This is a genomic window from Occultella aeris, assembly GCF_902703175.1.
In the GTDB taxonomy this organism is placed as follows: Bacteria; Actinomycetota; Actinomycetes; order Actinomycetales; family Beutenbergiaceae; genus Occultella; species Occultella aeris.
In genome coordinates, this window is record NZ_CACRYJ010000044.1 from 1 (window position 1) to 57,671 (window position 57,671).

Annotated in this window: 48 protein-coding genes (1 of these 48 running past the window's edge); 16 read left to right on the forward strand and 32 right to left on the reverse strand. The window is 71.4% G+C overall.

Going from position 1 to position 57,671, the window contains the following annotated elements; genetic code table 11:
- Positions 1-225: 225 nt before the first annotated feature.
- The 3 genes from HALOF300_RS14450 to lepA all read right to left on the reverse strand — a co-directional run bounded on the left by HALOF300_RS14450 (position 226) and on the right by lepA (position 4,457).
- Entirely contained in the window at positions 226-1,302 is a 1,077-nt protein-coding gene (locus HALOF300_RS14450) for a DUF2189 domain-containing protein (RefSeq protein ID WP_156741641.1), read from the reverse strand.
- Between the two features lie 117 nt (positions 1,303-1,419).
- The gene (hemW, locus tag HALOF300_RS14455) at positions 1,420-2,604 is read right to left on the reverse strand and encodes a radical SAM family heme chaperone HemW (protein WP_156741642.1); all 1,185 of its coding nucleotides are present in this window, start codon (positions 2,602-2,604) and stop codon (positions 1,420-1,422) included.
- Positions 2,601-4,457, reverse strand: a complete 1,857-nt coding sequence (lepA, locus tag HALOF300_RS14460; protein ID WP_156741643.1) for a translation elongation factor 4 — start codon at positions 4,455-4,457, stop codon at positions 2,601-2,603. Before lepA ends, hemW begins: the two co-directional genes overlap by 4 nt.
- Before the next feature lie 113 nt (positions 4,458-4,570).
- Here lepA and HALOF300_RS14465 point away from each other — a divergent pair, with 113 nt between their 5' ends.
- Complete coding sequence (locus HALOF300_RS14465) at positions 4,571-5,236, forward strand: hypothetical protein (protein ID WP_156741644.1); 666 nt, start codon at positions 4,571-4,573, stop codon at positions 5,234-5,236.
- Between the two features lie 84 nt (positions 5,237-5,320).
- Here the strand turns inward: HALOF300_RS14465 and HALOF300_RS14470 are convergent, their stop codons facing one another.
- The 3 genes from HALOF300_RS14470 to HALOF300_RS14480 are packed head-to-tail and all read right to left on the reverse strand — an operon-like array spanning position 5,321 to position 8,714.
- Positions 5,321-6,163: a transglutaminase family protein gene (locus HALOF300_RS14470; RefSeq protein ID WP_156741645.1), complete on the reverse strand. Its 843-nt coding sequence runs from the start codon at positions 6,161-6,163 to the stop codon at positions 5,321-5,323.
- Positions 6,160-7,092 (reverse strand): alpha-E domain-containing protein, encoded by a 933-nt coding sequence (locus tag HALOF300_RS14475; protein ID WP_154794691.1) that lies wholly within the window; start codon positions 7,090-7,092, stop codon positions 6,160-6,162. The genes HALOF300_RS14470 and HALOF300_RS14475 overlap by 4 nt, the downstream gene beginning before the upstream one ends.
- The gene (locus tag HALOF300_RS14480; RefSeq protein WP_156741646.1) at positions 7,086-8,714 is read right to left on the reverse strand and encodes a circularly permuted type 2 ATP-grasp protein; all 1,629 of its coding nucleotides are present in this window, start codon (positions 8,712-8,714) and stop codon (positions 7,086-7,088) included. Before HALOF300_RS14480 ends, HALOF300_RS14475 begins: the two co-directional genes overlap by 7 nt.
- 128 nt (positions 8,715-8,842) lie before the next feature.
- On the opposite strand from HALOF300_RS14480, the gene HALOF300_RS14485 reads away from it, so the two are divergent.
- A complete protein-coding gene (locus HALOF300_RS14485; protein WP_156741647.1) occupies positions 8,843-9,184 on the forward strand; it encodes a DUF1801 domain-containing protein in 342 nt (113 codons plus the stop codon).
- A 30-nt stretch (positions 9,185-9,214) separates the two neighbouring features.
- Here the strand turns inward: HALOF300_RS14485 and HALOF300_RS14490 are convergent, their stop codons facing one another.
- From HALOF300_RS14490 to HALOF300_RS14500, 3 genes are read right to left on the reverse strand one after another with little or no spacing between them, the layout of a single operon-like run.
- Positions 9,215-9,856 (reverse strand): CoA transferase subunit B, encoded by a 642-nt coding sequence (locus HALOF300_RS14490; protein ID WP_197522566.1) that lies wholly within the window; start codon positions 9,854-9,856, stop codon positions 9,215-9,217.
- A gap of 3 nt (positions 9,857-9,859) precedes the next feature.
- A complete protein-coding gene (locus HALOF300_RS14495; RefSeq protein ID WP_156741648.1) occupies positions 9,860-10,624 on the reverse strand; it encodes a CoA transferase subunit A in 765 nt (254 codons plus the stop codon).
- On the reverse strand, positions 10,621-10,779 hold the full coding sequence (locus HALOF300_RS14500) for a hypothetical protein (protein WP_156741649.1): 159 nt from the start codon (positions 10,777-10,779) through the stop codon (positions 10,621-10,623). The genes HALOF300_RS14495 and HALOF300_RS14500 overlap by 4 nt, the downstream gene beginning before the upstream one ends.
- Positions 10,780-10,820: 41 nt before the next feature.
- Between HALOF300_RS14500 and HALOF300_RS14505 the strand changes: the two genes are divergently transcribed.
- The 3 genes from HALOF300_RS14505 to rpsT all read left to right on the forward strand — a co-directional run bounded on the left by HALOF300_RS14505 (position 10,821) and on the right by rpsT (position 13,085).
- Complete coding sequence (locus HALOF300_RS14505; protein WP_197522567.1) at positions 10,821-12,008, forward strand: acetyl-CoA C-acyltransferase; 1,188 nt, start codon at positions 10,821-10,823, stop codon at positions 12,006-12,008.
- A gap of 50 nt (positions 12,009-12,058) precedes the next feature.
- Positions 12,059-12,667: a type II toxin-antitoxin system PemK/MazF family toxin gene (locus tag HALOF300_RS14510; RefSeq protein ID WP_197522568.1), complete on the forward strand. Its 609-nt coding sequence runs from the start codon at positions 12,059-12,061 to the stop codon at positions 12,665-12,667.
- A gap of 157 nt (positions 12,668-12,824) precedes the next feature.
- Positions 12,825-13,085 carry a 30S ribosomal protein S20 gene (rpsT, locus tag HALOF300_RS14515; protein WP_154794706.1) on the forward strand — a complete coding sequence of 87 codons (261 nt, stop codon included), beginning with the start codon at positions 12,825-12,827 and terminating at the stop codon, positions 13,083-13,085.
- Between the two features lie 132 nt (positions 13,086-13,217).
- On the opposite strand, the gene HALOF300_RS14520 is transcribed toward rpsT, so the two are convergent.
- The 5 genes from HALOF300_RS14520 to HALOF300_RS27045 all read right to left on the reverse strand — a co-directional run bounded on the left by HALOF300_RS14520 (position 13,218) and on the right by HALOF300_RS27045 (position 18,866).
- Positions 13,218-14,342, reverse strand: a complete 1,125-nt coding sequence (locus HALOF300_RS14520; RefSeq protein ID WP_156741650.1) for a glycosyltransferase family 4 protein — start codon at positions 14,340-14,342, stop codon at positions 13,218-13,220.
- 178 nt (positions 14,343-14,520) lie between these two features.
- The gene (locus HALOF300_RS14525; protein WP_156741651.1) at positions 14,521-15,492 is read right to left on the reverse strand and encodes a phosphotransferase enzyme family protein; all 972 of its coding nucleotides are present in this window, start codon (positions 15,490-15,492) and stop codon (positions 14,521-14,523) included.
- A gap of 115 nt (positions 15,493-15,607) precedes the next feature.
- Complete coding sequence (gene holA, locus HALOF300_RS14530) at positions 15,608-16,561, reverse strand: DNA polymerase III subunit delta (protein ID WP_408636855.1); 954 nt, start codon at positions 16,559-16,561, stop codon at positions 15,608-15,610.
- Between the two features lie 146 nt (positions 16,562-16,707).
- Complete coding sequence (locus HALOF300_RS14535; protein ID WP_156741653.1) at positions 16,708-18,210, reverse strand: ComEC/Rec2 family competence protein; 1,503 nt, start codon at positions 18,208-18,210, stop codon at positions 16,708-16,710.
- On the reverse strand, positions 18,207-18,866 hold the full coding sequence (locus HALOF300_RS27045; protein WP_197522569.1) for a helix-hairpin-helix domain-containing protein: 660 nt from the start codon (positions 18,864-18,866) through the stop codon (positions 18,207-18,209). The genes HALOF300_RS14535 and HALOF300_RS27045 overlap by 4 nt, the downstream gene beginning before the upstream one ends.
- Before the next feature lie 472 nt (positions 18,867-19,338).
- Between HALOF300_RS27045 and HALOF300_RS14545 the strand changes: the two genes are divergently transcribed.
- Positions 19,339-21,246, forward strand: a complete 1,908-nt coding sequence (locus HALOF300_RS14545) for a helicase HerA-like domain-containing protein (RefSeq protein ID WP_156741655.1) — start codon at positions 19,339-19,341, stop codon at positions 21,244-21,246.
- A gap of 64 nt (positions 21,247-21,310) precedes the next feature.
- On the opposite strand, the gene HALOF300_RS14550 is transcribed toward HALOF300_RS14545, so the two are convergent.
- The 13 genes from HALOF300_RS14550 to HALOF300_RS14610 form a co-directional block, all read right to left on the reverse strand.
- Positions 21,311-22,681 (reverse strand): MFS transporter, encoded by a 1,371-nt coding sequence (locus tag HALOF300_RS14550; RefSeq protein ID WP_156741656.1) that lies wholly within the window; start codon positions 22,679-22,681, stop codon positions 21,311-21,313.
- A 390-nt stretch (positions 22,682-23,071) separates the two neighbouring features.
- Positions 23,072-24,400, reverse strand: a complete 1,329-nt coding sequence (locus HALOF300_RS14555; protein WP_156741657.1) for a phosphotransferase family protein — start codon at positions 24,398-24,400, stop codon at positions 23,072-23,074.
- Positions 24,401-24,463: 63 nt separating this feature from the next.
- A complete protein-coding gene (gene leuS, locus HALOF300_RS14560; RefSeq protein ID WP_156741658.1) occupies positions 24,464-27,406 on the reverse strand; it encodes a leucine--tRNA ligase in 2,943 nt (980 codons plus the stop codon).
- A 260-nt stretch (positions 27,407-27,666) separates the two neighbouring features.
- Positions 27,667-28,689: a LacI family DNA-binding transcriptional regulator gene (locus HALOF300_RS14565; protein WP_197522570.1), complete on the reverse strand. Its 1,023-nt coding sequence runs from the start codon at positions 28,687-28,689 to the stop codon at positions 27,667-27,669.
- Between the two features lie 10 nt (positions 28,690-28,699).
- Positions 28,700-29,992, reverse strand: coding sequence for an ABC transporter substrate-binding protein (locus HALOF300_RS14570; protein ID WP_197522571.1), 1,293 nt, complete (start codon positions 29,990-29,992; stop codon positions 28,700-28,702).
- A 32-nt stretch (positions 29,993-30,024) separates the two neighbouring features.
- Positions 30,025-31,482 carry a sulfatase-like hydrolase/transferase gene (locus HALOF300_RS14575; RefSeq protein ID WP_156741661.1) on the reverse strand — a complete coding sequence of 486 codons (1,458 nt, stop codon included), beginning with the start codon at positions 31,480-31,482 and terminating at the stop codon, positions 30,025-30,027.
- A 202-nt stretch (positions 31,483-31,684) separates the two neighbouring features.
- Entirely contained in the window at positions 31,685-32,260 is a 576-nt protein-coding gene (locus tag HALOF300_RS14580) for a CE1759 family FMN reductase (protein ID WP_156741662.1), read from the reverse strand.
- Entirely contained in the window at positions 32,257-32,742 is a 486-nt protein-coding gene (locus HALOF300_RS14585) for a MarR family winged helix-turn-helix transcriptional regulator (protein WP_156741663.1), read from the reverse strand. Before HALOF300_RS14585 ends, HALOF300_RS14580 begins: the two co-directional genes overlap by 4 nt.
- Positions 32,739-33,875, reverse strand: a complete 1,137-nt coding sequence (locus tag HALOF300_RS14590) for an LLM class flavin-dependent oxidoreductase (RefSeq protein WP_156741664.1) — start codon at positions 33,873-33,875, stop codon at positions 32,739-32,741. The genes HALOF300_RS14585 and HALOF300_RS14590 overlap by 4 nt, the downstream gene beginning before the upstream one ends.
- A 243-nt stretch (positions 33,876-34,118) precedes the next feature.
- Positions 34,119-35,681, reverse strand: a complete 1,563-nt coding sequence (locus HALOF300_RS14595) for a gluconokinase (RefSeq protein ID WP_156741665.1) — start codon at positions 35,679-35,681, stop codon at positions 34,119-34,121.
- A gap of 5 nt (positions 35,682-35,686) precedes the next feature.
- Positions 35,687-37,069 (reverse strand): mannitol dehydrogenase family protein, encoded by a 1,383-nt coding sequence (locus tag HALOF300_RS14600; protein ID WP_197522572.1) that lies wholly within the window; start codon positions 37,067-37,069, stop codon positions 35,687-35,689.
- Positions 37,066-38,484 (reverse strand): glucuronate isomerase, encoded by a 1,419-nt coding sequence (gene uxaC, locus HALOF300_RS14605; RefSeq protein ID WP_156741666.1) that lies wholly within the window; start codon positions 38,482-38,484, stop codon positions 37,066-37,068. Before uxaC ends, HALOF300_RS14600 begins: the two co-directional genes overlap by 4 nt.
- A 65-nt stretch (positions 38,485-38,549) precedes the next feature.
- A complete protein-coding gene (locus tag HALOF300_RS14610) occupies positions 38,550-39,554 on the reverse strand; it encodes a LacI family DNA-binding transcriptional regulator (protein WP_154794738.1) in 1,005 nt (334 codons plus the stop codon).
- 145 nt (positions 39,555-39,699) lie between these two features.
- Between HALOF300_RS14610 and HALOF300_RS14615 the strand changes: the two genes are divergently transcribed.
- The 7 genes from HALOF300_RS14615 to HALOF300_RS14645 all read left to right on the forward strand — a co-directional run bounded on the left by HALOF300_RS14615 (position 39,700) and on the right by HALOF300_RS14645 (position 47,608).
- Complete coding sequence (locus tag HALOF300_RS14615) at positions 39,700-40,527, forward strand: sugar phosphate isomerase/epimerase family protein (protein WP_156741667.1); 828 nt, start codon at positions 39,700-39,702, stop codon at positions 40,525-40,527.
- A 37-nt stretch (positions 40,528-40,564) separates the two neighbouring features.
- Positions 40,565-41,593 carry a Gfo/Idh/MocA family protein gene (locus HALOF300_RS14620; protein ID WP_156741668.1) on the forward strand — a complete coding sequence of 343 codons (1,029 nt, stop codon included), beginning with the start codon at positions 40,565-40,567 and terminating at the stop codon, positions 41,591-41,593.
- 209 nt (positions 41,594-41,802) lie between these two features.
- Complete coding sequence (gndA, locus tag HALOF300_RS14625) at positions 41,803-43,248, forward strand: NADP-dependent phosphogluconate dehydrogenase (protein WP_156741669.1); 1,446 nt, start codon at positions 41,803-41,805, stop codon at positions 43,246-43,248.
- Between the two features lie 3 nt (positions 43,249-43,251).
- Positions 43,252-44,118 carry an ATP-dependent sacrificial sulfur transferase LarE gene (locus tag HALOF300_RS14630; protein WP_156741670.1) on the forward strand — a complete coding sequence of 289 codons (867 nt, stop codon included), beginning with the start codon at positions 43,252-43,254 and terminating at the stop codon, positions 44,116-44,118.
- Positions 44,111-44,923 (forward strand): nickel pincer cofactor biosynthesis protein LarB, encoded by an 813-nt coding sequence (gene larB / locus HALOF300_RS14635; RefSeq protein WP_197522573.1) that lies wholly within the window; start codon positions 44,111-44,113, stop codon positions 44,921-44,923. The genes HALOF300_RS14630 and larB overlap by 8 nt, the downstream gene beginning before the upstream one ends.
- Positions 44,924-45,146: 223 nt before the next feature.
- Positions 45,147-46,565: a hemolysin family protein gene (locus tag HALOF300_RS14640; protein ID WP_156741671.1), complete on the forward strand. Its 1,419-nt coding sequence runs from the start codon at positions 45,147-45,149 to the stop codon at positions 46,563-46,565.
- Positions 46,562-47,608, forward strand: a complete 1,047-nt coding sequence (locus HALOF300_RS14645; RefSeq protein ID WP_156741672.1) for a hemolysin family protein — start codon at positions 46,562-46,564, stop codon at positions 47,606-47,608. The genes HALOF300_RS14640 and HALOF300_RS14645 overlap by 4 nt, the downstream gene beginning before the upstream one ends.
- Before the next feature lie 100 nt (positions 47,609-47,708).
- Here the strand turns inward: HALOF300_RS14645 and HALOF300_RS14650 are convergent, their stop codons facing one another.
- The 3 genes from HALOF300_RS14650 to HALOF300_RS14660 are packed head-to-tail and all read right to left on the reverse strand — an operon-like array spanning position 47,709 to position 51,672.
- Positions 47,709-48,503: a metal-dependent transcriptional regulator gene (locus HALOF300_RS14650; RefSeq protein WP_269455293.1), complete on the reverse strand. Its 795-nt coding sequence runs from the start codon at positions 48,501-48,503 to the stop codon at positions 47,709-47,711.
- 1 nt (position 48,504) lies between these two features.
- On the reverse strand, positions 48,505-49,284 hold the full coding sequence (locus HALOF300_RS14655; RefSeq protein ID WP_156741673.1) for a vitamin K epoxide reductase family protein: 780 nt from the start codon (positions 49,282-49,284) through the stop codon (positions 48,505-48,507).
- Between the two features lie 39 nt (positions 49,285-49,323).
- Positions 49,324-51,672 carry a metallophosphoesterase family protein gene (locus tag HALOF300_RS14660; RefSeq protein WP_156741674.1) on the reverse strand — a complete coding sequence of 783 codons (2,349 nt, stop codon included), beginning with the start codon at positions 51,670-51,672 and terminating at the stop codon, positions 49,324-49,326.
- Positions 51,673-52,050: 378 nt separating this feature from the next.
- On the opposite strand from HALOF300_RS14660, the gene HALOF300_RS14665 reads away from it, so the two are divergent.
- Complete coding sequence (locus tag HALOF300_RS14665) at positions 52,051-54,261, forward strand: HNH endonuclease signature motif containing protein (RefSeq protein WP_156741675.1); 2,211 nt, start codon at positions 52,051-52,053, stop codon at positions 54,259-54,261.
- Positions 54,262-54,405: 144 nt separating this feature from the next.
- On the forward strand, positions 54,406-55,809 hold the full coding sequence (locus tag HALOF300_RS14670; protein WP_156741676.1) for an MFS transporter: 1,404 nt from the start codon (positions 54,406-54,408) through the stop codon (positions 55,807-55,809).
- 120 nt (positions 55,810-55,929) lie between these two features.
- On the opposite strand, the gene HALOF300_RS14675 is transcribed toward HALOF300_RS14670, so the two are convergent.
- On the reverse strand, positions 55,930-56,718 hold the full coding sequence (locus HALOF300_RS14675) for an SDR family NAD(P)-dependent oxidoreductase (RefSeq protein WP_156741677.1): 789 nt from the start codon (positions 56,716-56,718) through the stop codon (positions 55,930-55,932).
- A gap of 54 nt (positions 56,719-56,772) precedes the next feature.
- On the opposite strand from HALOF300_RS14675, the gene HALOF300_RS14680 reads away from it, so the two are divergent.
- A complete protein-coding gene (locus HALOF300_RS14680; protein ID WP_156741678.1) occupies positions 56,773-57,135 on the forward strand; it encodes a cupin domain-containing protein in 363 nt (120 codons plus the stop codon).
- A gap of 66 nt (positions 57,136-57,201) precedes the next feature.
- Here the strand turns inward: HALOF300_RS14680 and HALOF300_RS14685 are convergent, their stop codons facing one another.
- On the reverse strand, positions 57,202-57,671 hold the 3' portion of the coding sequence (locus HALOF300_RS14685; RefSeq protein WP_154795719.1) for a sodium-translocating pyrophosphatase. It continues 1,846 nt past the right edge of the window; 470 of the gene's 2,316 nt are visible here — the last part of the coding sequence; its start codon lies beyond the right edge, outside the window; its stop codon occupies positions 57,202-57,204.

The window sequence follows — 57,671 nt, forward strand, 5'->3', positions numbered from 1 at the left end:
CGCCTCGGCCCTCGCCCCGCCCCAGGCCCTCGCTCCGCCGAACGCAATCTTCAATCGTTCCAAACGTAATTTGAAACGTTGCAACGTTACGTTCGGCTGGTCCTCTGGGCCGACCGATTGGGGCCGGACGAACTTGCGGGTGCGACGCGAGGGCCCGCGTACCGCTGGTGCGGTGCGCGGGCCCTCGGTGTCAGCGAATCCTGCGACTACGAGGGTCGAACCCGGTCACTTCGGGGCGACCGGCTGGTTCGTCTGCGTCTTGTAGGCGTACGTGATCGCGACATAGGACATCGGGACCGTGATGAACAGACCGAGCCCGCAGGGGATCGCGCCGAGGATGTTGATACCGATGATCGCGAGCGCGAGCAGCAGGTTGTTGCCGAGGTTCTGCGTAACCAGCTGCACGGAAGCCTTCACGCCGTCGAGCCAGGCCAGGTTCCGCTCGATGAGGAACGGGTACGTGAACCCGAGCAGGAACATCCCGATGGTCACCAGGATCCCCAGCGCAGGCAGCAGGCCATAGATGAGACCGCCCACCACCCCAAAGGCGAGCGCGAAGATCGCGACGTTCTGGAAGTTGTTCACCGAGAAGAAGTCACTCACCGACGGCTTACGTCCCGCGGTCTCCAGCAGCCCTCCGGTGTAGAGCATTCCGCTGATGAAGGCGCTCACGAGCAGGCTAAGGACCGAGGAAATGAGGCCCAGCACCGTGAATCCGGCAGTGTAGGTGGAGTAGTTGAAGCCACCGTCGGTCAGGACGCGGGTGGTCGGGTTGAGCAAACTGACCAGTATCGAGACGACGAGAAAGATCAGCATGAGCAGCAGCCAGCCACCGAGGTTGCCGGTCACCGACTTCCAGCCGTAGCCGACCGCGTCACCCACTGCAAACGGACGCTGCTGCATCTGCTGGGCGTACGGGTCGCCGCCGAACGCCTGGCCCTGCGGCGGGCCACCGTAGCCGGCGCCGGGAGCGCCGTACTGGCCGTACTGGTCCGGGCCGGGCGGCGGTGCCTGCGGAAAGCCACCCTGCTGCGGGCTCGGGTACGCGCCCGGGGGCTGCGGTGCCTGGCCGTAGTTCGGCGGCTGCTGGCCGGGGGGCTGAGCCGGGTTCTGACCGGGCTGGCCCTGGCCGTAGTTCGGCGGCTGCTGGCCGGGCTGACCCTGGTTCGGTCCAGGCTGACCCTGGCCGTAGCCCGGGCCGGGCTGACCCTGACCCGGCTGACCCTGACCGGGAGGAGGCGGAACGGGGGGCACGCCGCCATGCCCGTTCGGGTTGTTCGGGTCGGGGGGAAGCTGACTCATGGTTCTCCCTGCCTGGGATGAGAAAAACGGATGACGGCGTAACCGTAGCGACTTCTGGCCCGCTCGTGCACAAGGCATGCCCGGTTTCTCCCGAATTTCCTCACACGAGAGCGGGCCTCAGACGGTCAGCGCACGCACCACGGTGTCCGCGAGCAGGCGCCCACGCAGCGTCAGCACGGCCCGCCCTGCGGCGGCGGGCTCGGCCTCGATCAGGCCGTCCCCGACCAGGGTCGGCAGCCTGCCCCGGAGGTCGGCGCCGACGTCGAGCCCGTCGGCCAGGCGCACGCCGAGGAGGATCCGCTCGTCCTCACGCTGGCCCTGCGTGAGCGTCTCGCTCTCGGCGACGGGCAACCGCCCGGCGTCGACCTGCTCCGCGTAGGGGCGGGGGTGCTTGACGTTCCACCACCGGTGCCCGCCCAGGTGCGAGTGCGCCCCGGGCCCGACGCCCCACCAGTCGTGCGAGCGCCAGTACGCGATGTTGTGGCGGCACCGGTCGGCGGGGGTGCGGGCGAAGTTCGAGATCTCGTACCAGTCGTAGCCGGCGTCGGCGAGGGCTGCGGCGGCGATCTCGTACTTGGTCGCCTCGTCGTCCGGATCCGGCATCGGCAACAGCCCGCGACGCACCTGGGCGCCCATCTTCGTGCCCGGCTCCACGGTCAGGGCGTACGCGGAGACGTGGTCCGGTTCGAGCGCCAGCACCGTGTCCAGGCTGGTGCGCCAGTGGTCGAGGGTCTCCCCCGGCGTGCCGTAGATCAGGTCGAGCGAGACTCGCAGCCCGGCGTCCCGCGCCCAGGTGACCACGTCCGGGATCCGCCGCGGGTCGTGGGTGCGCTCGAGGGTGTGCAGCACGGACGGCACCGCGGACTGCATCCCGAAGGACACCCGGGTGAACCCGGCCCCGGCCAGTTCCGCCAGGTCCGCGGCTGTGACCGAGTCCGGGTTGGCCTCGGTGGTCACCTCGGCATCGTCGGTCAGTCCCCAGGCCTGCCCGACGGCGTCCAGCAGCCTGGTCAGGTCGGCTGCGGGCAGCAGGGTGGGCGTCCCGCCACCCAGAAACACGGTCGAGACGTTCCGCTGCGGCAGGCCGACCTCCCGCATGGCCGACGCGGCCAGCTCGATCTCGCCGATCGCCGTCGTGGCGTAGTTCGCCTGCGACGCGCCGCCGCCGAGCTCGGTGGCGGTGTAGGTGTTGAAGTCGCAGTACCCGCACCGCACCGAGCAGAAGGGCACGTGCAGATACACCCCGAAGTCACGCTCTGCCGAGCCGTCGACGACCGAGCCGGGCAGCGGCCCCGCGCTCACTTGCCCGACGGTGGCTCCGAGGACAGCGCGGCCACGAACGCCTCCTGCGGGACCTCCACCCGGCCGATGTTCTTCATCCGCTTCTTGCCCTCCTTCTGCTTCTCCAGGAGCTTGCGCTTACGGGAGATGTCACCGCCGTAGCACTTGGCGAGGACGTCCTTGCGCATCGCGCGGATGGTCTCGCGGGCGATGATCCGGGCGCCGATGGCCGCCTGGATCGGCACCTCGAACTGCTGCCGAGGGATCAGCTCCTTGAGCTTGCCGGTCATCATCACGCCGTAGGCGTAGGCCTTCTCCCGGTGCACGATCGCGGAGAACGCGTCCACCTGCTCGCCCTGGAGCAGGATGTCGACCTTGACCAGGTCCGCGTCCTGTTCGCCGCTGATCTCGTAGTTCAGGGAGGCGTACCCGCGGGTGCGGGACTTCAGCTGGTCGAAGAAGTCGAAGATGATCTCCCCGAGGGGGAGGATGTAGCGCAGCTCGACGCGCTCCTCGGAGAGGTAGTCCATACCCTGGAGGGTGCCGCGACGCCCCTGGGCGAGTTCCATGATCGTGCCCACGAACTCGCTCGGGGCGAGCAGCGTGGCCTTGACGATCGGCTCGGTGACGGTCTTGACCTTGCCGGTCGGGAACTCGCTCGGGTTGCGGACGGTCACCTCGGTGCCGTCCTCCATGGTGACCTGGTAGATCACGTTCGGGGCGGTGGAGATCAGGTCGAGGTTGAACTCGCGCTCAAGCCGCTCACGCACGATCTCCAGGTGCAGCAGCCCGAGGAACCCGATCCGGAACCCGAACCCGAGCGCCACGGAGGTCTCCGGCTCGTACGCCAGGGCGGCATCGTTGAGCTTGAGCTTGTCGAGGGCGTCGCGCAGCACCGGGTAGTCGGAGCCATCGATCGGGTACAGGCCCGAGTACACCATCGGCTGCGGGTCCCGGTAGCCACCGAGGGACTCGGTCGCCGGCTTGGCCGCGTTCGTGACCGTGTCACCGACCCGGGACTGGCGCACGTCCTTCACCCCGGTGATCAGGTAGCCCACCTCGCCGACGCCGAGCCCCTGGGTGGGGTGCGGCTCGGGCGAGCTCACGCCGATCTCGAGGAGCTCGTGGGTCGCGTTCGTGGACAGCATCCGGATCCGCTCGCGCGGGGACAGCTGACCGTCGACCACCCGCACGTAGGTGACCACGCCGCGGTAGGTGTCGTAGACGGAGTCGAAGATCATCGCCCGGGCCGGTGCGTCCGGGTCTCCGACGGGCGGCGGCACCTGTGCCACGATCGCGTCCAGGAGCGTCTCGACGCCGACGCCGGTCTTTCCGGAGACCTGCAGGCAGTCCTCGGGCTCCCCGCCGATCAGCGTCGCGAGCTCCTCGGCGAACTTCTCCGGCTGCGCGGCGGGCAGGTCGATCTTGTTCAGGACCGGGATGATCGCGAGGTCGTTCTCCATGGCGAGGTAGAGGTTCGCGAGGGTCTGCGCCTCGATGCCCTGCGCGGCGTCCACGAGCAGCACGGCGCCCTCGCACGCGGCCAGGGACCGGGACACCTCGTAGGTGAAGTCGACGTGCCCGGGGGTGTCGATCATGTTCAGCGCGAAGGCGGTCTCACCCACCTGCCACGGCATCCGCACGGCCTGGGACTTGATCGTGATGCCACGCTCGCGCTCGATGTCCATCCGGTCCAGGTACTGGGCGCGCATGGACCGTGCGTCGACGACGCCGGTCAGCTGGAGCATCCGGTCCGCCAGCGTCGACTTGCCGTGGTCGATGTGCGCGATGATGCAGAAGTTGCGCAGCAACTCCGGTGGCGTGGACGCCGGCTGGATGCGGGCGTTTGCGGCCGGGGTGGCGATGGGTGGCACGGCAGGGAACCTCGACGTCTGATGGTTGGGGAACTGCTGGACGGGACTGGTCCCATCGTCCCACGCCGGAGGTCCGGGCCGAGAATCGCGGGACTTGCGGCACAATCGTGGATATGAGTTCACTCGGCGACTCGATGGGGAACCTGGCCGCCTTCACGGGCCGGCTGCTCGGCGGCCCGAGCAGGTTCCTGATCATCGTGGCGACGGCGGCGCTCACCCTCGCGCTGATCCTGGACGTGGTGCTGCTCACCTCGCCGGGTGGCCCCGGCGTCGCCGGATCGGTGGCGCTGCTCGCCCTGCCCGCACTGCTCGCCGTGCCGGTGGTGGTCCTGGCGGTCCGGCGACGGCGGTGGTTGCGTGCCGTGGCGTCGCTCGGTGAGCACCGGGTCGTCTCGATCGAGCCCGGGGCACGGCTGAGCACCGGTGACGCCCTGGTGGAGCGGGTCGAGCAGGACATGCACGGGCGCGCCGGCGAGGACGACGTCAACGCCGTGTTCGACGCGTTCTCCGAGGCCGCCGTGACCGGCTCGGGCAAGGGCGCCGGCGCCCGCCTGACCCAGATCCTCGGCGTCGGCAGGCTCGGCATCATCGGGCGCGCCCTCGCGCGGGTGGACCAGGCGCAGCGCGCCCTGCTCGCCGCGGCCGGCGGGCCGGTCGCTGCGCCCTACCTCAAGGACGACCTGCGGGTCACGCTCGCCGCCGCGCTCGGGGTGTTCGTGGCGATCCCGATCGCCTCGCTCATGGCGATCATCCTCGCGTTGGTGCTGCTCGCCCGCTGACGCCGGGTCGAGCGAGCCGGTGCCGGGCGACCGAACAGCCCGCATCCGTCTCGGTCGGCGCAAGTGCGCTCGCTCGGCGGGGGATCAGGTCTCCTGCGTGATGCGCACCTCGACCTGCTGGGTCGAGGTACCACCGCCGGCGTAGACGCCCCGGATCGGGGTGACGTCGGCGTACTCCCGGCCGCGGCCCACCACCACGTGGTGACCCGCGGGCGTGATCAGGTTCGTCGGGTCGTAGCCGAACCAGTCCCCGCACCAATACTCGATCCAGGCATGCGACTCCCCCGTCACGGCCACCCCGATCTCCGCGGAGGTGGTCCGCGGGTGCAGGTAGCCGGACACGTACCGGGTCGGGATGCCGACGCTGCGCAGGGTGCCGGCGGCCAGGTGGGCGAGGTCCTGGCACACCCCCTTGCGCGCCTGCCAGGCCTCGACGGCGCGGGTGTGCACCCCGGTCACGCCGGGGACGTACTCCACGGCCTCCCGCAACGCCCCGCAGACGGCGAGGGCCGCGTCCTGCGGTGTCGCGCCGTCGGCGTGCGCCCGAGCGAGCTCACGCAACTCCTCGTCCGGTTCCGTGGCCGTGGTGACGGCGAGGAACTCCGACATCCGGTCGACCAGGTCGGGGGCGCGCAGCGTGTCCCAGCCGGCCGTGGCCCCGCCTAGCAGCACCGGCGACACGTCCACCCGGGACTCGGAGACGACGACCAGCTCGTCGTGCGCGGTCAGCGTCTCGAACGCCGTCACGGTCGCGCCCCAGTAGTCCCGGTACTCGGTGCTGAAGGTGCTCGGGGTGGCGGTCAGGCGGGACTCGAGGACGGTCTGACCGGGCAGGTTGGCCGGGCGCATCCTGGCCTCGTTGTAGGACGCCGAGACGGTCCGGGCGTAGGTGTAGTGCGTCGTGTGGACGATGTGCAGCCGGCTCACATCCGGCCTCCGATCCAGTCGTCGGTGGCGCCCGAGGGAAAGTACCGCAACCGGATCGCGTCGCTGGCCTCGGAGCAGCCCTGCTGGAGCCGGGTCATCTCCGGGGCCAGGTTGCCCAGCAGTGTCAGCAGCGGCTGGTACTCGATCCCGGACCGGATCCGGCCGATGATCATGCGCGCGTCACCCGGGTAGTGTCCGCGCGGGTCCGCCGGCTCCAGGCGGGTCAGGCACGTCTCCGCCTCCTCGAGGGAGAACAGCACCGACCGCGGGAACAGCCGGTCCATGAGCAGGAACTCCGCGGCGAGGGTGTCAGAGTCGCGGCCCCGGTAGGTGCGCAGGAACGCCTCGTGGGCGCCGCACGAGCGCAGCATCGTGGTCCAGCCGGGGCCGTTCGCCCCGGACACGGCCCGGGACGCGATCAGCCGGGCGGTCATGTCCGCCCGCTCCAGCGCCCGCCCGAGGAGCAGGAAGTGCTGCGTGCCGTCCCTCCGGGTCGAGGACTGCACCAGGCCGGCCACGATCGCGGCGCGCTCGCGCACCCAGGCGAAGAAGTCGTGCGGGGTCGAGGCACTGATCTGGCCCGGCAGCGAGTTCCGAGTCGTGTTCAGGCACTCCCACATCTCCGAGGAGAGCGTCTCCCGGGCACGGCGGGCGTTCTCCCGGGCCGCCGCGAGCGCTCCGGCGATCGCCCCGGGCGAGGTCCGGTCGTAGGCGAGGGTCTGCAGGACCGTCTGCCGGGTGACCTCCACCCCGGGCGGCGGCGCCGCGGCCCCCATCACACCGAGCAGCGAGCGACAGGCCTGGTCCTCCTCCATCCACGGGTCCTCCAACTGGTGTTGCAGGTGCGCGTCCAGGATCCGGGCGGTGTCATCGGCCCGCTCCACGTACCGGCCGATCCAGAACAGGGACTCGGCGATCCGGCTCAGCATGCGAGCGCTCCGTCCGGCTCGGGCGCGGTGGGCTCATCCGAATCGGCCTGTTGCTGCTGTTGTGTCTGTTCGCTCAGTGTGCCGTCGTCGTTGGGGTTGAAGTCCAGACGGACCCCCTGGACCGGGTGCGGATGAGCGCCCGAGCCGGGCGCCGCCGTCGCCCCGTGGTGCGGATGCAGCTCAGGAGACCTGCGCTCCGCGCCGAGCACCCAGGTGTCCTTGGACCCACCACCCTGGGAGGAGTTCACGACCAGCTGGCCCTCGGCGAGCGCGACCCTGGTCAGCCCGCCGGGCAGCACCCAGACCTGTTCGCCGTCGTTGACCGCGAACGGCCGCAGGTCCACGTGCCGGGGCCGCAGCGAGTCGCCCGCGAGGGTCGGCACCGTGGACAGCTGCACCACCGGCTGCGCGATCCAGCCACGCGGGTCCGCGGCCAGGCGGACCCGGGCCTCGTCGAGCTCGTTCCGGCTCGCCGCGGGGCCGATGATGATGCCCTTGCCACCGGAGCCGTCCACGGGCTTGACGACGAGCTCGTCGAGCCGGTCCAGCACCTCCGTGAGTGCGTCCGGCTCCTCCAGCCGCCAGGTGTCCACGTTCTTCAGGATCGGCTCCTCGCCGAGGTAGTAGCGGATCAGGTCCGGGACGTAGGTGTAGACGAGCTTGTCGTCGGCGACGCCGTTGCCGACGGCGTTCGCGATCGTCACCGCGCCGGCGCGGGCCGCGCCGATCAGGCCCGGGCAGCCGAGCAGCGAGTCGGGGCGGAACACCACCGGGTCGACGAAGTCGTCGTCGACGCGCCGGTAGATCACGTCCACCCGGCGCCGGCCCTCGGTGGTGCGCATGTAGACCTTGCCGCCCGAGCAGATCAGGTCCCGGCCCTCGACGAGTTCCACACCCATCAGGCGGGCCAGCAGCGAGTGCTCGAAGTAGGCGCTGTTGTAGACGCCCGGGGTCAGCACGACCACGACGGGTTCGTCGACGCCGGGCGGCGCCGCCGCGCTGAGGGCGGCGAGCAGCCGGCGCGGGTAGTCCGCGACCGGCCGGATCCGCATCGTGGAGAACAGTTCCGGGAACGACTGGGCCATCGCCCGCCGGTTCGAGAGCACGTAGCTCACGCCGCTGGGCACCCGCACGTTGTCCTCGAGGACACGCCAGCCGCCGGCGCTGTCCCGGATCACGTCGATGCCGGCCACGTGCACCCGCACCCCGTTCGGCGGGTTGATCCCCCGGGCGGCGCGCACGAAGTTCGCCGAGGAGACGATCAGGGAGCGGGGCAGCACCCCGTCGGTGATCGCGCGCTGACCGCCGTAGACGTCCTCCAGCAGCGCCTCGAGGGCCCGCACCCGCTGCGCGACGCCCGGTGCGAGCAGGTCCCACTCGGCGGCGTCGATGACCCGCGGCACCGAGTCCAGCGGGAACGGCCGCTCCTCCCCGCCGACGTCGAACGTGACGCCCTGCGCCAGGTAGGAGCGCGCCAGGGCGTCCGCGCGAAGCCGCAGCTCGTCGGCATTGAGCGTGCCTACCGTTCGGTGCACGTGCCGGTACGGCGCGCGGACGGCGCCGCTCTCGATCATCTCGTCCCACGCGACGCCGGCGGGGTATCCCTCGAACAGGTCGGCCATGTGCGGAAACTACCCGGTGGATGTGTCTGGCGCGTGTCGACGCGCGCCCGGGCGGCCCGCGACGAAGGCCCGGTCGCGGCGCCGCCTGGGCGGACCGGGTGCGAAGGCGCCCGAGTACAGTCCGTCGTATGGCTACTGACTGGCGATCGGACACCGTCGAGGAGGTCCGTGCCCTCATCCTCGAGGCCGAGCCGGACGTCGAGGAGGAGGCGAAATGGGTGAAGCCGTCGAACCCGGCCGGCGTGCCGACGTTCTCCTGCTCGGGGCTCATCTGCACCGTCGAGACGTACAAGGACAAGGTGAAGCTCACCTTCGCCAGGGGCGCAGCGCTTGCCGATCCCGGCTCCCTCTTCAACGCGAGCCTCGACGCCGGCACGCGTCGGGCGATCGACCTCCGCGAAGGCGACCGGATCGATCCGAGCGCGTTCGTCGACCTGGTCCGCGAGGCGGTCGAGCTCAACCGGGCGTGAGCATGCTCTTCGGGCGCGTGCCCGGACGGCTCAGTCCGCGAGCGCCACCCGCACCGGCGGCTCGGTCGCGGCGACCACCTCGTCCACCCTGACCCCTGGCGAGACCTCCACCAGCACCAGACCCTCGGGCGTGACGTCGATGACCCCCAGGTCGGTGATGATCCGGTCCACGACGCTCCGGCCGGTCAGCGGCAGGCTGCACTCGTTCACGATCTTCGGGCTGCCGTCCTTGGCGGTGTGCTCCATCAGGATGATCAGGCGCTTCGCCCCGTGCACGAGGTCCATCGCGCCGCCGGGGCCCTTGACCATCTTGCCCGGGATCATCCAGTTCGCGAGGTCCCCGGCCGCGGAGACCTGCATGGCGCCGAGGATCGCGGCGTCGATCTTGCCGCCGCGGATCATCGCGAAGCTCGTCGCGGAGTCGAAGAACGACGCGCCCGGAAGCAGCGTCACGGTCTCCTTGCCGGCGTTGATCAGGTCCGGGTCCACGTCCTGCTCGAGCGGGTAGGGACCGACGCCGAGGATCCCGTTCTCGGACTGCAGCACCACGGTGCGGCCCGCCGGGACGTAGTTCGGAACCAGGGTCGGCAACCCGATGCCCAGGTTCACGTACGCGCCGTCGGGCAGTTCCTGCGCGGCGCGCGCGGCCATCTCCTGCCGGGTCAGTGCCATGCCTCAGACCTCCATCCGGGTCGTCCGACGCTCGATGCGCTTCTCGATGTCCGTGCCCACTTCCACCACGCGGTGCACGAACACCCCGGGCAGGTGGACCTGGTCGGGGTCCAGCTCGCCGGGCTCGACCAGCTCCTCGACCTGCGCGATGCAGACCCGGCCGGCCATGGCCGCGAGAGGGTTGAAGTTGCGTGCGCTCTTGTTGAACACGAGGTTCCCGGTGCGGTCCCCGCGCAGGGCGTGCACGAGCGCGAAGTCGGTGCGGATCGCGTCCTCGAGGACATATTCGGCGCCGTCGAACGTGCGGGTCTCCTTGACCGGCGACGCGACCGCCACGGTGCCGTCGGGGTGGTACCTGCGCGGCAGACCGCCCTCGGCCACCTGGGTGCCGACCCCGGTCTGGGTGAAGAACGCGGCGATCCCGGAGCCCCCGGCGCGCAGCTTCTCGGCGAGCGTGCCCTGCGGCGTGAGCTCCACCTCGAGCTCACCGGAGAGGAACTGCCGTTCGAACTCCTTGTTCTCCCCCACGTAGGAGGAGGTCATCTTGGCCAGCCGCCCGGCGCCGAGCAGGAGGCCAAGGCCCCAGTCGTCGACGCCGCAGTTGTTCGAGACGACCGACAGCCCGCTCGCGCCCTGGGCCAGCAGTGCCTCGATCAGCACCATCGGGTTGCCGCTCAGGCCGAAGCCGCCGACGGCGAGCGAGGCATGGTCGCCGATGTCCGCCACCGCTTCGGCCGGGTCGGGCACCACCTTGTCCAGTCCGTTCATGCCGTCGCCTCCGTAGCGGTCAGGGCCGGTCGTGCCGGGGTGCAGCTCGGGTTCGCTGCCGAGAGGTCGTAGCCCACGTGGTCCCCGATGACGTCGCTTCGCACCGCGGCTGCCGGGTGCACCTGCCAGAACTCACGATAGGCCTCCCGGGCCATGGGGTGACAATGGAAGCCAGGTACCAGCGAAGGAGCCGAAGATGTCCATCTCCACCGACGACGTCGTCATCGTGGGTGCGGCGCGCACCCCGTACGGCCGGATCAACGGCGGCCTCGCGAGCCTGCCCGGCACCGCGCTCGGCGCGCACGCCATCGCCGCGGCCCTGGCCGCGGCCGGCATCCCGGGCGCGGACGTCGAGGTGGTGGTGCTCGGCCAGGTGCTGCAGGCCGGCGCCGGTCAGAACCCGGCCCGCCAGGCTGCCCTCGCGGCCGGCATCGCACCGGGTGCGCACGCCATCGCCCTGAACAAGGTCTGCCTGTCCGGGCTCACCGCCGTGATCGACGCGGCTCGGCTGATCCGCACCGGCGAGGCAGCGGTGGCCGTCGCCGGCGGGATGGAGTCGATGTCGCAGGCGCCGCACCTGCTCACCGGAACGCGCGCCGGCTGGGTGTACGGGGACCGGACCGCCCTGGACCACCTCGCCTACGACGGCCTCAGGGACGCCGTCGACGGGGACGCCATGGGCGCGCTCACCGAGCGCGGCAACGCCGCGCTCGCGCTCACCAGGGCCGAGCAGGACGCCGTTGCGGCGCGCTCGCACCGGCTCGCCGCGGCGGCCCGGGCCGACGGCGTGCTCGCCGCCGAGATCGCCCCGGTCACCGTGCGCTCTCGCAAGGGGGACGTGCTCGTGGCCGAGGACGAGGGCGTACGCCCGGACACCACCGAGGAGACCCTGGCCGGACTCCGGCCGGCGTTCGCCCCGGACGGCACCATCACCGCCGGCAACTCCTCGCAGCTCTCCGACGGCGCCGCCGCCGTGGTGCTGACCTCCCGCGCCGAGGCGCAGCGCCGCGGCGCACCCGTGCTCGCTGCCGTCGACGCGGCCGGTCAGGTGGCCGGCCCGGACAACTCGCTGCACTCCCAGCCGGCCCGCGCGATCGACGCGGCACTGACCCGGGCCGGGTGGACTGTCGGCGACCTCGACCTGGTGGAGATCAACGAGGCGTTCGCGGCCGTCGTGTGCCGTTCGCAGGCCGAGCTCGGCGTCGATCCCGGGCGGGTGAACATCCACGGCGGGGCGATCGCCCTCGGGCACCCGATCGGCTCCTCCGGCGCGCGACTGGTGGTGCACGCCGCCCACGAGTTGGCTCGTCGAGGCGGCGGACGGGCCGCCGTCGGGCTCTGTGGCGGAGGTGGCCAGGGCGAGGCCCTGCTGCTGCGTGCCTGACCCTCTCCACCCGAGCCCTCATTCCCGGCCGGACGTTAGGCTCACCGACCATGAGCCTGCTCGATCGCGTCCTCCGGGTGGCCGGGACCGTCGCCCGTGACCTGCTCCGCTCCACCGGCCGGAACTCCGGCTCCCGCCCCTCAGGTGGGCAGTCCGAGCCGGTCTCGGGTGGCCCGGGATCGTCGGGCTCCGGCACCGGACGGCCCTCGTCCGGCGGTGGCGACCAGCGGTCCGAGCACCCGCGGACGACCCGTGAGTTCGAGACCGGCCGGGGCCTACCACCGCTGACCTACTCCCCCAGCGAGGACGGCGATGCCGATCCCGGCGAGGTCGTCTGGGCCTGGGTGCCCTACGACGAGAACGACGGCCGGGGCAAGGACCGGCCGGTCCTGATCATGGCCCGGCACAACAAGGGCTTCCTCGGCCTCCAGCTGACGTCGAAGGACCACGACCGGGATGCCGAGGACGAGGCCCGGTGGGGCCGGCGCTGGCTGGACATCGGTTCGGGCGGCTGGGACTCCCAGGATCGCCCGTCCGAGGTGCGCCTGGACCGGGTGCTGTACCTGCCCGCGGATGCCGTGCGGCGCGAGGGAGCTGCGGTCGATCGGCGCACGTACGACCAGGTGAGTGACGCGCTCCACGTTCTCCATGGCCGCTGATCAGCCATTTCCGTGTAAACTTGCTCGTTGAGTCTGCGGCCACCCACGGCATGCGATTCACCTCTGACCGTCGCAGGTATCCCCACGCCTCAGTCCCGGTCAGGCCAGAGCCCTCACCGACGTCAGATCGCGCGAGCGAATACACAAGAGAGTCCACGTGGCAAACATCAAGTCCCAGATCAAGCGGATCGGCACCAACGAGAAGGCGCGCCTTCGCAACAAGGCCGTGAAGTCCGAGCTCAAGACGCACGTGCGTCGAGTTCGTGAGGCCGTCGACGCAGGCGACAAGGAGGCGGCCGGCGACGCGCTGAAGAACGCCTCCCGCAAGCTCGACAAGGCCGTCAGCAAGGGTGTCATCCACCAGAACCAGGCCGCGAACCGCAAGTCGTCCCTGGCGAAGCAGGTCGCGGCTCTCTGAGTCGCACCGCCCGCAATGCGGGCGAAGACGCCGACGGCGCCGCTCCCCTTCCGGGTGTGGCGCCGTTAGTCGTTGGGCCGGTGCCGCGAACGGCACGCCGATCGTGCGCGGCGCTCGACGTGGGCGTCCCGGTCAGGCGGGCTGCAGCGCGCGGGCGTGGATGACGTCCTCGTAGTGTCCGAGCAGCGCGTCGCCCAGCGCCGTCCAGGACCGCGGTAGCACGTCGCGTCGGCCGGCCTCGCCCATCCGGGCTCGCAGGCCGGGATCGGCGGCGAGGCGGGCGACGGCGTCGGCGATCGCGCGATCGTCGTCCGGCCGTACCAGGAAGCCGGTGTGGCCGTGCTTGACGATGTCCTTCGGGCCCCCGCTCGCGGGCGCCACGACGGGCAGGCCCGCGGCCGCCGCCTCCTGCAGGGTCTGCCCGAAGGTCTCCTGGGTGCCGGCGTGCACGAACACGTCCATCGCGGCGTACGCGTTCGCGAGCTCGGCGCCGTCGAGGCGGCCGAGCAGCAGCGCATCGGTGCCGGCGAGCGCGCGCTCGACCAGCGGACGACTCGGCCCGTCGCCGACGAGCACGAGCCGGACACCGGGCGTCCGGGCGGCGGCGGCCAGTCGTTCCACCTGCTTCTCCGGGGCCAGCCGGCCCACATAGCCGACGAGCACCTGGCCCTGCGGCGCGAGCCGGGCGCGCAGCGCCCTGACCTCGGCGAGGTTGCGTCGGTTCGGGTGGTAGGTGCGCGCATCCACGCCACGCCCCCACCACCGGGTGCGCTCGACCCCGGCCGCAGCCAGGTCGGCAAGCGTGTCACTCGACGGCGCGAGCGTCAGGTCGGCCGTGTTGTGCACCCGGCGAAGCCACCGCCATGCGGCCGGCGCGGTCAGCGACAGCCCGTATCGGCGGGTGTAGCCGGCCACGTCGGTCTGGAACACGGCGACGCTCGGGATCCCCTGGCGCTTGGCCAGGGTGAGCGCCTGGGCGCCGATCCCGAACGGGGCCGCGGCGTGCAGTACGTCCGGGGCCAGGTCGATGACGGCCTTGACCAGACGTCGGTTCGGCACTGCCGCCCGGAATCCCTGGAAGTCCACGCCCGCGCACTCGCGAACCTGGAACCCGGCATAGCTGGAGGGTGCGGGGCCGGGACAGACGACCACGGCCTGATGGCCGCGAGTGGCCAGATGATCCAGCACCCGTAGGACGCTGGTCGTGACGCCGTTGACGCTCGGCAGGAAGGACTCCGTGACCACTGCGACTCTCACGACTTCCACGGTCCACGGCACGGGTGACGATCGTCCCAAGACGCCACGGCCGGAAGGTGACGAGCAGGTGGCGGATCGGAGTCTCGGTCGACCGGCCGGGGCTGCCGCGTCAGCCGTGGTTGACCATGCGTCGCCGCGGATCGCGGTCCGGGCGCTGGCCACGTCGTGGCGACCGTGCTCAGAGGCCGTGCTCCACGGCGGCCGCCCACCCGTCCGGGTCGTCTCCGGGTGGCACTGAACCCACGCCCATCCAGAGGATGAAGGCCTCGAGCCACCCCTCCTCGCGCTCGGTGAGCATGCCGCGGGAGCGGTAGCCGGCCAGGAACTGTGTCCGCGCTTCGGGAGTCGTGGGGCGCCAGCTCCGGAACCGGGTGGCCAGGTTGACGACGGCGCGCGCCACGTCGTAGACGCGGTGGTCCACGGTCATCTCGTCGAAGTCCAGGATCGCGACGACACGTCGGCCGGACATCAGGATGTTCGTGCCGCGGTAGTCGCTGTGGATGAGGCGTGGCGGGGTGTCGATGTCGGGAAGCTCCACGAGCAGCTCAGCCAGCCGTGCGCAGGCACGCGGCGCCCGTTCGGACCCGGCTGCGTCGATCCCGGTCAGCAGCCGGCGGCGCAGGTCGGGCTCCGGAACGCCCCGGTTGGTCATGACCCCTGCCGTGGGCAGGTCGGCGGCGGCTTCGTGCAGGTGCGCGAGCGCAGCCCCGGCAGCTCGCACGGCCACGGCGTCGGCGGTGTCGAGTAGGTCGCCCTCGACCAGCGGCTGCACCACCACCGACAGCGGCCGGTCGGTGTGGTCCACGACGCGTCGCGCGCCACCGATCGACCGCAGCGGCGCGGCCACGGGTAACCCGGCCGCGTCGAGCTCGGCGAGGACGTCGGCGATCGCGGCGAGACGCTCGAAGGCGGACGCTTTCGAGCCGACCTTGACCACCAGCCGGCTCGCGTCGGTGCGAACCCACGCGATCGCGTTGTGGTCGCTGATCAGGACGCGTTCGCAGTCCACGACGGGCAGGCCCCACCCCCGGCGAAGGACGCCCGTCAGCCAGCCGGTCGCCTCGTCGACGTCGGTGAAGCCGAAGCGGGCCTGCAGGGCATCGGGTGCATGGTCGCGTTCCCACAACATGGACAGTCCGGACGGAAACATTGCCGCATCGTAGGCAGGTCAGCGTCCGAGCGCCGACCCACCGCGCCGCTCGCCGCAGCCGACGGTGCTGTCCCGGCAGCCACTTCAGCACTCTCGGGTGGTTCGGTTACGAAAGTCAGTGCCCGCGGGCCGCCGCCACGCGCAGGACGGCTCGCTCGACGGAGAACTCCGCGTCCCGGCCCTCACCCTTGACCTCGGCGTCGGCGTCGGCCACGGCCGTGATCGCCGTGGCGAGACCCTCGGGGGTCCAGCCGCTCAGTTCCCGGCGGGCCCGGTCCACCTGCCACGGGGCGAGGCCGAGGTCCGCGGCACTGGCTCCGCCACGGCCGCGCATCGCGGCGACCTTGGCGAGTGTGCGGAGCTTGACCGCCAGGGCCGCGACCAGGGGTACCGGATCGACCCCGGTCTCCAGAGCGTGTCTTAGGAGGGTGACGGCCTCGGCGCTGTGCCCGGCGATCGCCGTGTCGGCCACGCGGAACCCGGTGGCCTCCACGCGACCGCCGTAGTACTGCTGCACCACATCCGGGGTGATCGTCGTGGTCGTGTCCGCGATGAGCTGCTGGCAGGCGGATGCCAGCTCGCGCAGGTCGGAGCCGAGCGCCTCGACGAGGGCCTGGACGGCCGTGTTCGTGGCTTTGCGCCCCGCGGTCCGGAACTCCGCGGCCGCGAACGCGACCTTGTCCGCGTCCCGCTTGATCACCTCGCAGGTGACCACCGGGTAGCCGGCCTTGGCGATCGCATCCAACAGCTTCTTGCCGCGCACGCCCTTCTCGTGACGCAGCACCAGCGTGACATCGGTGACCTCGACGCCGGCCGTGCCGACGAACGTGAGGGCGTCGTCGAGGAACGCATCGGACATCGCCTCGACGCCGTTCACGACGATGTGCCGGTGCTCCCCGAACAGTGACGGGCTGGCGATGGTCTCGAGCTGGCCGCGCTCGTAGGTGGCGGCCTCCAGGACGGTCTGCTCGTAATCGCCTCCGTACTCGCGCACGAGCGCCGCGACGCGAGCGACGGCACGGTCGGCCAGGACCGTCTCCTGGCCGCGCACGAGCACCACGGGGGCCAGGGGCACGTCCTGCCAGGTGGGGCCGGATGCAGAACTGGGGCGACGACGAGCGGGAGGCACGGGCCCAGCCTGCCACGAGGGCCGGACACCCACCGAACGCCGACGACGGACCGGCACCGTCCCGTCCGAGTCCACGGGCTCCGGGCTCATCGGCGCCGGGTGGCCCGCCCGCGCAGCTGCTGGACGAGCATGCCGAGCACCATGACCACCGAGCCCGTGAGCACCGCGAGCAGGAGCGCACCGCCAACCCCGCCCGGCCAGGGCACAGTGGCCAACGGAAGGGCCGCCGTCGAGGTTGCGACGGCAGCGATCCAGGCGGTGCACCAGCCCGCCCAGGACGCGAGCACGGCGGCGAGGTCCGGGCTCACCGGCGCGATCAGGGTGGCCAGCACGCCGAGCACGGTGGCCGGCGGGACCGCCGGCGCCGCCAGCAGGTTCGCCGGGACCGCATACGTGGCCACCCCGGGCTGCAGCAGGACGATGATCGGAGCGCAGGCCGCCTGGGCGGCCAGGGGGACGGCGACGCCCAGGGCGAGCGGCCTTGGCAGATACCGGCCGAGCACGCCCGCGATCGGGCCGGCTCCGAGCAACAGCCCGGCGGTGGCCACGGCGGACAGGACGAACCCGTAGGAGCGCGAGATCCACGGGTCGGCGACCAGGAGCGCGAGGATCGCCACCCAGAGCGCCGGGAGCGCGGCCCGGGGTCGCCGCAACGCGAGGCCGAGGAGCATCACCGAGCCCATGGTGGCCGCCCGCAGGACGCTGCCGCTCGGGTACACGAGGGCAACGAACGCGATCAGCGTCGCCGCTCCGACGCCCACCCGGAGCCACCGCGGTGCCCACCAGACGGCGAGCATCACCGCGCCGAGGATGATCGCCACGTGCGCGCCGGAAACCGCAGTGACGTGGGTGAGAGCGACGGTGCGCAGGTCCTCCTCGAGGGTCGCCGGGAGGGCCCGGACGTCACCCACGGTGATGCCCGGCACGAGACCGCGCGCCTGTGGGGCGAGGCCGGAGCTGGCTGCGACGAGCCCTGCGCGCAGGTCGCTCACCCGGGCCTGCCACCAGGGCGGACCGCGCTCGGTCTCCACGGCACCGTCGGCGATCACCAGCAGGGCCGCGCTGTCCCCTGGGTCGGTGGCACCGAGCCGGGCATCGGTGCGGATCCGGCCGCCGACGGGCAAGTCGTCCCAGCCCTCCCCAGCGATGACCAGCACCGGAACCGAGAGCCGGTGCGTGGTTCCGGAGACGTCGGCCGCGACGAGCGTGGCGGGAATCCGCAGCGTCGCGCCCGACCAGCCAGGGATCGCCTGGGCCTCCCCGCCGATCACGAGCGTGACGACGGCGCGCTCGCCGGCCAGCGGCGCCACCGCCGCGGCACGTTCCGCGACGCGGGGCGCCGCGAGCGCGATGACCGCCGCACCGACCAGGGCGCCGAGGGCCAAGGCGGCCAGGACCCGTTCCCGGGGCGCGAACCGGTGCCGTGCCCGGTGCCGGCGCCCGAGCAGGTGCAGGCACACGGCGGTGAGCAGGAGCAGGCCGAGCACCAGGGCGGTCGCGCCCACGGGTGGCACCACCGGCACGAGCCAGCTCCCGGCCCAGGCCAGCGCGGCGGCCGGCATCAGGCGCAGGTCGAGCGGGGGCCTCACACCGTCACCAGCTCGCGCAGCCGATCCATCGTCGCCGGTCCGATCCCGGAGACGTCATCGAGCTGTTCGACGCTGGAGAAGCCGCCGTTCTCGGTGCGCCAGTCGAGGATCCGCTGGGCGAGCGCAGGTCCGATTCCGGGCAGTTCCTCGAGGTCCGCGGCGGTCGCCGTGTTCAGGTCGATCGGCCCGCCGGCGTCCCCACCCGCGTCCGTGCCGGTGCCGGACTGCGCACCGGGGACCGTGGCGGGCGGCGCGGTCTCGCCGACGGCCGGGACGTAGACCTGCTGCCCATCCTGCAGCCACCCGGCCAGGTTCACGGCGTCGAGATCGGCGTCCGCGGTGGGACCGCCCGCGGCCAGGAGCGCGTCGTCGACCCTGGAGCCCGCGGGGAGTTCGTAGACGCCGGGGATCAGGACGGAACCGGCCACGTGGACGACCACCGCCGAGTCCTGCTCGGTCGGCTGCTCGGATGCAATCGGCGATGCGGACGGGCCGGGCTCGGGGCGACCCGGCTGGCCCGTCGCGTCGGTCACCATCGGCGTACCGGGGGTGGCCAGCGGTGGCTGCGGCACCTGCTCCGGTTCACCCCGGGGCCAGACGACGGCGAGGGCGATCACGGCCAGAACGACCACCGCGATCCCGACCCGGGCAGCCATTGACACGCGCATCCCCCACCGGCGTCGGGACCCGTTGGCATGGCGCCGCGGCGCGCGGGCCTGGTCGGGCCGCCGTGGCTCACCGGCCTCCTCGGACCGCCGTGGCTCACGGGCGCCGTCGGAACGCCGTGGCTCGGCCGCACCACCGCCGGTCCCGGCAGGATCCGCGGCCCAGGGATCCGCCAGACCCTCGGGCCAGCCCGCCCCCGGCGCGGCGGTGCGAGCCGGTCGATCGGCGGGCACTGGGTCCGGCACGGCGTAGGCCACCCGAAGCACGCGCCGTAGCCGGTCTCGCGGCTCGGTTCCTCGACGCTCCACACCTGCGACGCTAGCTGCGGCCCGACCGGGACACGTGGCCGGCCCGGCGCCCTGGGGAGGATCCGGCATCGCGTGCGGGGCTGTGGACCGTGGACGCCGAGCGGACAGCGGGAGCGGTGTCGGCGCCGCGGGGTGCGCCCTAGTCTGTGTTCCCATGAGCGACAACGCGACACCGGACCTGGCTGCCCTCCGGGCCGCGGCCGCCCAGGCAGAGGCAGAGGCCGCCGAGGCCCGCGCGGCAGCCGCACGGGCCGCCCTCGAGGCTGCCGAGGCTGCCGAGGCTGCCGAGGCTGCATCGTCCCGGTCGCGAGGTGGCGCGGCGGAACCGGTGCCCGACGCAGCGCCCGCACCGGCACCCGAGGCAGCGCCCGCAGTGGCGACCGAGCCCGCCGAACCCACGGCCCCGCCGTCGGGCAGTGACCTGTCCGAGGCCGCAGCCGCCATCGTGGCCGGCTACCGGTTCGAGGGTGGCATGCTGCCCCTGGGCGCGCTGGTCGAGGACGACGCGGCGATCGTCGGAGCCCAGATCGGCCTCCCGCTGTCGATGATGAACCGGCATGGGCTCGTCGCCGGCGCCACCGGCACCGGCAAGACGCGGACCCTGCAGGGTATGGCGGAGGGCCTTTCGGAGGCCGGGGTGGCGGTGTTCCTCGCCGACATCAAGGGCGACCTGTCCGGCCTCGCCGTGCCCGGCGAGGGCAACGAGAAACTCCTCGCGCGCACCACCAGCCTCGGCCAGGACTGGCACAGTGCCTCCTACCCGGTGGAGTTCTACTCACTCGGCGGGATGGGCCACGGCGTGCCGATCCGGACCACCGTGACCGACTTCGGGCCGCTGCTGCTGGCCAAGGTCCTCGGGCTGAACGACACCCAGGAATCCTCGCTCGGCCTGATCTTCCACTGGGCCGACTCCCAGGGCTTGGCGCTGCTCGACCTCAAGGACCTGCAGTCCACCATCGCCTACCTCGCGTCGGACGACGGCAAGAGCGAGCTGAAGGGCATCGGCGGGATCTCGACGGCGACGGCCGGGGTGATCCTGCGGGAGATCGTCGCGCTGCAGGCGCAGGGCGCGGACGTGTTCTTCGGTGAGCCGGCGTTCATCACCTCCGACCTGATCCGGCTCGCGCCGGACGGTCGCGGCGTGATCTCCGCCCTGGAACTGCCGTCCGTGCAGGACCGGCCGGCCCTGTTCTCCACGTTCCTGATGTGGCTGCTCGCGGACCTGTTCACGGACCTGCCGGAGGTCGGTGACGCGGACAAGCCCAAGCTCGTGTTCTTCTTCGACGAGGCGCACCTGCTGTTCAACGGCGCGTCCAAGGACTTCCTCACGCAGGTGGTCCAGACGGTGCGGCTGATCCGGTCGAAGGGCGTCGGGATCTTCTTCGTCACCCAGACGCCGAAGGACGTGCCGGCCGACGTGCTGGCGCAGCTCGGCAACCGCGTGCAGCATGCCCTGCGGGCGTTCACCCCGGACGACCAGACAGCGCTGCGGGCCACCGTGCGCACGTTCCCGAAGTCCGGCTACGACCTCGAGGAACTGCTGACCTCCCTCGGCACCGGCGAGGCCGTCGTCACGGTCCTCACCGAGAAGGGAGCACCGACGCCGGTGGCGTGGACCCGGCTGCGGGCACCGCAGGCCTCGATGGACCCCGCACCCGAGGCGACGCTCACCGCGATGGTGACCGCGTCGCCGTCGAACGCGAAGTACGGCACCGCCGTCGACAATGAGTCCGCCTACGAGATGCTGACCCGGCGGATCGACTCCGACCGGGCCGCCGCCGAGGCCGCGGCACGGGCGGAGGCCGAGGCGAAGGCCCGGGCGGAGAGCGAGAAGCAGGCGGAGAAGGCTCGGACCAAGGAGCAGGCGGACCTGGAGAAGATGCAGGAGAAGCTGCGCCGGGACGCAGCGAAGGAGGCCGAGCGGTCGCAGCGGGAGGCGCAGAAGCAGCAGGCCGCGTCCGCCCGCAGCAGCCGCGCCGGACTCGACTCGTTCCTGCGCAGCGCGGGCTCGGTGCTGGGCCGTGAGATCACCCGGTCGATCTTCGGCACCCGCAGACGCTGAGGATCCCCCGCCGTTCCACGCTCTGCCGTTCGGCGAGGGATCCGGTGCGGCGTCGGCGTCCTCCTCAGAACGTGCCCGCCTCGATCGCGGCGGTGCGCTCGGCCTGCTTGGCCGCGTCCTTGGGGTACACGCGGTAGAACAGGAACCAGTAGCCGGCGTTGATCAGGTACGGGATCGTGACCAGGTAGAGCATCACCTGCTGCAGCCCGAGGACGTCGGACAGGAAGCCCATGGCGAGGGTCATCAGGGCGCTGATGGCGCCCTGGATCAGCGAGAACAGCACGGCGAACGCGGTGGCGGAGAGCTGCTTCGGAGCGACGGTGGAGACCATCGGGAGCACGCAGGCGGAGAAGCCGACCGAGGCGATGAGACCGAAGCTGAAGATCACCGCGTACACGGCGACCCCCTTGCCCCAGTCCATCTGGAGCGCCACGTAGGACATGCCGGCCATCGCGACCAGGTACAGCTGCATGAGGATGATCCGGCCCTTGGCCCCGAACCTACGGACGAACAGGTCACCGAGGAGTCCACCGACGAAGGCGGATACTGCCATGCCGGCCGCGAACACCGACCACAGGATCGCCGCGCCGGGGATGTCCCAGCCGCGCACGTCCACCATGTAGGTCACGAAGAAGGAGAACAGGACGAGCGAGGTGACCAGCGGGAGCATGCCGGCCAGCAGGCCGATCGTGGGGATCTTGAACAGCTTCGCCGCGTCGGAGATCTTGAAGCGGCCCACGTCCGGGTCGTCGGAGATCGAGGTACGGCGCTTCGGCTCCTTCACGAACAGCAGGATCAGCACGCCGGACAGCACGCTCAGGCCGCCCATGGTGAACATGCCATAGCGCCACCCGTTCGGATCGTTCGCGAACAGGGCGATCGCCGGGCCGAGCACCATCCCGAGCAGGGAGCCGACCGATCGAACCGTGCCGAACGCGCGGCCTCGGGTCCTGTCATCGAACATGTCGCCGAGGAGACCGTTCACGATCGGTTCGGAGGCCACGGTGCCGATCACACCGATCCCGTACAGGATGACGAGCCAGGTGAAATTCGGCGCGAGCCCGGCGGCCGCGGTCCACAGGCCCCAGCCGCCGGTGACGATGAACAGGACCTTCTTGCGGCCGAACCGGTCGGCCGCGAGGGCCCAGGCCGGGCCGAAGACCATCCGGGCGAACCTGGACAGGCTGGCCAGGACGCCGAGCGCGCCGAGGGACAGCCCGAAGGCGTCCCGGATCAGCGGGAAGAAGGTGTTGATCAACGAGTTCTCGGAGTTGTCGATCGCGCTCGCCACGGCGAGTGCGCCGACGGCCTTGCCACGGCCCTCGGTGTCCGGGACCTCGCTGGTGGCCGGACCGGTCACGGCTGCCGCGGCGACCTCGCCGGGCGTGGCCGTCGCCGCGGGGCCGGCAACCTTCGTTTCGTCGAGCACACTCATGATCTGCCTCTCTGCCGCCGCCGGGTCGTTCCGGCGGCCATGGGTGTCGGTGGTATGGCTCCCATTGAGACAGGGCACGGCAACCCCTCTGCAGCAGTTGCCAGGCGTTGCCGGGCCGTTGCCGGGAGTTGTTCGGTGGTTGCCATCCGTTGCCCTGCACGGTCACGACGAATCAGCACGCTGCGCGGCACGGAGCAGTGGTCGCCGAACTCCGCCCGGTGCCACACCGACGTCGTGTCTTGCGAGGAGATCGCCGCGCTCGAGCCGTACGGACTCCGATCGTCGCGAGCAGTTCCGAGCAGACACCGATCGAATGATCGAAGCCATGGCAGTCCCGGGTGAAACCTCCGGCCTCGAGACCTCGATCGTGTGCTCCGCGACCCGACCGGGCTACGTCAGTTGCTCGAGCAACTGCCGCAGGTTCGCAGCGACCACCCCGGCCAGCTCCCAGCGTGCGTCCGGTTCGAGGGACCGGGCGATCCCCTCGTAGGAGTTGCACTGGTGGACGAGGTTCGCGACCGGCGCGAGCGCCAGGGCACGGTCGACATCCGCTCCCGGCGAGTGGGCGCGCCAGGGCGCGGCGAACTCGGCGAGGACGGCGTCGCCTGCCGCCGGGTCCTCCTCCCGATGGCTTCGTGCGAGCAGTGCGGCATCGAGGAACGGGTGCGCGATCGCCGCGTCGGTCCAGTCGTAGATGACCAGACGGTCGGCGTCCGCCGCGACGTTGCCGAGATGCAGGTCTCCGTGGGTGAGCGTGTCCGGGATGCCGCAGCTGGCCAGGTCCCGCAGGTGCCGCTCGACGCGCCGCCCGAGCTGGGACAGGCCCGCGCGTTCGGCAGCGCTCAGCAGCGGCAGTTCGACGCTCCCCGCGAGGACGTCGGCGAAGGCCGCCAGGGTCGGTTCGGTGCCGCGATCGGGACAGCCCGCGCGCTTGAGCGCCTCGACGTGCTCGAGCGAGCGGAGCTGCAGGTCGGCCATCGCCCTCGCCGTCGGCAGCGCGAGGCCGGCGGTGTCGGGTTCGACCGGAGCGTCGGTGCCGGCACCGGGCAGCGGGTCGAGCAGGAGCCAGCCGCGGGCGGCGTCCGCGGCGCGCACAGTCGGCACGTGCGCGGGCGCCAGCGCGCCGATCGCGACGGTGATCGCCGGCTCGGCGCGGAACCAGTCACACGCGGCCTTGAGGTACAGCGGACGGTTCGCACCGCCGTCGCCCCGGCAGTCGAACCGGACGACGGCGGACAGGCACCAGACCTTGATCGGTTCGCCCGGTCCCTCGCGGCGCAGCCCGAGGGCGCTGACCTGCCGGTCGACCCACGCCGTCGCCTCGTCGAGCCAGCCGGCCCGGTACCAGTCCGGGCGCAGGGCCGGGGTCGGTACGGCTGCGCGCCTTTCGGCGACCCCGAGCTCGACGGCGGCGCGCACCTCGGCGGGGACGGCGAGCCGGTCGATCCCGGAGAAGGCGACGCGGTGCTCGGCGGGCCACGAGATCGGCTCGGTGACGTCGAGCACGTGCACCACGGCGTGCTCGCCGACGAGCCGGGCCGGGGCGATCGGCAGCGCCGCCGGGATGCCGGTCGCTGCCCGCAACTCCGACGCGGAGAGCCACCGGCCCTGGACACTCGGCAGGCTCGGGGAACCGTCCGGCGCCGGGCTGGTCAGCACGTCCGAGCCGGCCAGGGCCGCGACCCAGACGCGACCGTCCGAACCCGCCGGCGTCGCCATGGGGCCATCCTGCCCGGGTCGGCCGCCGGTGTATACGCCGCGTCCCCGCGGCCAACCGCGCCGTCAGGCAGGAACGATGTTGACCAGCTTCGGTGCCCGCACGATCACCTTGCGGATACCGCGGCCGTCCAGCGCGCGCTGCACGGCGGGGGCGGCCAGCGCCAGCTCCTGCAGCTCGTCCTCGCCGATCGACGGCGGTACCTCCAGCCGGTCCCGCACCTTGCCCTGTACCTGCACCACGCAGGTGACGGTGTCGGCGACCAGCAGCGCCTCGTCCGCCTCCGGGAACGGGTGGTAGGTCAGCGACTCGGTGTGGCCCAGCCGCTCCCACAGCTCCTCGGCGATGTGCGGGGCCACGGGTGCGGTCATCAGCACCAGCGGCTCGATGGCCTCGCGGGCGACGTGCGCCTGCGAGGTCAGGTGATTGTTCAGGACGATCAGCTTCGCGATGGCCGTGTTCGGGCGCATCGCGGACATCTCGGTGCGCACGTCGGCGATCGTCCGGGCCACCACTCGGCGGGTCTCGTCGTCGGCCGGGGCGTCGGTGACGGTCAGCTCTCCGGTCTCCTCGTCGACCGCGTTGCGCCACAGCCGCTGCAGGAACCGTTGCGCCCCGACGACCGCGCGGGTGTCCCACGGCCGGGACAGGTCCAGCGGCCCCATGCTCATCTCGTACACCCGGAACGTGTCCGCGCCGTAGGCGGCGTACATCTCGTCCGGGGTGACCATGTTCTTCAGGGACTTGCCCATCTTGCCGTACTCACGGTTGACCACCTGGCCGTTCCAGGTCCAGATCGGGTCGCCGTCGGAGCCGACCTCCTCGGTGACCTCCTCGGCGGGCACGTGCACGCCGCGGGCGTCGGAGTAGGCGTAGGCCTGGATGTAGCCCTGGTTGAACAGCTTGTGGAACGGCTCGACGCTCGAGATGTGGCCCAGGTCGAACAGCACCTTGTGCCAGAACCGCGCGTACAGCAGGTGCAGCACGGCGTGCTCCACACCGCCGACGTACAGGTCGGCGCCCCCCGTGGTGGGCCTACCGTCCGGGCCGGTGCGCGGGCCCATCCAGTACTTCTCGATGTCGGGGTCCACGGCCGCGGACGTGTTCGTCGGGTCCAGGTAGCGCAGTTCGTACCAGCACGAGCCGGCCCAGTTGGGCATCGTGTTCGTGTCCCGGCGGTAGACCTTCGGCCCGTCGCCCAGGTCCAGCTCGACGTTCACCCACTCCTCGCCGCGGGCCAGCGGGGGCTCCGGGGAGGACTCCGCGTCGTCGTCGGCGTAGGTGCGCGGTGAGAAGTCCGGGACCTCGGGCAGCTCGACCGGCAGCAGCTCGTCCGGCAGTGCGATTACGCGCCCGTCGGAGTCGTACACGACCGGGAACGGCTCGCCCCAGTACCGCTGCCGGGAGAACAGCCAGTCCCGCAGCCGGTAGGTGACCGTCGCGGCGCCCAGCCCCTTGCGCTCCAGCCAGGCAGTGATCGTTCGCTTGGCCTCGGCGACGTCCAGCCCGTCCAGGCTGACCTCGTCGTTCGCCGAGTTGATGATGGCGCCGTCGCCTCCGTAGGCACCGCCGTCGAAGCCCGACGGCGGCGCTACCGTGTGCACGATCGGCAGCTGGTAGGTGGTGGCGAAGTCGTGGTCGCGTGCGTCCCCGCCCGGCACGGCCATGATCGCGCCGGTGCCGTAGCCGATCAGCACGTAGTCCGCGATGAACACCGGCAGCCGGGCGGCGTTGACGGGGTTGGTCGCGAACAGGCCGGTGAAGACGCCGGACTTCTCGCGGCCCTCGGCCTGACGCTCGATGTCCGTCTTCGCCGCGGCCGCGGCGCGATAGGCGGCGACGGCGTCCGCGGGGGCCGTGTGCCCGCCGGTCCACGCGGAGTGGGTCCCCTCGGGCCACTCGGCGGGCACGCCCGCGTCCAGCAGCGGGTGCTCGGGGGCCAGCACCATGAACGTCGCACCGAACAGGGTGTCCGGGCGGGTCGTGAACACCTCGATCTCGCCAGCGGCGCCGTCGGCACCCGCGGAAGCGACGCCGTCGCCCCCGGCGACCGCGAAGGTGACCCGGGCGCCCTCGGAGCGCCCGATCCAGTTCCGCTGCATGGTCTTGACCTTCTCCGGCCAGTCCAGCCGGTCCAGGTCGTCCACCAGCCGGTCGCCGTAGGCGGTGATCCGCATCATCCACTGGCGCAGGTTGCGCTTGAAGACCGGGAAGTTGCCGCGCTCGGAGCGACCCTCGGCGGTGACCTCCTCGTTGGCCAGCACGGTACCCAGGCCGGGGCACCAGTTCACCGGCACGTCCGCCACGTAGGCCAGGCGGTACGTGCCCAGCACGTCCTCACGCTCGGCCGCGCTCAGGTCCGCCCAGGCCCGCCCGTCCGGGGTGGCCCGCTCCCCCGATGCGAAGGCGGCCTGCAGCTCGGCGATCGGGCGGGCGGCACCCACGCCGCCGCCGGGACGTGGTGCGTCGTGGTCGTACCAGGAGTTGAAGATCTGCAGGAAGATCCATTGCGTCCAGCGCACGTAGCCGGCGTCGGTCGTGGCGAACGATCGGCGCTCGTCGTGCGCCAGGCCCATCCGCAGCAGCTGGCGGCGCATCGTGTCGATGTTCTCGTCGGTGGTGATGCGCGGGTGCTGCCCGGTCTGCACGGCGAACTGCTCGGCCGGCAGCCCGAACGCGTCGTAGGACAGCGCGTGCAGCACGTTCGCGCCGGTCATCCGCTTGAACCGGCCGACCACGTCCGTGGCGATGTAGCCCAGCGGATGACCCACGTGCAGGCCCTTGCCCGAGGGATAGGGGAACATGTCCAGCACGTAGAACTTCTCGGCCGGGACCTCGCCGTCGCCGGCCAGGTCACCGGTCGGGTTCGGCGCGTGGAACGTGCCCTCGGCGGCCCACCGCTCCTGCCAGGACAGTTCGATGTGCGCCGCCAGGTCCGCCGTGTAGCGGTGGGCCGGGATGGCGACGTCGGGGGCGGCCGTGTCGGTGACGGCGTTGGGCTCAGACATGTGCGTTTCCTTGGGCAGGGCCACCGGCAGGCGGCGGCGTCACGGAGGCTGACATGAGAACGACCCCCCGCAGAACGTGGGAGGTCGGCCGCGCTGACGCGACGCCGCGTGGGCGTCCGCTGCAGATCAGCGCGGCTGGGTAAGCAACAGCTCCGTGGAGAACATCTCCTCAGCCTACCGCAGCCCGATCTGCGCGGTGCCTGTGGCGGCGGCACGGCGGCGGGATCGGTACGCGTGACCGCGGACCGGCTCGCCCCGGTTCAGGGGTGGATGCCCGCCGTGCTCTCCCGGACCACGAGGGTGAACGGAACCCGCTCGTCGACGGGCGGCACCGGCCCGCCGTCCGCCGCGATCTGGGCCTCCAGCATCCGCAGCGCCGCCTCGGCCAGGGCCGACCGGTCCGGGGAGATCGTCGTCAGCGAGGGCGTCACCGCCCGGGCGTACGGGATGTCGTCGAAACCGACCACCGCGACGTCGTCCGGCACGTGCAGGCCGCGCAGGTGCAGCGCCCGCATCGCGCCCAGGGCCACCCAGTCGGTCACGGCGAAGATCCCGTCGGGGGTGGCGGCGCCGAGGTCGAGCAGCGCCCGCGCCGCACGCTCGCCCTCCTCCCCCGAGTTGGCCGTGATCGGCACCATCAGCTCGGGCAGCACCGGCAGGCCGGCCGACTCCAACGCCTCGATGTAGCCCTGCTGGCGCGGCCCGGGCGTCGCTCCGACCAGCGCGATCCGGCGCCGGCCGAGGTGGACCAGATGCCCGACGGCGGCGCGTGCGGCCTCGGTGTTGTCGATGGCCACGTGGTGGGCCACGCTGCCGAACGTCTGCTCGCCGAGCAGCACGAGCGGGGTACGGTCCGTGCGCGCGGCCAGGTCCGCGGGGGCCAGGTGCTGCGCACTCACGATGAGGCCGTCGATCCGCTGGGGGAACCTGCCCTCGAGGGCCTCCCGCTCCGCGGCGAGGTCACCACCGCTCTCGTGGATCAGGACGAACCACCCGCGGGCCTCGGCCCGCTCGACGACCCGGCCGGCGAGCGCGGCGAAGTACGGCATCTCCAAGCGGGGCACCACGAGCGCGATCACGCCCGAGCGGCCGCGGGCCAGGTTGCGGGCGGACAGGTTCGGCCGGTAGCCGACCTCCTCGATGGCGGCGAGCACCCGCGTGCGGGTGCGTTCGCTCACGTGCGCGTAGCCGTTGATCACGTTGGAGACCGTCTTCATCGACACCCCGGCGATCTCGGCGACATCGGTGAGGCGAGGCTGCGGCGACCTCCGGTCGTGGACCACGGCGGTCACCCTACCCGAGCACGCGTGCGGCCTCCTCGACGAACTGCGCAGCTGCCGCGGCTGGTGTGGCCGCCCCGAAACCCACGTCCTCGTTGAGGCGCGGGAACGCACTGCCCTGCAGCTCGCCATAGCCGGTGGGCCAGGCGTCCGGCGACGGTCCGACCTGGTCGGCGATCTGGTCCACGAACGCGACGGCACGTCCCTCCGGGGTCTGCGGGTCCAGGGCGAGCAACTCCCGCGAGCTCGCCGACGGCGGCACACCGAGGGTCAGCCCGATGGACGTGATCGCTCGCTCGTCGTTGAGGAGGAAGTCGATCAGCTCGGCGCCGGCGTCGGCATTCGCCGACGTGTTCATGACGCACCAGAAGTCGAGGGCCTTGACGAACTGCCCGTCCAGGGACCCCGCCGTCAGGCCCGGGACCGGACCGACCGCGAGCGGATGCTCGGGGACCAGTGGCTGGAGGAACGTGACCTGCTGCACCCAGCCGAAGGTGACCGCGGCGTTGAGCTGGGAGAGCTGCGAGGTCTCGAACGTGTCGCTCTCGGCCGTGACGTCCGGTGGTGGCACCGCCCCGGTGTCCCGCAGTGCCTGCCACATCACCAGCCACTCCTCGATGACGTCGGCGCCGACGGCCAGGCCCTGCTCGTCGAACAGATCGGTACCGTGCTGTCGCGCCCAGACCTCGAACATCTGGAAGTCCCCGCCGGCGTCGGTCGACCCGTACTTGCCCGGTCCGGCGGCGTCGGCGAAGGAGTTGCAGAACTCGGTGAAGTCGCTCCAGCTCCACTGCTCGGGCAGCGCGAGACCATGCTCCTGCGCCAGATCGGTGTTCCGGAACGTGGCGTGCGTGATCGAGGACTGACCGATCCCGTAGAGGCCGTCGTTCAGGGAGCCGCTGGTGGCGACGTCCTCGTCCAGCGCGGACGTGTCGATGGCGTCGCCGACGTGGTCGCTGAGGTCCAGGAGCGCCCCGCGGTCGGCGTATTCCGCGAGGAATGTCATGGACATCCGCAGGACGTCCGGCCCGTCACCGCCGGCCACCTGGGTGGCCAGCCGGTCCCAGTAGTCGCCGAACGGGGCCTTCTCCGTGGCGATGGACAAGTCCGGGTGGTCGTCGCCGAAAGCCGCCAAGGCGCCCTCGATCCCCTCGTGGGCGGGCTGCCCGCCGTACCAGGAGACGCGCAGCGAGTCCGCCGAGCCGGAGGCACCGGAGCCGCCACCGGAGCGGCAGCTCGCGAGGGCGCCCGCGATGAGAGCGGCACCGCCGGCGCCGAGGAACGTACGTCGATCGATGGGTGACACGGTGACCTCCATTGGTCGCGGCACCGGCCGGGTCAGGCCCAGCGCCAGTTGTGGGGACGGTGGTTCGGCCGGTAGTGGCCCTGTGGCAGGTCGTCGGCGGCGCGCAGGAGCCACTGCACGAGCCGACGGTGCAGTTCCGCGCGAATCTCGCCATGGGCGGGGTCGTCGCTGAGGTCTTCGATCTCGGCGGGATCGCGCTCGATGTCGTAGAGCACGTCCTGGCCGGTGTCGTCGACGACGAGCTTGTAGCGGCCGCAGACCAGCATGCGTGTCTCACCGCTCATGGTGACGCTGTTCAGCTCGTCGAAGGTCGGCCCGTCGTACGGGAAGTGCAGCGGCGGCCGGTCCGACTCGGTGTAGGAGACGCCGCCGAAGCCGGACTCGCCGAGGATGCTGTCGAACTCGGCGCTCGGGGCGTCCTCGCCGCGCAGCAGCGGAGCCAGCGACCGGCCCTGCACACCGGCGGGGATCGGTTCACCGAGCCACTCGGCGATCGTCGGGAGCAGGTCCACCATGGACACGAGCTCGTCGCGGCGCTGTGGCACGATCCCCGGCCCGCGCAGCGCCAGTGGGATGCGCATCAGGGCGTCCGACATCCCGGCGCCCTTGCGTTGCAGGCCGTAGTCACCGAGGAAGTCCCCGTGATCGGTGACGAACACGAAGAGTGTGTTCTCGCACCGGTCGCCGAGGTCGTCGAGGAGCCGCCCGACCTGGTCGTCGATGAGGCGCAGCATCCCGAGGTAGTTCGCGCGGTAGCGTCGCCAGTGCGCGTCGTAGCCGGGCCGCTTGTCCTCGATGAGCCGGCGCAACCAGCGATAGCGCCACCCGAGCCGGTCCAGGACCTCGGGTCCCACGGCCCGCTCCGGCACGTCCTCCTCGGCGAACATGCTGAAGTACGGCTCGGGTACCTGGTACGGGTTGTGGGGCTCGGGGAAGGACAGCCAGAGGAAGAACGGCCGCTCCGCGGCAGTGGTCGCGAGCGCCTCGATGCCACCGTCGACGATCCTGTACGGCAGCTGGGCCTCGACCCCGAACGGCGTGGGCTCGGCGGCCACGCCGTGGTCGAGCTCGCGCAACCACGCGTCGAACTCGGCGTGCTCACCGTCAGTGCCCGGTCCGCCGTCGTGCAGGTACGGGCCGTTGAAGGTGTCGAAGTCAGCCGGGCCGCGATGCATGTGCGGCTTCCCGCTGAAGTGCAGCGAGTACCCGGCGCCGCGAAGCAGGTCCAGCAGGTCGGTGGCGTACCGGGCGAACTCCGCCGTGCTGTTCTGGCGCACGCCGTGCGCACTCGGGAACCGGCCGGTGAGCAGGCTGGTGCGGGCCGGCACGCAGACCGGGCTGGAGGTGTAGGCGCGGGGGAACCGCGCTCCGTCGGCGAACAGCCGGTCCAGGCGCGGCATCGTGTCCGGGCCGCCCTCGGCCGCGGTGAAGCCGGCGCGCTGCTGGTCGGTCATCAGCAGCACGATGTTCGGCTGGTCGGTGGATGTCATGGAGCCTGGGCTCTCCTCTCGCGGGTCCGGCGGCCTCGCCGGGTGCGTGAGCAATGTACAGCGCTGTAGACAGACGAGTCCAGAGATTGGCCAGGTGATTTTCTAGCGCTGTACTCGCTGGCGGAGCGATCCGGCCGTCGGCCGATTCAGACGCCACGGACCCGAGCCGGCCCGCTCGCACGGGCTCGCTCGGGTTGCCGGCTCAGGCCCCGGCGTGGGCCCGTGCGGTGGCGACGGCCAGACGCAGCGCCTCGTCGCCGGCGCGGGCGATCCGCTCGGCAAGGACCGGCGTGGCCCGCCCCGCGACGCCGAAGTCGTCCGCCGAGGCGTAGACGGCTGTCGGCGCGACCAGCGCGCCGAAGTAGGCGAACAGCGGCCGCATCGCCTGGTCGATGGCGAGCTGGTGCCGTGACGACCCGCCGGTGGCGCCCAGGAGCACGGTCTTGCCGCGCATCGCGACCGGGTCAACGAGGTCCATGAAGGCCTTGAAGATGCCCGCGTAGGAACCACGGAACACAGGGCTCGCCGCGATCAGCAGGTCCGCGCCCTCGACCACGTGCAGAGCCTCATCGAGCGCGGGGCTCGCCAGCCCGAGCACGGTCGCGTTCGCGACGTCCGCGGCGTGCTCACGCGCCTCGACGGTGCGCAGGCTGACCTCGACACCGGCCGCGGTCGCCGACTCGGCGACGGCAGAGAGCAGGTCGTCGGTGAGCGTGCGGGTGGTCGAGGGGAAGCCGACGCCGCCGGTGAGGGCGACGATCTTCAGGGGCTCGGTCATGAGCTCGGGGTCTCCGTTCTGGTGCGGATCCGGCTGGTGGTGGGGGTGTCGGCGACGGCGGCCTGCAGTCGCTCGCAGATCCGGGCCAGGGCGAGCTGGTCGGACTCGTCCAGGCCGGCGTCGACGAGGGCCGCGATGTGCCGCACGTGCCGCCGTCCGATCTGCTTCTGCTGTTCGGCCCCCGCGTCGGTGAGCGCGACGACCACGCCTCGGCCGTCGTCGTCGGCGTCGCGCCGGGCGACGAGCCCGGCGGCGGCCAGGCGATCGACCATCCGGGACAGGCTCGGCTGCGAGATGAGCAGCTGGGCGTTCAGGTCGCGAAGCCGCGCCGCGCCGTCGGGCATCCGGGAGAGGTTGAACAGCACGTCGTACTCACGCGAGCTGAGCGGTTCGAAGTCGCGCGCGGCCTCGAACCGCCGCATCAGCGTGACCTGCGTGCGGAACAGCGCCTCCCAGGCCAGCGCGGCCGTCCTGGTGGTCATGATGCGGTGCGTCCGGTGACGGTGTCCTTGACGACCTCGCGCGGGCTGAGGTCGACCTCGGCGCCCTTGGCCGCGACCAGCGCCGCGTGCGTGGGGCCGTCCGGCACGTGCGCCGGCCGGTTCTTCGCGAACTCGGCGCGCAGCACGGGCACCACCTCGCCGCCGAGCAGGTCGAGCTGCTCGAGCACGGTCTTCAGGGGAAGACCGGCGTGGTCCATCAGGAACAGCTGGCGCTGGTAGTCGCCGAAGGTGTCGCGGAAGGCCAGCGTGGAGTCGATGACCTCCTGCGGGCTGCCGACGGTCAGCGGGGTCGCGTCGGTGAACTCCTCGAGCGAGGGGCCACCGCCGTAGACCGGCGCGTTGTCGAAGTACGGCCGGAACTCGCGGACGGCGTCCTGGGAGTTCTTGCGCATGAACACCTGCCCGCCGAGGCCGACGATCGCCTGGTCGGCGGTGCCGTGGCCGTAGTGCTCGAAGCGCTCGCGGTACAGGCCGATCAGCTGCTTGAAGTGCTCCTTCGGCCAGAAGATGTTGTTCGCGAAGAAGCCGTCGCCGTAGAACGCGGCGAGCTCGGCCACCTGCGGGGACCGGATCGAGCCGTGCCACACGAACGGGGCGACGCCGTCGAGGGGGCGCGGGGTGGACGTGAAGCCCTGCAGCGGCGTGCGGAACCGGCCCTCCCAGTCCACGACCTCCTCATCCCACAGCTGGCGCAGGAGCTGGTAGTTCTCCACGGTCAGCGGGATCGCCTGGCGGATGTCCTTGCCGAACCAGGGGTACACCGGGCCGGTGTTGCCGCGGCCGAGCATCACGTCCGCGCGACCGTCGGAGACGTGCTGGAGCATCGCGAAGTCCTCGGCGATCTTCACCGGGTCGCTCGTCGTGATCAGCGTCGTCGAGGTGGACAGGATGATCTTCGACGTCTGCGCGGCGATGTAACCGAGCATCGTGGTCGGCGAGGAGGGGATGAACGGCGGGTTGTGGTGCTCGCCCGTCGCGAACACGTCCAGGCCGACGTCCTCGGCGTGCTTGGCGATCGTCAGGATCGCCTTGATCCGCTCACCCTCGGTGGGCGTCTTGCCGGTGGTCGGATCCGTGGTGACGTCCCCGACGGTGAAGATCCCGAACTGCATCTGAACCCCTCCTCGATTTCCATGCATTTGCATGATTCTAAGGGTGTCAACGTACGACGGCGTCAGGTATTCCCGGCGGGTCGCTCGCCCTGGTCGTGGGGTACGCCACAACGTCCCGTCGACGGCGGAGGGTCGGCTCGGTCTGTCGGCTCGCCGCCCGAACGCGAGGCTGTTGGCTCCGGTCCGCCGAGAGGGGACAACAATCTCGCGTTCGAGCGCGAACCCGGTCGGTCGATCGATCGGTCAGGGGCGGGCGCCCTCGAGGACGTCGGCCACCTCGGTGAGGGATCGGATCAGCGCGGGCAGCCGCTCGCGGCGCGCCTCGTACCCCGCGACCACCTCATCGGACACGGGGACGTCCGTGCCGCCGTCGTCCGGTCCCGGACCACCGACCGCTCGTAGCGCCGTGGCCAGGTCGGCGGCGCCGTCGAGGGCGAACCAGCCGAGGGCCGCGGCGCCGAGAGCGGTGCCGCCGGCGTCCGAGGCGATCGCGAACGGCCGGCCGATCGTGGCGGCCATGACCTCGCGCCACAACTGGGCGCGGAACGGTCCACCGGTGGCGCGCACGGCCCGAACGGGGGCCACCGCGTCCAACAGGTCCACGATGGTGGCGATCTGCAGGCACACCCCCTCGACCGCGGCCCGCAGGAAGTGCGCCCGGCCGTGGTGGTGGCGCACCCCGAGGAACGCGCCGGTCAGGTCCGGGTCCCACAGCGGCGCCCGTTCGGAGAGCACGTACGGGAGCATCACGAGTCCGTCGGCACCGGGCGGGACACCGGTCGCGAGCGCGAGCAGGTCGGTATCGGCGTGGCCGTGCGTGAGCAGGTCCGGCGTGAACGTCTCCCCCGCCCAGCGCAGCGTGATCCCGCCATTGCTGACGGCGCCACCGAGAACCCACAGGTCCTCGGTGAGGGCGTAGCAGAACAGCCGGCCGGCGTCGTCGGTCACCGGGCCGGTCACGGCCATCCGGACGGCGCCGCTGGTGCCCAGCGACAGGCCGGCGATCCCCGGCGTGATCGCGCCGGTGCCCAGGTTGCCGAGCGGGCCGTCCGCCGCGCCGACGGCCACGGGCAGCCCTGCGGTCAGGCCCGTCGCGTCCGCCACGTCGCCGGCCAGGGGCAGGGTGGCGGTGGTGGGCAGCACCTCGGGGAGCTGGTCGGCACTGATGCCGGCCAGGTCGAGGGCCTGTGGGGACCAGGTGCGGGTGTGCACGTCGAGCAGCCCGGTGGCGGAGGCGCTGGAGAGCTCGGTGACCAGCCGTCCGGTCAGGTGGGCGAGGACGAGGTCCTTCAGGCCGACCCACCGGCGTACCCGCGCGGCCAGATCCGGCTCGTGCCGGCCGAACCAGATGAGCTTGACCAGCGGGCTCATCGGGTGGACCGGCGTGCCGGTCAGCCGGAGCAGTTCCGCGCCGCGGCCGGCCGCACGCAGTTCGCGGGCCTGGGCTGCCGAACGCGCGTCGGCCCACGTGATCAGCGGGGTGAGCGGCACCCGGTCGGCGCCGAGCCCGATGAGACCGTGCATCGCCGTGGACACCGACAGGCCTAGGACCCGGCGGTCGCCCAGTTGGGCGACGACGTCGGCGAGCGCCGCGTCGATCCCGGTGAGGATCGCGGCCGGATCCTGCACCTGCCAGCCCGGGCGGGGCTGCTCGAGCGCGTACTCACGCTGTGCCGACGCGACCGAGGCCCCGACGGCGGTGGTGGAGCGGCCCTCCCCGGCCGCGTCGGTCACCTCGAAGGCGGCCACCTTCGCGGCCGTGGTGCCGACGTCGAGGCCGATCAGCACCGGGAGAGCGCCCACCATCGCGTCTACTCCTGGATCGCCGCAGCCTGGGCGACGACGGCCGCGACCAGGTCCGCGTCCGCTCCCAGGTCCGCCTGCAGGGTGTTCAGCACCGCGGGCACGACGTCGACCAGGTCGCCGGCGTTCGCGGCCTCCTGCGCCGGGCCGGCGCCGGGGTCCTTGACCGGGGCACCGACGCCGCGCAGGTGCAGCACCCACCCGGCGAGGGTGGTGGCCGCGCCGACCGGGACCCGCCCGGCGGCACGCTCGGCGTTCAGGGTGGGCAGGGTGCGCACGGGCAGTTTCTGCGAGCCGTCGTTCGCGATCTGGGCGAGCAGATGCCGCACCCGCACATTGCGGTACCGGTCCTTCAGGGCGGCGCGGTAGGCGCTCACGTCCTCGTCCGGCAGGCCGAGGTTGGCCTGCGCCTCGTCCCAGAACTGCTCGACCCAGGCCAGGCACCTGGGGTCCGCGATGGCCTGGTCGATGGTGGTGTGTCCACGCACGCTGCCCACATAGGCCAACTGGGAGTGCGAACCGTTGAGCAGCCAGAGCTTGCGCCGCTCGTGCGGGGCGACGTCGTCGACCACCTTCGCGCCGGCGTCCTCCCAGCGGGGCCGGCCGGCCGGGAACGCACCCGACATGACCCATTCGCTGAAGGGTTCGGTCGGGACCGGGGACGCGTCGTCGTAGCCACGCTCGGCGGCCACGTGGGTACGGTCGTCCGCGGTGGTGGCCGGCGTGATCCGGTCCACCATGGACGTCGCGAAGTCGACGTTCGCCTCGGTCCAGTCCACCAGGGACTCGTCGACGAGCGCCGCGAGCTCGGTGACCAGGGTGCGGGTGACCGAACCGTTCTCGGGCAAGTTGTCGCAGGACAGGATCGTCAGCGGACCAGCCCCGGCGGCCCGGCGGGCGAGCAGCCCGGCGACGAGCTTGGCCGGCATCGTGGCCACGGGCGAGCGCGGGTCCTCGCGCAGCGCCGAGATGTCGGCGAGCACCTCGGGTCGCCGGGCGTCGAGGTGGTCGCCCTCGCCGCGAACGTAGCCGTGCTCGGTGACGGTCATCGTGACGATGGCCAGGTCCGGGTCGGCCAGGTAGCCGAGGTAGGCGTCCTGCTCGGACGCGGCGTGCACGGCGGACAGGGACCCGATCAGTTCGTAGGAGTCGCCCTCGCGGCCACGCACGACGAGCGTGTACAGGCCGTCCTGTGGGCTGAGCGCCTCCGCCTGATCGGGACGGCGACCGGTGAAGGCCGCGATCCCCCACTCGGCGGCGTCCGACGCGTGGTGGGTGTACCAGGCCTGGTGCGCGCGGTGGAAGTTGCCCACCCCCAGGTGCACGATGCGCACCGGCGCGGACGCCGGCGTATCGGGCAGGGATCGGGACAGCCGGGGGGTCGCAGTCACAGCTTGAACACCTTTCGCGGGTTGTTCGCCACCAGGTCGGTGATGGCCTCGAACGCCTCATCCTCGGGCAGCCGGTGCTCGACGACCAACTTCGCGATGTACCCGGCGTCCAGTCGGCGGCTCATGTCGTGGCGAGCCGGGATGGAGCAGAACGCACGGGTGTCGTCGATGAAGCCGGAGGTGCGGGCGAACCCGGCGGTCTCGGTCACGGCGGCGCGGAACCGCTGGATCGCCTCCGGGGCGTCGATGAACCACCACGGCACGCCCACGTACACGGACGGGTAGAAGCCGGCCAGCGGCGCGATCTCGCGCGAGTAGACGGTCTCGTCGATGGTGAACAACACCAGGTGCAGGTTCGGGTGGGTGCCGTAGGCGTTCAGCAGCGGCCGCAGCGCGTCGGTGTACTCGACCGCGATCGGGATGTCGCAGCCGACGTCGGCGCCGTACGTCTCGAACGTGGGGATGTGGTGGTTGCGGCGCACGCCCGGGTGGATCGTCATGACCAGGCCGTCCTCGCACGACATCCGGGCCATCTCCGAGATCATGTGCCTGCGCAGCGCAGTGGCCTCGTCGTCGGTGACCGAGCCGGAGCGTGCGGCGGCGAAGATCCGCGTCGCCTCCTCGGTGCTGAGGATGTCCGTGCCGGCATCGATGACGCCGTGGTCGGCCGAAACCGCACCGTGCGCGACGAAGTACCGACGTCGGTCCTCGAGTGCGGCGATGTAGCCGGCGTAGTCGCCGGTCTCGATCCCGGAGACCTCCCCGAGGCGGTCCACATCCGTGTTCCAGGTGGCCAGCGCGGCGTCCAGGTACTTGTCCGGGCGGAACGTCGGCACCACGCGTCGGGTGAACGAGGAGTCCTGGGCCAGCTGCTCGTGAGCGGACAGGTCGTCGCACGGGTCGTCCGTGGTGGCCATGACCGCGATGTCGAAGGCATCCATCAGGGCGCGCGGGCGGAACTCGGGGGTCGCGATCTTCGCGGCGATCTGGTCGTAGATCGCGTCGGCGTTCGCCGCGCTCGGACGCTCCGTGACGCCGAAGATCGGACCGAGCTCATCCTCGAACCAGTACCGCACCGGAGTGCCGCGGAAGGCGGACCAGTTCGTGCAGAGGATCCGGAACGCGGCGCGGGCGTCCTCGTCCGAGAGCGGCCCACGGCCGACCCCGAGGTCGGCCAGCGACGCCCCGTTCGCGTGCAGCATCCGGTTCACGTAGTGGTCGGGCGTGATCAGCAGGGAGGTCGGGTCCCGGAACGGGATGTCCTCGGCAATCCACTGCGGCGGCACGTGACCGTGCGGGGAGATGATCGACAGGTCCTTGACCGAGTCGTAGAGCCTACGTGCGACGGACCGCAACGAGGGGTCCGCGGGCAGCAGTCGGTCGGGGTGGACGTCAAGGGCGGCGGTGGCTGACATGGGCCCCATCCTCGCGGACCGACCGCCCGCGCTGGCAACCCGTTGCCACGTGTTGCCGCAAGGCCTCACTCCGGCGCGATCGTGGACTCCCGCACGACGAGCTTGGTGGGCAGCACCACGGCCTCGGTGGCCCGGGCCTGGGCCCCGCGCGAGATCGCCAGCACGTTGCGGGCCGCCGTCACGCCGAGCGAGTGCAGCGGCGCGGCGACCGTGGTCAGCGCGGGGGTGACGAGCTCGGCCATGTTGGAGTTGTCGAAGCCGATCACACTCACGTCCCGCGGCACCTGCCCGCCCATGGCCCGCACCCCGCGCATGAATCCGATGGCCATCTGGTCGTTGTAGGCGACGACCGCGGTGGTGCGCTGGCGGCCCCACTCCGCCGCGGCCGCCACGCCGCCGTTGACGGTCGGCGCGAACGGGCCGACCCGCCGGACCCGCAGCTCGAGCTCCATCGCGGCCTCGCGCAGGCTGCGCCACCGCATCCCGTCGGCCCAGGATGCCTCCGGGCCGGCCAGGTAGCAGATCTGTTCGTGGCCGAGCTCGCCGAGGTGCTCGGCCGCGCGGCGCATCCCGCGCAGGTTGTCGGTGACCACGCTGGGCACCCCGGTGACCACCCGGTTCAGGACGATCACCGGCTTGACCTTCGCGATCTGGCGGATCGCCGAGTCCGACATCCGCGAGCTCGTCAGCACGATCCCGTCCACCGTGGACAGGGCCCGCTCCAGCACGGCCCGTTCCCGTTCCGCGGACTCCTGCGTCTCGGCGAGCAGCATCGTGTAGCCGGCCTCGTAGGCGGCGAGCTCAGCGCCGCGGACCACCTCGAAGAACACCGGGTTGGTCACGTCCGCGAGGATCACGGCGATCATCGAGGTGCGGGTGGTGGACAGCGCGCGGGCCTGCGGGTTGGCCCGGTACCCGAGTTCGACCGCGACCGCGCGGATCCGCTCGGCGGTCTCGGCGTTCACGCGACCGGGTCGCGAGAACGCGCGTGAGACGGTGGACGGCGCGACCCCTGCGGCTTTCGCGACGTCATAGATCGTGGTGGATCTGCCTCCCGGCGGCGCTGCCACGCGGCGAGTCTAAGAGGAACTGCAACAAGTGGCAACCGCTTGCCGTCCCGGGGCGCCGCTGACTGAATTGAGCAATCGGATGCAGACGCGCCCCGACGTCGACGTCCCCGCCCGTAGCGCCACCTCGACCCTGGAGCGATGAACCATGTGGACCTTGTCCGGATTCTCCGATGAGATCTCACCCGACCTCGAACTGCAGGCCACGACCGCGACCGGCCTTGGCCTGACGCACATCGAGTTCCGCAGCGCGTGGAACACGAACGTGCTCGATCTGGACGCCGAGCAGCTCGCCGAGGCGAAGCGGATCCTCGACGCACACGGCCTCAAGGTCTCCAGCATCGGCTCCCCGATCGGGAAGATCTTCATCGACGAGGACTTCGGCCCGCACCTGGACCGGATGCGCCACGCGGCGGACGTCGCCAAGCACTTCGGCGCACCGTACATCCGGGTCTTCTCGTTCTTCCTGCGCCCGGGCACCGATCCCGCTGAGGTTCGCGACGAGGTCATCACCCGGATGCGCGCCTTGGCCGAGGTGGCCACCGAGGCCGACGTGGTGTTGCTGCACGAGAACGAGAAGGAGATCTACGGGGACATCCCGGAGCGCTGCCTCGACATCGTGGAGTCCGTGGACTCGCCGAACCTTCGCCTGGCCTGGGACTCGGCGAACTTCGTGCAGGTGGGCGTGCGCCCGTTCAGCGAGGGCTACGCGATGCTGCGCCCGCACCTGGCCTACATCCAGATCAAGGACGCCCACCTCGCCGACGGGCAGGTGGTGCCGGCCGGTCGCGGCGACGGTGAACTCCTCGACACCGTCCGCGCGCTGCGTGCTGACGGCTTCGACGGGTTCTTCTCCCTCGAGCCGCACCTGAGCGTGACGCACAGCCTCGGCGGCTTCTCGGGTCCCGAACTCTTCACCGAGGCATGGCAGGCTTTCACGGACATGCTCAAGGCCGAAGAGATCCCCTTCGCCTGAGCCCGGCGTACCACCTACTCTCGTCAGGAGAACCCCTGTGCCAACGGCGGCAGTCATCGGCTGTGGTGACATCTCGATCGTCCATCTCGAAGCCATCTCCTCCCTCGGTGCCGACCTCGTCGCCGTCGCGGACACCGATCCCGAGCTGGCCCGGGCCACCGGCGCCCGCCTCGGCGTGCCGGCCTACACCGACCACCGGCAACTACTGGCCGAGATCCGCCCGGACGTGCTGCACGTGTGCACCCCGCACGATCAGCATGTGAGCGTCGCCCTCGACGCGATCGAGGCGGGCGTGCACGTGATCACCGAGAAGCCGCTGGCGCACACGATCGCCGAGGGCGAGCGGCTCGTCGCCGCCGCCGAGGGCGCACCGGTCAAGGTGGCCGTCTGCCTTCAGAACCGGTACAACGCCCCGAACGCCCGCATGAAGGAGCTGCTCGACTCCGGCGAGCTCGGCGCCGTGCAGGGTGCCTCCGCGGGTGTCTACTGGCACCGCAATGCCGCCTACTACGAAGCCAAGCCGTGGCGGGCCACCTGGGCGCGCAGCGGCGGCGGCCTCCTGATCAACCAGGCCATCCACACCGTGGACCTGCTCCAGTGGCTGCTCGGTGACGTCGAGCAGGTGCGCGGCCACGCCGCCACCCACGTGCTCGGTGACGCGATCGAGGTCGAGGACACCGCCGAGCTGATCCTGGACCACTCCGGCGGCGCCCGGTCCGTCATGTTCGCCACGAACGCGCACTCGGTGAACGCCCCGGTGTTCGTCGAAGTGCTGACCGAGCGTGCGACCCTGACGATGCGCGGCGACCTGCGGGTGCAGTACACCGACGGCCGCACGGAGCATGTCGCCGAGCGCATCGCCACCTCGAGTGGTCGCGCCTACTGGGGCATCTCCCACGAGCTGCTCATCGGCGACTTCTACGACAAGCTCGAGGACCCGGAGCCGTTCTGGATCTCGCCGGCCGAGGCCGCGAAGTCCCTGGCGATCCTGAAGAGCATCTACGCGCAGTCCCCGGACCTCGGCGCGCCGGCCGAGGCCGTCGCGCTGCCCGTGGGCGCGCACTGACCCCGGCCGCCACCCCACGCCGGACCTGACGCCGACCGCCAGCCGCCGGCCCCGCCGTCGGCCCGGTCCGGTCCGACGGAGAGTAGCCCTGCGAACCTGAGACGGCCGCGCCCGGGCACCGGCGTCGTGGCACGATCTAGACCAACTGCCGAGCCCGCCGCGCCGGGCCGGTCCGAACCTCAACCACATCCATCCGGAAGGACACCAAGATGAGCTCGTCCCCCACCGCCACCGCACAGGTCGGCGTCGTCGGACTGGCGGTCATGGGCCGCAACCTGGCGCGCAACTTCGCCAACCACGGACACACCGTGGCCCTGTACAACCGAACCCAGGCGCGCACCGACGACCTGATCGCCGCCCACGGCAGCGACGGCAACTTCGTCCCTGCCACCTCGGTCGAGGAGTTCGTGGCCAGCCTGGAGCGCCCGCGCCGGATCATCCTGATGGTCCAGGCCGGCGCCGGCACCGACGCCTCCATCGACTCGCTGCTGCCCCACCTCGAGGAGGGCGACATCGTCGTCGACGGCGGCAACGCCAACTACGAGGACACCCGGGTCCGCGAGGAGAAGCTGCGCGCGCGCGGCCTGCACTTCTTCGGCGTCGGCATCTCCGGCGGTGAGGAGGGCGCACTGAACGGCCCCTCGATCATGCCGGGTGGCTCCAAGGAGGGCTACGCCCAGATCGGGCCGCTCCTGGAGGACATCTCAGCCAAGTACGAGGGCGAGCCCTGCTGCGCCTACATCGGACCGGACGGTGCCGGCCACTTCGTCAAGATGGTGCACAACGGCATCGAGTACGCCGACATGCAGTTCATCGCCGAGGCCTACGACGTGCTCAAGGCGGCCGGCCTGGACACGAAGGCGATCTCGGACGCGTTCCGCGAGTGGAACACCGGTGACCTCGACTCGTTCCTGATCGAGATCACCTCCGAGGTGCTCGACCAGGTGGACGCGAGTACCGGCAAGGCGCTCGTCGACGTCATCAAGGACGCCGCCGGGCAGAAGGGCACCGGGCGCTGGACGGTGCAGAACGCCCTCGAGCTCGGGGTGCCGGTGAACACGATCGCCGAGTCCGTGTTCGCCCGGTCCGTCTCCGGGCACACGGACCTGCGGGCCGCCGCCCAGGCCAACCTGTCCGGTCCGGACCAGACGTTCACGCCCGACGACGTCGCCACCCTGATCGAGGACGTGCGCCAGGCGCTGTGGGCGTCCAAGGTGATCGCGTACGCGCAGGGCCTTGACCTCATCCGTACCGGCAGCCTGCAGTACGGGTGGGACATCGACGTGGCCGAGGTCGCGAAGATCTGGCGCGCCGGCTGCATCATCCGGGCCCGCCTGCTCGAGCGCATCCGCTCCGAGTACGCCGCCGGGAACCTGCCGACGCTGCTCGCCGCGCCGAGCATCAGCGAGGGCCTGGCGAACGCCCAGAGCGGCTGGCGCCGGGTGGTTGCCGACGCGACGCTGGCCGGGGTGCCGGTGCCGGGCTTCGCGAGCGCCGTCTCCTACTACGACTCGGTCCGGGCGGAGCGCCTGCCCGCCTCCCTGATCCAGGGGCTGCGGGACTTCTTCGGTGCGCACACCTACCAGCGCGTCGACGTCGAGGGCACGTTCCACACCGAGTGGTCCGCGGACCGCTCGGAGACCAAGGAAGCCTGACCGATGGGGCACGGGCCCACGCTGAACATCCTCACGCCTGGCCAGATCGAGGCCGGCGCACAGCGGGTCCGTGCCCTGATGGCGGGCACCGGACCGCTCGGGGTCGCCTACTCCGGCGGAATCGACTCCACGGTGCTGCTCGCCCTGGCGGTGCGGGCCCTCGGCGCCGACGACGTGGTGGCGATCCTCGGCATCTCGCCGAGCCTCGCGGCCGACGAGCGGACGGCGGCCCACGAGGTGGCGGACGTCATCGGTGCGCGGGTCGTCGAGGTGCACACGCACGAGGGTGAGAACCCCGACTATCAGCGCAACGACGTCGACCGCTGCTTCTTCTGCAAGGACGAGCTGTTCAACCGGATCTCGGACGAGGTGGTCGCCGAGTACGGCCTGGTGAGTGTCGCCTATGGCGAGAACGCCGACGACGCGAAGCGGCCGGACCGGCCCGGCGCCCAGGCGGCGACGAACCACCGGGTGCTGCGCCCGCTCGCCGAGGCGGGCGTCGACAAGGCGATGGTGCGGGCGATCGCCCGGTCCCTCGGGCTGCCGAACGCGGACAAGCCCGCGGCACCGTGCCTGGCCTCGCGGATCCCGCACCACCAGGAGGTCACCCCGGGCAAGCTGGGGCAGATCGAGACCGTCGAGGCCGGCCTGCGCCGGCTCGGGTTCGCCGACTCCCGGGTACGCCACCACGGCGAGATCGCCCGGCTCGAGCTGCTCGTCGAGGACATCCCACGGGCGGCCGAGCCCGGGCTGCGCGAGCAGATCCAGGCCCTCGTCACCGGCGTCGGGTTCACCTTCGCCGCCGTGGATCTCAAGGGGATCCAGTCCGGCGCGTTCACGATGGCACTGGTCGAGGGCCGCGGTGCCTGACGGCTGGACTCCCCCGCCCGAGCTGAGCCGGCTCGTCGACCTCGACCACGACCGGGGCGCCCGCCGCGGCTACCCCGAGGCGGTCTACTGCGAGGGCAAGAGCACCGCTCAGGTCGCGCTGATCGCGGCCGCGTACGCGTCCCGGCACCGGCGGGCGACGGCGCAACCCACCGTGGCCGGCGACGGCGCGTCCACCGGACCGGTCGAGAGTGCCGAGGTGGCAGCCACTTCCACTCTCTCACCGCCGTCGGCCGTGCTGTTCACCCGGGCGAGCGCCGAGCATGCCGCAGCGATCCTCGCCGAGCTGCCGGACGCCGTCGACGACCGCGAAGCGCGTCTGGTCGCGTGGCCGCCGACGCCGCCCGAGCCCACCGGCGGCCTCGTCGTCGTTGCCGCGGCCGGCACGTCCGACCTGCCCGTGGCGCGCGAGGCCGAGCTCACGGCGCGCTACTTGGGCCGGCGCACCGAACTGGTAATGGACGTCGGCGTGGCCGGGCTGCACCGCGTCCTGGCCCGACTCGACCTGCTCCGCTCCGCCGCGGCGATCGTGGTGGTGGCCGGCATGGACGGCGCGCTGCCCGCCGTCGTCGCCGGCCTGGTGAGCGCACCGGTGGTGGCCGTGCCCACGTCCGTCGGCTACGGCGCGGCGTTCTCGGGCCTGGCCCCGCTGCTGTCGATGCTGAACGCGTGCGCCCCGGGCGTGGGCGTCGTCAACATCGACAACGGGTACGGCGGAGGTCACCTGGCCGCCCAGATCGCGGCTACCGCGGCACCGGACGTGAGTTCCGGCCCGAACGATCGGTAGCATGATCCGTAGCCCTCGCGATCCGCGGGGGCTGACGCACACCCAGGATGGAGAACATGGGCGCCACCGGCGACTATGACAGTACCGACGACACAGGGTCCGGCGCCGAGACGCCAGCCTCCGATACGGAGAGTCACAGACCCTGGCCCCAACCGGACGATGACGATCCGGAGGGCCATCAACCCGGGCCTCGCGGCCCGCACAACCGCGAGGCGGCCATCCGATGACGGAGGTCGCACTGCTCCTGCTCGCCATGGTGCTGGTGGCGGCCTGTGGCGCGTTCGTCGCCGCGGAGTTCGCCCTGGTCACCGTGCCCCGGTCCACCGTCGAGCGCGAGGCCGCTGCCGGTGACCGCAAGTCCCAGGGCGTCCTGACCTCCCTGCGGAGCCTGTCCACACAGCTGTCCGGCGCTCAGCTCGGGATCACCGTGACGAACCTGGGCATCGGCTTCCTCGCCGAGCCCGCCATCGCCCGCCTGGTCGGCCCCGGGCTCGAGAACGCCGGGCTGAGCGCGTCCGCGGCGTCGTCCGTGGCGCTCATGATCGCGCTCGTACTGGCCACCGCGATCACGATGATCTTCGGGGAACTGGTGCCGAAGAACCTCGCGATCGCGGCCCCGTTGGCCACCGCCCGCGCCGTGGCCGGGTTCCAGCGTGGCTTCACGAAGGCGACCGCCTGGCCGATCCGGTTCTTCAACGGCACCGCCAACGCGATCCTGCGCCGTCTCGGCATCGAACCGCAGGAGGAACTGGCCTCGGCCCGGTCCGCCGAGGAACTCTCCGCGCTGGTGCGCCACTCCGCGAACTCCGGCACCCTCGCCGAAGACACCGCGGAGCTCGTCGAGCGCTCCCTCGCGTTCGGCGACCGGCGGGCCCGGGACGCGATGACCCCCCGCTCCCAGATGGTCAGCCTGCGTCCGCAGGACACCCTCGACGACCTCATCAGCACCGCGAAGGAGTCGGGACACTCCCGGTTCCCCGTGATCGAGGTGGTCCAGGAGAACGGGCACACCGAGATCGACGTGCTCGGCCTCGCGCATGTGCGCGGCGCGCTGGCGGTGCCGTTCGAGCAGCGCGCGCACACCGCGGTCGCCACGGTGGTCACCGATGCGACGCTGGTGCCGGACTCCCTGGAGCTGGACGAGCTGCTCGACGATCTGCGCGCCGGCGGCCTGCAGATGGCACTGCTCATCGACGAGTTCGGCTCCCTGGCCGGGCTGGTCACCCTCGAGGACCTGGTCGAGGAGATCGTCGGCGAGGTCCGCGACGAGCACGACACCGACGAGTTCGTCCCGGCCGCGGGTGCGGACGGGAGTTGGCACCTGCCCGGCCTGATGCGGGTCGACGAGGCGAGCGAGCTGCTCGGCGTCGAACTGCCGGAGGACGAGGCCTACGACACCCTCGGTGGGCTGGTCGCCGACGAGCTCGGCCGCCTGGCCGCCGTGGGGGACAGCATCGAGCTGGTCAGCGCGCAGGTGCCCGGCGAGGACCGGCAACGGCTCCGGCTGGATGTGCTCGACCTCGACGGGCACCGCGTGGAGTCCGTGCGGATCGCCGTGCTCGGGCCGGTCGAGCCCGAGGAGGGCGAGCACGCGCCGCCCACCCGGACCGACCACGCGAGCGAGCGGGAGGACCACCGGTGAGCGCCGCCGTCGGGATCCCCCTGACCCTCGCCCTGCTGGCCCTGAACGCGTTCTTCGTGGGCGCCGAGTTCGCACTCATCTCGGCTCGGCGTACCAAGATCGAACCGCTCGCCCTCGAGGGCTCCCGCCGCGCCCGGATCACGCTCGGGGCGATGGAACGGGTGTCCATGATGATGGCAGGCGCGCAGCTGGGCATCACCATCGCCTCGCTCGCGCTCGGGTCGATCAGCGAGCCGGTCATCGCACACCTGCTCGAGGTGCCGTTCGACGCGATCGGGGTTCCGGACGCTCTGGTCCACCCCATCTCGTTCGCGATCGCACTCTCGCTCGTCACCTACCTGCACGTGGTACTCGGAGAGATGGTGCCCAAGAACATCGCCCTGGCCGGCCCGGAGCGGATGGCGATGGCGCTCGCGCCGCCGCTGACCGTGATCGTGCGCGTGCTGTACCCGCTGTTGTGGGTCCTGAACGCCCTCGCGAACCTGGTCCTGCGGATGATGCGGGTGCAGCCCCGCGACGAGGTGGCGAGCACGTTCACGCGGGACGAGGTGGCGTCGCTGGTGTCGGAGTCCCGCTCGGGCGGGCTGATCGAGCTGAACGACGAACGCCTGCTCATGGGCGCACTGCAGTTCTCGGACCGGGACGTGCGCTCCGTGCTGCTGCCGCTGGCGACGCTACGGACGCTGCCCCAGGGGGTCAGCCCGGCAGGGGCGGAGTCGGTCTCCGTGGAGGGCTTCTCCCGGTTCCCGCTGCGCCGCCCGGACGGCACCCTGAGCGGCTACGTGCACATCAAGGACCTGCTCGAGACCGACCCGCTGCGCCGGGAGCGTCCCGTGCCGGCCGACGTGGTGCGGACCCTGCCGGACGTGCGGGCCACCGACTCGCTGCGGTCGGTGCTCGCCGCGATGCAAGCAAGCGGGGCGCACCTGGCCCAGGTCCTGGACACGGACGGCACTCCGCTCGGCGTGGTCACGCTGGAGGACGTGCTCGAGGAGCTGGTCGGCGTGATCCGGGACGACTCCCGGCGGTTGCCGGCGCGCTGACGACCCCCGACAGCGGCTGGTCGCCCTGGGTCCGAACGGCCCGACGGCGGCCGGTCGCCTTCGTCGCGCGGGCGGCTGTCGGGTGGCGTCGGCTCGGGCGTCAGGCCCGGGTCACCCAGATGGCGGCAGTCGCCTCGGTGCTCAGGTCCACCGCGCCGGCCTCGATCTCGGTGTCGAGGTCGAGGTCGTGGTCGGAGATCTCCCGGAGCAACTCTGGTTCGGCGTCGCTGATCCTGGCGATCCGCACCGGCTGCCCGGGTGTGACGTCATCCAGGCGGTGCGCCCGCGGCAGCGCCACCGTGCCGTCCGGTTGCGGGATCGGGTCTCCGTGCGGATCCCGCACCGGGTGGCCGAGCACGTCGTCCATCCGGCCGAGGAGCCGGTCCGAGACGGAGTGCTCGAGCTGCTCGGCGTCGTCGTGGACCTCGTCCCACCCGTACCCGAGCTGCAGGGCGAGGTAGGTCTCCATCAGGCGGTGCCGGCGCACCATCGCCAGAGCCACCCGGCGTCCCTGCACGGTCAGCGTGACGCGGCGGTAGGGCTTGTAGTGGACGAGCCCGGCGCCGGCCAGCCGTTGCACGTTCTCCGAGACCGTCGGCGCGCCCACGCCGAGGCGTGCGGCCAGCTCGGAGGTGCTGGCGCCGTCGGGGCCCCACTCGCCGATGTTGTAGATCGCCTTGAGGTAGTCCTGCGTGACGTTGGAGGTGGGCAGCTCGACGTCGTCGACGCGCAGCGACCCGTCTGCGCTGCCCGCGTCGGCGGCGACGTCGCCCGCAGCCGGGGCGAGCGCTCCGGCTACCCCCGCGTCCGGGTGCTCGCAACGCACCCCAGGTGCCAGGGTGAGGCCTGCGCAGAACTGTTGCTGCGCCGTCGCCGGCTCGTTCGTGGTGACCACCTCAGAACACCAGCAGCCACTTCTCGCCGAACGCGAGCACCGCGGCCGCGACGACGAGCAGGTACCAGAGCGCAGTGATGATCCATCGGTTCCCGACCAGGAACGAGCGCAGGCCCGGCCCGCCGGGCAGCGCGCCGTTCTGCACCGAGCGCGCCGTGGTGTGCACGAAGAGCGGGATGATCACCGCCCAGATGACCAGGCAGTACGGGCACAGCGCCCCGATCTGGGTGAGGGCCTGCACCTGCAGCCAGGTCACGAACGCGATCGCGAACACCGTGCCGGCGAAGAACCCTCGCCAGTACCAGCGCGGCAGGCGCAACCCGGCAAGCAGCAGGACCCCGGTGGTGATGACGACCGGGAACGCGACCAGCCCGATCAGCACGTTCGGGAACCCGAACGCACTGGACTGCTCGCTGGCCAGGAACACGCCGCACCCGATCAGCGGGTTGATGTCGCAGGCGGGCGTGAAGTTGGGGTCCTTGATGACCTCGAAGTAGTCGAGGGTGAGTCGCACGGATGCCCACAGCCCGGCCAGGCCCGCGATGATCGTGAGGATCGCGAACTCGCGACGGGAGCCACCGAGGCGCTCGTGCTCGCTCGGCACACTGCGCGAACCCGCTGGCGGGATCGGCTCCAACTCGTGGTCGAGATCGTCGTCGGCGAGGTCGTCGGCATCGGTGCGGTCCTCGGCGGCGCGTGCGTCGAGGTCGTCCGCGCCGGCCGGCAGGTCAGGGCTCGCGCTGGTCGGTTGATCGAGGCTCAAGGTATTCGGCTCCGTCACGTCGGGAATCCTGACTCCAGTATGGGACATGCCGGCCACTCACCCATCGGCCGGTTCGCCCTCCGCGTCCCCGGTGACGAACGTCTCGGGCACCTCCGGGAACGCGAACCAGTCCGAGATGTCAACGCTCGCGTCCGGGTCGATCGTGATGAGCCGGTAGTCCACCGGTAGGCCGGCCTCCGGGTCCCAGCGGATCACGGTCATCACCGACGGGTTCTGCAACGGCCCGATCGTCGGCGTGCCGCTGCCCGCGCCGGCTGTGCTCGCTGACGTGTACTGCAGCCCGAGGCCGAGCTGGCGCGGACCTACCTGGCGGTGCAGGTGTCCGGAGATGCTCAGCGTCGCACAACCGGCCTCCACGGACTGCCGGCCGGCGAACGGGCTGTGGATGAGCACGATGTCCACAGGCTCGTCGTCCTCCTGGAGCTGGCACGCGAGCTGGCTGATCCGGTTGCCCATCTGATTGATCGTCTCCTCCCGCTCCGGACGCGTGGGTGCCCCGAGGGAGGTGAGGGTGGGGTCGGTGTCGCCGAGGATCCGGATGCCCTGCACGTCCACCGGCTCGCCGTGCAGCACGGTCCAGCCGGCGCTCGCCTCCTGGTCGGCGGTGGTGACCGAGTCGTGGTTACCGTCCGAGACGACGACAGGGACGCCGTCGGGGATCCCCCGGGCGAACGCGTTCACGCAGTAGGACTCGACCGACGTGCCACCCATCACCGTGTCGCCCGCGTTCAGTACCAGTGAGGACTCCGAGGCGGTCACCGCGGCCCCGACCACCGGGGCCATCCCGACGTTGCAGTGCAGGTCGCTGACGAGCAGCATCGTGACGAGCTCGGGGTCACTCTCGGTGGTGTCGGCTTGGTCGGTGGCCGAGTCATCGGTGGCCGAACCATCGGTGGCCGAACCATCGGTTGCTGAGTCATCGGTGGCCGAACCATCGGTGGCCGAACCATCGGTTGCTGAGTCATCGGTGGCCGAAGCATCGGCTGCGTCCGCGGCCGCGCTCGCGTCGCTCGCCGGATCGGTCGGCGCGGTCCCGGACTCCCCCGACGGACTCTCCTGCGGTGTCTCACCCTCGGCGGGGGCGACCGGGTCCGCCTCGGCCGCGTACGCGGCCTCGAGGTTCGTCTGCGCCTCGGCGTAGAACTCGGTGTTGTCATCGATCGCGTCCACGACGTAGCCGCCGTAGTGGTCCACGAGGGTCGCCAGCCGGCCGGTGATCCGCGCCTCGGCCAACGGTGTGTCGGCCAGGATGCGCGAGGTCCGCCCCACCCCTCCCGAGGTCTGAGTGGCCTCCACGAGCGGCAGCCCCACGAGGACCACCGCCAACGCGACGCTCAGGGCCGGCACGCCTTGCCGCGCCCACGCACTCTTGACCGCTTCGCGGAGCACACCGTGCGCCGCCAGCCGGCCGAGGGCGACGCCGACCAGCAGCACGGCCCAGTACAGGATCCACCGGGAGACGACGTCCAGAACGAGACCGTATGCGGCATCGGAGATCGCGGCCTCCGGGTTGGCCAGGAACTGGCTGTAACTGGTGAGGTCGGACGTGAGGCCCACCACGGGGTCGGTCTGAGGCGTGCTCAGCTCGATCGGGATCTCTTTGACGAGCACGTCCACGCCCAGGTTCAGCGGCAGCGGCGAGTCGACGATGAGGGCCCCCAGCGGGCCCATGTCCACCGTGACCTCCCCGTTGAGGCGCACGCTGTAGTCGGCCCGGTGTGGGCCGAGGGAGCCTTCAAAGTCGGCTGTCATGACCCCCGCGAGGAGGGACAACAGTCCTGTCAGCACGAACGCGACAACTGCCCGGACGGTGCGGCGGGTGCGTGGGCGCTGCCGGTGCCACCACTCGAAGCGGTGCCGGGCAGGCGGCGCCGAACGGTCCGAGTTGCTCTCCCCGTCGGCCCTCATCGATGCGTCCGCGCCGGCCGCGCTCGCCGCCGGGATGGCCGCGTCGTCAGTCGCGTCGGTCCCGGCGATGTCGCCATCAGCCGCCGCGCTGGCCCGGTCGTCCATCCCGTCAGTCCCGGGAACCTCACCATCAGCCGCGCTGGCCTGGTCGTCCATCCCGTCAGTCCCGGGAACCTCACCATCAGCCGCGCTGGCCTCGTCGTCGGACTGTCCTGCGGCGACGAGCCTCTCTACCTCCCGGTCGGCGTCGCGATTCGCGTGACCTGCCGGGGACCGGTCCGAGTCCTCCGCCACGCTGCCATGATCTTCCGGTAGGTCAACCGTGACCCCAGCAGCACCGTCCAACGTGCCGGCGTCATCCGGTCCGGTCGACTCACCCTCGGGCGCGCCGATACCGTCAGGCTCGGCAGCCGCGCTGGGCTCGTCGACGTCGCCCGGGTTCCGTTCGTCGTCAGGCTCATTGGGCTTGTCGCTCATACGTCGATTTTCACATTGACCCGGGACTCCCCGCGCACTCGGCCCGCCAGTCGGTCCGACATCCGAGCCGTTGAAACTCGCCCAGCCGCGCTGACTGCTCGTCGACGCCCCTCGGCAAGGCGGCCATCACGGCGTAGCCGTAGGGCACGGCGACGACACTCGCAGGCGTTCGGTCCGGCGCCTGTGGATGGGGTGTCATCGGGGCCTCGCGGAGCCTGTTTTTGGGTTGGTTGGATGGGCTGATGTCCCTGTATCCACAACGGAAATCGGGGTTCTTGCGCTGTCGGTGGGGCGTCCTAGAGTGGAGCTCAAGCAGTCAAACGCACGTACGAACCGGCATGGTTCGGACCCAGGGCTTCGATGGGGAGGTGAGCACACATGGACGACACCACCACCACCACCACGACCGGTGGCCCGTCGCCGGCGGGTGTGGCGCTCGCGTCCCGGATGCACCTGTCGTTGGCGGATCTGATGGCCGGGTCGTTGGAGGACCAGCTCATCGCGATGGACGCGCTGACGTCCTCGATCGCTGCCGGTGACCCGATCGAGGAGTCCGACCGGTACGGGACCACGTTCCTGGGCCAGGCCGCGCTACGGGCCCATGTGTTCACTGAACGCCTCACCGGCGCCAAGTTGGACTGGATGGGCATCGAGGAAGAGGCCGGTGTCTGGGACACCAGCAAGGGGTTTCGCACGTATCCGCATTACGTGGCCAAGACCTACGGCATCTGCGCCAGCAGCGCACGCCGCCTGGTGAACCTGGCGAAGGGTCTACGCAACGGCCTGCCCGCGACCCGCAAATGGTTGCGGTCCGGGCTGATCGGCGTCGAGCAGGCCCAGATCCTGCTCAAGGCCACCTCGACCCAAGCCGCCGTCGACGGCCTCCAATACCCCGCCACCCCCACCACCGCCGACGGCACTGACAGCACGGCCGCCACCGACGCCACCGTCGGGACTGACAACGGCGGCCCGGACGGCACGGACGGCACAGGCGTCACTGGGGACAGCGGCGACGCCGAGGGTGCTGACGCCGCCGGCGGGACGTCCGAGGCCGACGAGGCCAATGGCACCACCGACGGCTCCGCCGGCACCACCGCCGACGCCACCGACCGGACCGGCACTGCTGGCACTGCTGGCACTGGCGTTGCTGGTCGGGTGCAGACGGTCGAGGAGTTCCTCCTGGACAACGCCGCCACACGCTCGCCGGAAGAGCTGCGCAGGCTGGTTGATCACTTCGTCGCGATCGTCGATCCCGACGCGATGGACAAGGCCCACCGGGCCGCGGCCGGCCGTGAGTTCTTGAACATCGATCGGACCATGGAGGGCTACCACGTGGCCGGGTTCCTGACCCTCGAACTCGGCCAGTACGTGCGCACCGCCCTGGAAGCGATCATGGGCAAGCCCGCCGCCGACGAGACCCGCACCTCCTCCCAACGCCGCGCCCAGGCCCTCGGGGACCTCGCGCACATGGTGTTGGACCAAGGCAAGGTCGGCACGTCCGGATCCGTGCGCCCGCACCTTGGCGTGCTCATCAGCTACCCCGAGTTCCTCGACCTCATCAAGACCACCGAGACCAGCCAGACCACCGAGACCAGCCAGACCACCGAGACCAGCCAGACCACCGAGGACGCCGAGACCACCGAGGACGCCGAGACCACCGGAGCAACCGGAGCAACCGACGCCGCCGGAACCGAGGAAGCCGGAGCCGAAGAATCGGCACCTGACGAGGCGCCCGGAGCAGCCGAGGCGGCCGGCCCGAGGACGCCCCCGCAGCCGATCACCGAGCCCCTACCCGGCCCGGACACCACCACCGACCCGGCCGACCGCAGCCCTCGCAGCACCGGCGACACCACGACCGGCCCGACCACAGCGGACAAGGCAGCCACCCCGGCGAACAAGCTCGCCGGTGCCCAGGCGGAAGCGCCCACCCTGTCGAGCTCGACTGCGCCAGCAACCAGAGCGAACGAGCCTGGCCCTTGCACGCCCATGCCCAATCCGTCGCGCACATCGGAGGCCACGGGTCCGCCCGACTGCCAGTCACAGGCCGTCGGACCACTGGGCCAACCCACCACCGGCGCCAACGGCACCGCTGCGCCCGGTGCCAACAGCACCGCCCTGCCCGAAACTGCCGTGCCTGGCACCGGGCGGGACTGGGCCGCCCTCCTCGGCGCCGGACCAGCCACGTTCATCGACAACACCGGCCCCGTACCCCGGGACCTGCTCGACCGGATCATCGGCTGCGCCGGCGAGACCTACCGGATCATCTTCGGACCCGACAACGAGATCCTCAACCACGGCCGCGCCCACCGCCTGTTCACCGCCGCCCAACGCCGCGCCCTCATCGCCCGAGACCGCCACTGCGTCTACCACGACTGCACCGCCCCACCCGAACACTGCGAAACCCACCACGGCACCCGAGACTGGGCCGACGGCGGCAACACCGACCTGCACGACGCAGCCCTGGTCTGCCGCTACCACCACCACTGGATCCACACCCACAACATCACCATGCTCCGACGCAACGGCACATGGCACTTCTACAAGCCAGACGGCACCGAAATCCTCCCCACCCGAAACCCCTGGAGCTGAGCACGGCGCCTGAGGACCGCGTCAGCCTGATCGGCTGACCGGCTCGGGCCGCAGAGCCTGGATCCACCCGTCACCGCCACGCCCGAGGTACACCGTTCGCCCGATGGACACCATCTGGATGCAGGTTGTCTCTACCTTGTCCCTATGGACGAGACGAACAAGGCGGTGTCGCCCGCGCCTGGCGCCTCGAGCACCGACAGCGATCCGAAGGCGCCGCCGAGCCGGATCCTGACCTGGCCGGTGACCGCCTGGGCGCTCTGGGACTGGGGCTCCGCGGCGTTCAACGCGGTGATCACCACGTTCGTCTTCACGGTCTACATCACTTCGGACGCGTTCGGGCCGGGCGCGGAGTCCACGCTCGGATGGGTCCTCGCCGGAGCGGGTGTGCTGATCGCACTGTTCGCTCCCATCACGGGTCAGAGCGCGGACCGGGCGGGTCGACGCACCCTGTGGCTGACGGTCAACACCCTTCTGGTAGTGATCGCCTCGGCCGGGCTGTTCTTCGTCCAGCCCGCGCCCGAGTACCTCTGGCTCGGCCTGCTCCTGCTCGCCGGCGGCAACATCGCGTTCGAGTTCGCCTCCGTCAACTACAACGCCATGCTCAACGAGATCTCGACGGCGAGCACCGTCGGGCGGGTGTCCGGGCTCGGCTGGGGACTGGGCTACATCGGTGGGATCGTGCTGCTGCTGATGGTCTACTTCGGCCTGATCAACCCCGACGTGGGCGTCTTCGGCATCACTGGCGAGAACGGCATGGACGTCCGCGTCACCATGCTCCTGTGCGCCGCCTGGACGCTGCTGTTCTCGATCCCGGTGATCCTGACGATCCGGGACAAGCCCCGGACTGGCACGGCGCGAGATCCACGACCCGGTCTCATCGAGTCCTACCGCCTGCTCTTCCGCACGGTCGCCGACCTGTGGCGTGCGGACAAGAACACCGTCTTCTTCCTGATCGCCTCGGCCGTGTTCCGCGACGGCCTGGCCGGCGTGTTCACGTTCGGCGGGGTGATCGCGGCCGGTGTGTTCGGCTTCAGCGCCGGCCAGGTGATCATCTTCGGTGTCGTGGCGAACGTCGTCGCCGGGGTCGCCACGATCGCGTTCGGCGCCCTGGACGACCTGCTCGGCCCGAAGCGCGTGATCCTGCTGTCGCTGACGTCGATGATCATCGCCGGCACCCTGATCTTCATCTTCCACTCCGGCGGCACCAAGGTGTTCTGGATCCTCGGGTTGATCCTGTGCATCTTCGTCGGGCCGGCCCAGTCCGCATCGCGCACGTTCCTGGCCCGACTCATCCCCGCAGGTCGCGAAGGTGAGGTGTTCGGCCTCTACGCCACAACGGGGCGAGCGGTCAGCTTCATGGCGCCCGCCGCGTTCTCAACCGCGATCGTTGTGGGCGTCGCCGTGACCGGGCTGACGAGGGATGAGGCTCAGTACTGGGGCATTCTCGGCATCATTCTGGTATTGCTCGCCGGCCTGCTGCTGCTCATCCGGGTGCGCCCGCAGGAGCATCACGACACGGCCCTCGAACAGCCGCCGGTCACGAGCTGACAGGACGAGCAGACCTGGGTCCGTCCTGCGTCACCCGAATTGTCGACGCGGCGGGCCCTCCGAGATCCGGAGGCGACCTGCTCGTCGACGGCCAGTCGGCCGACGCGACGTCGTGGCCGGTCAGAGCCAGTCGGTGATCTCGAGACGGCGGCCGGCCTGCGGTCCCGCTGCCGCGCGGGCGTGCAGATCGTCGACCGTGTCCAGGCCGGCTCGCAGGTAGCAGCCGGAGAGGTTGTCCAGCTCGCCCGCGGCGATGGCCGCCACGATCTCCACCACAGCCTCGGGCGGGGTCCAGTCGGTCCGACCGACGTGCATTCGCATCCCGGTGGACATGTCGGTCGGGACCACACCGGGCGCCACCTCGAACGCCCGCAGCCCGCGCGAGAAGCCGGCTGTGTGCAGCCCGCCGCCGATGCGGAAGAGTGCGGTCTTGGCCGCGTTGTAGGAGCTCATGTCCGCGAAGTCGCGGGTGCCCGCCCCGGAGTTGAGGTCCACGACCCTGCCGCCGCCGCGACTCAGCATCCCGGGCACGACGGCCCGAGCCAGCAGGAACGGCCCGTACACGTCCGTGACGAGAACCTCGCGCCACTGCTCGGGATCCGCCTCCCAGAGCGGCACCTCGGCATCCACCAGGCCAGCGTTGTTGACCAGCAGGTCCACCCTGCCGAGGGCGTACTCGGCCTCGGCGACAGCGGCATCGACGGCGACCCGATCGGTCACGTCCGCCGCCAGCACCACCGCACGACTGCCGCGGGACTCGACCTCCTCGGCCACGCCCGTCAACCGGTCGACGTCCCGAGCGAGCAGCGCCACGTCCAGCCCGGCGTCGGCCAACCCGAGGGCGAGGTGCCGTCCGATGCCGCGGCTCGCGCCGGTGATCAGGGCGGTGCGTGCGGCGGCTGGATCCATGGCCTCATCGTGCCATTGCCCAAGCCTCGCCCGCACGCTTGGCAGACTAGGGTCATGACAGAGGACGCGGTGGATCTCAACGCGAAGTTCGATCTCTTCGCCGAGCACTGGTCACCGAAGCTGGTCGCGCACCTGAATGACTACGAGGTCAAGCTGGTCCGGATCAAGGGTGACTTCGTCTGGCACACCCACGAGGAGACCGACGAGTTGTTCCTCGTGCTGGACGGCCAGCTCACCATCCAGCTGCGGGATCGGGACGTCATCCTCGGCCCGGGCCAACTGTTCGTCGTGCCGCGTGGGGTCGAGCACTGCCCGCGCGCCGACGCGGAGGTCAAGGCGCTGCTACTGGAGCCCGCCGGGGTGGTCAACACCGGCGATGCCGGAGGCGACCTGACGGCCGTGGTCGAGCGGATCTGAAAGCCGGTGGGCGCCCCGCGACCCTCACGGTCGTAGGACGCCCACCGGTCGAGCGCGCGAGTGAACTCAGTTCGCCGCGATCTGCTCCGCTTCGCGTTCGGCCTGGGCCTCGTTGGCGGCGTCCACCTTCGAAGCGCGCAGCCGAGAGGCAACGATCGCGCCGAACGCGATCAGTGCGGCCGCCGTGGCGATCGCGATCCGGACCACGTGGTTGGCGTCGGCCGGGACGCTCATGACGACCACGGCCGGTGCGATCAGCACCGAGACCAGGTTCATGACCTTGATCAGCGGGTTGATGGCCGGCCCGGCGGTGTCCTTGAACGGGTCGCCGACCGTGTCACCGATGACCACCGCGGCGTGCGCCTCGGAGTTCTTGCCGCCGTAGTGGCCGTCCTCGACGATCTTCTTGGCGTTGTCCCAGGCACCACCGGAGTTCGCGAGGAACACCGCCATCAGCACCCCGGCACCGATCGCACCCCCGAGGAACCCGGCGAGCGCACCGACACCGAGGCCGAACCCGACCGCGATGGGAGCGA

What these genes read in the sequence shown, in the direction of transcription:
- HALOF300_RS14595 (WP_156741665.1), bottom strand. Translation starts at nt 35,681, where the DNA reads ATGGTGGGCGCTCTCCCGGTGCTGATCGGCCTCGACGTCGGCACCACG.
- leuS (WP_156741658.1), bottom strand. Translation starts at nt 27,406, where the DNA reads ATGTCTGAGCCCAACGCCGTCACCGACACGGCCGCCCCCGACGTCGCC.
- HALOF300_RS14475 (WP_154794691.1), bottom strand. Translation starts at nt 7,092, where the DNA reads ATGCTGAGCCGGATCGCCGAGTCCCTGTTCTGGATCGGCCGGTACGTG.
- gndA (WP_156741669.1), top strand. Translation starts at nt 41,803, where the DNA reads ATGAGCTCGTCCCCCACCGCCACCGCACAGGTCGGCGTCGTCGGACTG.
- HALOF300_RS14450 (WP_156741641.1), bottom strand. Translation starts at nt 1,302, where the DNA reads ATGAGTCAGCTTCCCCCCGACCCGAACAACCCGAACGGGCATGGCGGC.
- HALOF300_RS14525 (WP_156741651.1), bottom strand. Translation starts at nt 15,492, where the DNA reads ATGTTTCCGTCCGGACTGTCCATGTTGTGGGAACGCGACCATGCACCC.
- HALOF300_RS14590 (WP_156741664.1), bottom strand. Translation starts at nt 33,875, where the DNA reads ATGCAGTTCGGGATCTTCACCGTCGGGGACGTCACCACGGATCCGACC.
- HALOF300_RS14480 (WP_156741646.1), bottom strand. Translation starts at nt 8,714, where the DNA reads ATGGCCGACCTGTTCGAGGGATACCCCGCCGGCGTCGCGTGGGACGAG.
- HALOF300_RS14680 (WP_156741678.1), top strand. Translation starts at nt 56,773, where the DNA reads ATGACAGAGGACGCGGTGGATCTCAACGCGAAGTTCGATCTCTTCGCC.
- HALOF300_RS14510 (WP_197522568.1), top strand. Translation starts at nt 12,059, where the DNA reads ATGAGCCTGCTCGATCGCGTCCTCCGGGTGGCCGGGACCGTCGCCCGT.
- HALOF300_RS14630 (WP_156741670.1), top strand. Translation starts at nt 43,252, where the DNA reads ATGGGGCACGGGCCCACGCTGAACATCCTCACGCCTGGCCAGATCGAG.
- HALOF300_RS14675 (WP_156741677.1), bottom strand. Translation starts at nt 56,718, where the DNA reads ATGGATCCAGCCGCCGCACGCACCGCCCTGATCACCGGCGCGAGCCGC.
- HALOF300_RS14670 (WP_156741676.1), top strand. Translation starts at nt 54,406, where the DNA reads ATGGACGAGACGAACAAGGCGGTGTCGCCCGCGCCTGGCGCCTCGAGC.
- HALOF300_RS14665 (WP_156741675.1), top strand. Translation starts at nt 52,051, where the DNA reads ATGGACGACACCACCACCACCACCACGACCGGTGGCCCGTCGCCGGCG.
- HALOF300_RS14500 (WP_156741649.1), bottom strand. Translation starts at nt 10,779, where the DNA reads ATGGCCCGGGAGGCCTATCGTGAGTTCTGGCAGGTGCACCCGGCAGCC.
- HALOF300_RS14660 (WP_156741674.1), bottom strand. Translation starts at nt 51,672, where the DNA reads ATGAGCGACAAGCCCAATGAGCCTGACGACGAACGGAACCCGGGCGAC.
- HALOF300_RS14490 (WP_197522566.1), bottom strand. Translation starts at nt 9,856, where the DNA reads ATGGCACTGACCCGGCAGGAGATGGCCGCGCGCGCCGCGCAGGAACTG.
- HALOF300_RS14550 (WP_156741656.1), bottom strand. Translation starts at nt 22,681, where the DNA reads ATGAGTGTGCTCGACGAAACGAAGGTTGCCGGCCCCGCGGCGACGGCC.
- HALOF300_RS14615 (WP_156741667.1), top strand. Translation starts at nt 39,700, where the DNA reads ATGTGGACCTTGTCCGGATTCTCCGATGAGATCTCACCCGACCTCGAA.
- HALOF300_RS14505 (WP_197522567.1), top strand. Translation starts at nt 10,821, where the DNA reads ATGTCCATCTCCACCGACGACGTCGTCATCGTGGGTGCGGCGCGCACC.
- uxaC (WP_156741666.1), bottom strand. Translation starts at nt 38,484, where the DNA reads ATGTCAGCCACCGCCGCCCTTGACGTCCACCCCGACCGACTGCTGCCC.
- HALOF300_RS14575 (WP_156741661.1), bottom strand. Translation starts at nt 31,482, where the DNA reads ATGACATCCACCGACCAGCCGAACATCGTGCTGCTGATGACCGACCAG.
- HALOF300_RS27045 (WP_197522569.1), bottom strand. Translation starts at nt 18,866, where the DNA reads ATGGCTGCCCGGGTCGGGATCGCGGTGGTCGTTCTGGCCGTGATCGCC.
- HALOF300_RS14465 (WP_156741644.1), top strand. Translation starts at nt 4,571, where the DNA reads ATGAGTTCACTCGGCGACTCGATGGGGAACCTGGCCGCCTTCACGGGC.
- HALOF300_RS14545 (WP_156741655.1), top strand. Translation starts at nt 19,339, where the DNA reads ATGAGCGACAACGCGACACCGGACCTGGCTGCCCTCCGGGCCGCGGCC.
- HALOF300_RS14640 (WP_156741671.1), top strand. Translation starts at nt 45,147, where the DNA reads ATGACGGAGGTCGCACTGCTCCTGCTCGCCATGGTGCTGGTGGCGGCC.
- HALOF300_RS14495 (WP_156741648.1), bottom strand. Translation starts at nt 10,624, where the DNA reads ATGAACGGACTGGACAAGGTGGTGCCCGACCCGGCCGAAGCGGTGGCG.
- HALOF300_RS14485 (WP_156741647.1), top strand. Translation starts at nt 8,843, where the DNA reads ATGGCTACTGACTGGCGATCGGACACCGTCGAGGAGGTCCGTGCCCTC.
- HALOF300_RS14585 (WP_156741663.1), bottom strand. Translation starts at nt 32,742, where the DNA reads ATGACCACCAGGACGGCCGCGCTGGCCTGGGAGGCGCTGTTCCGCACG.
- HALOF300_RS14555 (WP_156741657.1), bottom strand. Translation starts at nt 24,400, where the DNA reads ATGGCGACGCCGGCGGGTTCGGACGGTCGCGTCTGGGTCGCGGCCCTG.
- HALOF300_RS14580 (WP_156741662.1), bottom strand. Translation starts at nt 32,260, where the DNA reads ATGACCGAGCCCCTGAAGATCGTCGCCCTCACCGGCGGCGTCGGCTTC.